Here is a 57542-nt window from a genome sequence, read left to right as displayed (position 1 = left end):
ACTGATGTTTCCCCAGGAAAGCCATCAGCCGGTGCACCAGCCTTTATGACTGGTTGCACCTTGGGGCGCGAATGCTATTCAACAAAGTAAATAAGGTGCAACCCATTTCTGGAGAATTAGTTGCACCTAATCGGATTTTCAGCAAAAGCAGGCCTTTTTGCTCCCTTTTAGCGCAGTAGATACGACGCGATAGAAGCAAAAGCACCAAGCAGGCACAGTACGTTCGTACCAGAATTTATTTCCTGACGAGCTGCTGAATATTCCGACAAAAAAAGGGTTGCACCCGGTTGCACCTCTTTCGGCGCACGGCTAATCTTGCCGCCAGCTGATGCCACGCAGTCGTGGCAAACATGAGGATAAAAACATGGCTACCACCACCCTTGGGGTCAAACTTGATGACCCGACCCGCGAACGCCTCAAGGCGGCCGCGACCTCGATTGATCGCACGCCGCACTGGCTGATCAAGCAGGCAATTTTCAATTACCTGGAGAAACTCGAGGGTGGTGCAACCCTGACCGAGCTGAACGGTTTGACCAGCAAGGACGCTGACGACACGGGCGAAGTCCATGTCGACCACGCGCACCAGTGCTTCCTCGAATTCGCCGAAAGCATCCTGCCGCAATCGGTGCTGCGCGCCTCGATCACCGCCGCTTACCGTCGTCCGGAACCGGAAGTGGTGCCGATGCTGATCGAGCAGGCTCGCCTGCCGGCGCCAATGGCCGAAGCCACCAACAAACTCGCCGCCTCGATTGCCGAAAAACTGCGCAATCAGAAGAGCGCGGGCGGTCGTGCCGGCATCGTTCAAGGCCTGCTGCAGGAATTTTCCCTGTCGTCCCAGGAAGGCGTGGCGCTGATGTGCCTGGCCGAAGCGCTGCTGCGCATCCCGGACAAAGGCACCCGTGACGCACTGATCCGCGACAAGATCAGCACCGGCAACTGGCAGCCACACCTGGGTAACAGCCCTTCGCTGTTCGTCAACGCCGCGACCTGGGGCCTGTTGCTGACCGGCAAACTGGTCTCTACCCATAACGAAACAGGCCTGACCTCGTCCCTGAGCCGCATCATCGGCAAGAGCGGCGAACCGATGATCCGCAAGGGCGTCGACATGGCGATGCGCCTGATGGGCGAGCAGTTCGTCACCGGTGAAACCATCGCCGAAGCCCTGGCCAACGCCAGCAAGTTCGAAGCCAAGGGCTTCCGTTACTCCTACGACATGCTCGGTGAAGCCGCGCTGACCGAACACGACGCCCAGAAGTACCTGGCCTCGTACGAACAAGCCATCCACTCGATCGGCAAAGCGTCCCACGGTCGCGGGATTTATGAAGGCCCGGGCATCTCGATCAAGCTGTCGGCCTTGCACCCGCGCTACAGCCGCGCGCAATACGAGCGCGTGATGGACGAGCTGTACCCGCGCCTGCTATCGCTGACCCTGCTGGCCAAGCAGTACGACATCGGCCTGAACATCGACGCCGAAGAAGCCGACCGCCTCGAGCTGTCGCTGGATCTGCTCGAGCGCCTGTGCTTCGAGCCGCAACTGACCGGCTGGAACGGCATCGGCTTCGTGATCCAGGCTTACCAGAAGCGTTGCCCGTACGTGATCGACTACGTGATCGACCTGGCTCGCCGCAGCCGTCATCGCCTGATGATCCGCCTGGTAAAAGGTGCGTACTGGGACAGCGAAATCAAACGCGCCCAGGTCGAAGGCCTGGAAGGCTATCCGGTCTACACCCGCAAGGTGTACACCGACGTGTCCTACATCGCTTGCGCACGCAAACTGCTGTCGGTGCCGGAAGTCATCTACCCGCAGTTCGCCACGCACAACGCCCACACCCTGTCGGCCATTTATCACATCGCCGGTCAGAACTATTACCCAGGGCAGTACGAGTTCCAGTGCCTGCACGGCATGGGTGAACCGCTGTACGAACAGGTCGTAGGCAAGGTCTCCGAAGGCAAGCTGAACCGTCCGTGCCGCGTGTACGCTCCGGTCGGTACTCACGAAACCCTGCTGGCGTACCTGGTACGTCGCCTGCTGGAAAACGGCGCGAACACTTCGTTCGTCAACCGCATTGCCGACCAGTCGATTTCGATTCAGGAGCTGGTGGCCGATCCAGTGGCCAGCATCGAGCAGATGGCGACGCTGGAAGGCGGCTTCGGCCTGCCGCACCCGCGCATTCCGCTGCCGCGTGATCTGTATGGCGCCGAGCGCGCCAACTCCAGCGGCATCGACATGGCCAACGAACATCGCCTGGCCTCCCTGTCCTGCGCCCTGCTGGCGACCGCGCACAACCACTGGAAAGCCGCGCCGATGCTCGGTTGCGCCTCCAGCACTGAAACCCCTGCGCCGGTGCTGAACCCATCCGATCTGCGTGACGTGGTCGGCCACGTGCAGGAAGCGACTGTCGAAGACGTCGACAACGCCATCCAGTGCGCGCTGAACGCTGCGCCGATCTGGCAGGCCACACCGCCTGCCGAGCGCGCCGCGATCCTGGAACGCGCCGCCGACTTGATGGAAGGCGAGATTCAGCCGCTGATGGGCCTGCTGGCTCGCGAAGCCGGCAAGACCTTCGCCAACGCCATCGCCGAAGTGCGTGAAGCCGTGGACTTCCTGCGTTACTACGCAGTGCAGGCGCGCAACGATTTCACCAACGACGCGCACCGTCCGCTGGGCCCTGTCGTGTGCATCAGCCCGTGGAACTTCCCGCTGGCAATCTTCAGTGGCCAGGTCGCCGCTGCACTGGCGGCCGGCAACCCGGTATTGGCCAAGCCTGCGGAACAAACCCCGCTGGTCGCCGCTCAAGCCGTGCGCCTGCTGCTCGAAGCCGGGATTCCGGAAGGCGTGCTGCAACTGCTGCCGGGCCGCGGCGAAACCGTCGGTGCCGGCCTGGTGGGCGATGATCGCGTCAAGGGCGTGATGTTCACCGGTTCCACCGAAGTCGCTCGCCTGCTGCAACGCAACATCGCCGGCCGTCTCGACAACCAGGGCCGTCCGATTCCGCTGATCGCCGAAACCGGTGGCCAGAACGCGATGATCGTCGACTCTTCGGCACTGACCGAACAAGTGGTGATCGACGTCGTTTCGTCGGCCTTCGACAGCGCCGGCCAGCGTTGCTCGGCCCTGCGGGTACTGTGCCTGCAGGAAGATTCCGCCGACCGCGTCATCGAAATGCTCAAGGGCGCCATGGCTGAAAGCCGCCTCGGCAACCCCGAGCGCCTGTCCGTGGACATCGGCCCGGTGATCGACGCCGAAGCCAAGGCCGGCATCGAGAAGCACATCCAGGCCATGCGCGACAAAGGTCGCAGCGTGTACCAGGTGGCCATCGCCGATGCCGAAGAAATCAAGCGCGGCACTTTCGTGATGCCAACGCTGATCGAACTGGAAAGCTTCGACGAACTGCAACGGGAGATCTTCGGCCCGGTACTGCACGTGGTTCGCTACAAGCGCAAAGACATCGATCAACTGATCGGCCAGATCAACGCCTCCGGCTACGGCCTGACCCTGGGCGTGCACACCCGCATCGACGAGACCATCGCCAAGGTGATCGATAACGTCAACGCCGGTAACGTCTACGTCAACCGCAACATCGTCGGTGCCGTGGTGGGCGTCCAGCCGTTCGGCGGCGAAGGCTTGTCGGGTACCGGTCCGAAAGCCGGTGGTCCGCTGTACCTGTACCGCCTGCTGTCGACGCGTCCTGCCGATGCGATCGAACAATCCTTCGCCCGTGGCGACGCCATCGCAGCACCGGACGTTCGCTTGCGCGAATCCATGAGCAAACCGCTGACCGCCCTGAAAGCCTGGGCCGACAGCAACAAGCTCGCCGACCTGAGCACCCTGTGCGCGCAGTTCGCCGCCCAATCGCAAAGCGGCATCACCCGCCTGCTGGCCGGCCCGACCGGCGAGCGCAACAGCTATGCGATCCTGCCGCGCGAGCACGTGCTGTGCCTGGCGGAAGTCGAAGGCGATCTGCTGACGCAACTGGCAGCGGTATTGGCGGTAGGCGGTTCGGCGGTATGGCCGGAAGCCGAGCTGACCAAGGCCTTGTTCGCACGCTTGCCGAAGGACATTCAGGCGCGCATCAAGCTGGTTTCCGACTGGAACAAGGATGAAGTGGTGTTTGATGCGGTTCTGCATCATGGCCATTCCGATCAGTTGCGTGCGGTCTGCCAACAAGTGGCCAAGCGTGCCGGCGCCATCGTTGGCGTGCAGGGTCTGTCGCAAGGTGAAACCAACATTGCGCTGGAGCGCCTGGTGATTGAGCGCGCATTGAGCGTCAACACCGCCGCAGCGGGTGGTAACGCCAGCCTGATGACCATCGGTTAAACAGTGTAAGCAACGGAAATCACGATTACGGAAAAGGAGAGCTTGCTCTCCTTTTCCGTTTTATATGTGACTTAAAACCGGCTATCAACGGGGCCGCTGACAGACTCCAAACCGCCACAAACTCCACCCCTTTACCATCTCGGAAACCAAAATTAAAACCACCATTAGAATAGGGTTGTAATCAGGAAAAAACTGAGCGCCCATTAGCAAAATCGAAACGGACGGAACAAGAAAAAACAGCCTGAGCGGTATTTGTAAATAACTTACCCACTTAGCCTCATCTCTCCTCGCAAAAAACAAGAAACAGCTAACAATTATTGAGAGTTGCAGTACCCAACTCAAAAGCACCTGAAATAGACCATGATCCGATAATAACGCCAGCGTACTGATCCCATCCGCCAGATAAGGTACTTTACCATTTCGTAGAGAACCGATGATGTACCAAATGAGGTACAAAGCATCGAATCCACCCCATACAAAAACTACTATCGTCTTGATTTTTCCATTTTCAATTATCATTTCTCGCCTGTTTTCCGCTCATAAACAGTATCGGCTGTGGCGGGAACCCAATGCCAAGACTTACCTGTCACCTGCCACTCATCATCGGCCTCCAGGAATCGCTGTTTTATATGCCGTATGGCTCCGTAGGCATGGATCGCCGAGTGAGTTTCGAAAGAACGCTCGTCGTCATCGAGCGGTATCCACTCCTGCACTATAGTTCGAGTAGTGTTTGCAAAATCCTTTCCATCAGAAAAAATCAAACGCCCTTCATCGGCTAATGTTCCTGCCCTATTTATAATTACAGCAAGGGTGTTATTTACGCTGTCATAGTCAATATCTTTGGTCACCCACTTTCCAGATCCTGACTCAAATTTAGGTTTATTTTGAGTTGGCCTCAGCATTTCAGGTAATTTCAAAAGAGACCCTTCTGCCACCTGCTCACTCTTGCTCTCTGTTCGCCGAAGCGAAAAACCAGCCAATGAAAACTCCTTCCCGGTCAAATGTGAATATGTTCCGAAGCAGTCTTCGCTCAGCGGGCTGAATGGATCATCGGAAACCAGAAGCCAATCGCCGCATTTAACCTTTTCAAGAATTCTGGCTCTGTCAGGCTCGTACAGACAATCGACGATAGAGGAACCGCACGCCTTGATCAGGTCAGTCAGTCCCGATATTTCCATTGGACGGAAAAGGGAGTTCTCCACTGTTGCCGACGCAAAGAAGGGGCTTTCAATGTGAGCAAGGCTGTATTTTTTCATCTCACTACAGGGGATTAGTCTTTCCATTTCGTCACCACAGCTGGAATAGGCAGTTTTTTGTGCCATCACGACAGGGCTTGATACCGCACCAACTCGTTTTTTGATGTCGCCCGATTCCTCTTATTGCGTAAGAAACTTCGTATGCCTCACTCAGTACACACGTCCCACCCATAAAGTCAGCGCCACACCGTCGACGTGTTTGCCCCTCCATCACCCTCATCAATCATCCTGTTCAGCCTTTATTCCCACGCCTAGACTCGGCCCATCCCAATAAAAGGTAGGTCGCCATGTCCGAGACGTTGCTCAGTTCCCGCAATCTGGCTTTCGAGCTGTATGAAGTCCTCGATGCCGAGGGCCTGACCCAGCGTGAGCGTTTCGCCGAGCACAATCGCGAAACCTTCGATGCCGCGCTTGGCACCGCCCGCAATATCGCCGAGAAGTTCTTCGCCCCGCACAACCGCAAGGGTGACGAGAACGAACCGCGCTACGAGGACGGTCAGGCGATTCTGATTCCGGAAGTGAAACCGGCGGTGGATGCCTTTCTTGAAGCCGGCTTCCTCAATGCGGCGCGCAGTTTCGAAGCGGGCGGCATGCAACTTCCGACACTGCTGTCCCAGGCCTGCTTCGCGCATTTCCAGTCGGCCAACGCGGCGTCGACCTCGTACCCGTTCCTGACCATGGGCGCGGCGAACCTGATCGAAAGCTTCGGTACCGAGGAGCAGAAGCACCGCTTCCTGCAACCGATGATCGACGGCCGCTTCTTCGGCACCATGGCCCTGACCGAACCCCATGCCGGCTCATCGCTGTCCGATATTCGGACCCGGGCCGAACCGGCGCCTGACGGCACTTATCGACTCAAGGGCAACAAGATCTTCATTTCCGGTGGCGATCACCCGCTGTCGGAAAATATCGTGCACATGGTGCTGGCCAAGCTGCCGGACGCACCGGCCGGGGTGAAAGGCATTTCGCTGTTTATCGTGCCCAAGTTTCTGGTCAACGATGACGGCAGCATCGGTCAGCGTAACGACGTTTTGCTCGCCGGGCTGTTCCACAAGATGGGCTGGCGCGGCACTACGTCCACGGCGCTGAACTTCGGCGATAACGGCGAGTGTGTCGGCTATCTGGTGGGCAAGCCGCACCATGGCTTGAGCTACATGTTCCAAATGATGAACGAGGCACGGATCGGTGTCGGCATGGGCGCGGTGATGCTCGGTTATGCCGGTTACCTGTACTCGCTGGAGTACGCCCGCGAGCGGCCCCAGGGTCGCGTACCGGACAGCAAGGACCCGAACACCGCGCCGGTGGCGATCATTCAGCACGCCGACGTCAAACGCATGTTGCTGACCCAGAAGGCTTACGTCGAAGGCTCGTTCGACCTCGGGCTGTACGCCGCACGACTGTTCGACGACACCACCACCCTGGAGACCGAAGCCGAGCGCAAGCAGGCCCATGAACTGCTGGATTTGTTGACGCCGATCGTCAAATCCTGGCCGTCGGAGTTTTGCCTGAAGGCCAACGAACTGGCGATCCAGATTCTCGGCGGCCACGGCTATACCCGCGAATACCCGGTGGAGCAGTACTACCGCGACAACCGCCTGAACCCGATCCACGAAGGCACCCACGGCATTCAGTCGCTGGACTTGCTGGGGCGCAAACTGGCACAAAACGGTGGCGCAGGGCTCAAGCAATTGATCCGCCTGATCGCCGACACCGGCAAACGTGCACACGCGTTTGAATCGCTGACCGCACTGCGCGAGCCGCTGGAGCAACTGGTGGCGCGCCTGCAGGCCGTGACCATCGGCCTGCTGACCGATCTGGCCCAGGGCAAGGTCAACAGCAGCCTGGCGAACTCGGCGCTGTACCTGAAAGTGTTCGGGCATACGGTGATTGGCTGGCGCTGGCTGGAACAGGCGATCCGCGCCGAGGAAGGACTGGCCAAGGGCAACGCGGCGGATGTGAGCTTCTATAAAGGCAAGCTGCAAGCGGCGCGGTACTTCCTGACCTGGGAAGTGCCGGCTTGCCATCATGAACTGACAATTCTTGAGGCTCGGGATGATGTGTGCCTGGGCATGCAAGATGAGTGGTTCTGATCCCAGCCTTGTGCTGTAGCTGACATCCTTTCGCTGGCAAGCCAGCTCCCACAGGAATCCCTGTTGTTCACAAAACCTGTGTTCAACACACAAACCCTGTGGGAGCGGGCTTGCCCGCGAAGGCGTTACCACAATCAACACATCAACTGAGTTTGAACCCACCCATCTGCCGCGCCAGATCATCCGCCAGCCGCTGCAGCGTCTGACAGTCCTCCCGACAAGCCCGGACCTCCCCCGCCGTCGCCCGCGCCAGATCGGAGATGCCCTGCACGTTGCGGTTGATCTCTTCGGTCACTGCCGACTGCTCTTCCGTCGCCGTCGCCACTTGGTGGTTCATGTCGCTGATACGCTCGACCTGCCCGGTAATCGCGGTCAACGATGCCCCGGTACGCTGGCTCGACTCAACCCCAGTGCCGGTCGCGGCCTGCCCGGAATGCATCGACGACACCGCGTTCTCCGCGCCTTGCTTGAGGCTGCCGATCATCTGCTGAATCTCGTCGGTGGACGTTTGCGTGCGTCGTGCCAGGGTCCGCACTTCATCGGCCACCACGGCGAATCCACGCCCCATGTCACCGGCCCGCGCCGCCTCGATGGCGGCGTTCAGCGCCAACAAATTGGTCTGCTCGGAGATGCCGCGAATCACCGCCAATACCTGATCGATGGAGGCCACCTGATTGGCCAATTCGCCCACGGCGCTGGCGGCAACGCCGATTTCATCGGACATGCTTTCGATGTGCCGGATAGACCCACCCACCACTTCCCGAGCCTGCAACGCCTCATCGCGAGCGTTTTGCGAAGCGACGGCTGCATTGCCGGCGTTCTGCGCGATTTCCTGCACGGTCAGGCCCATTTCATGGACCGCCGTGGCGACCATGTCGGTCATTTCCTGCTGACGCCCGGAGCGCTCGGCCGTGTTATCCACCACCCGCGCCACTTGGCCGACCGCTGTGCGCAATTGCTCGCTGGTGGTCAGCACTTCACCGATCATGTTGCGCTGACTGTCGAGGAAGCGATTGAAGCCGCGAGCCAGATCACCCAGCTCATCGGCGCGGCTGGAATCTAACCGTTGGGTCAAATCTCCACCACCGCTACCAATGGCTACCAATGCCGCTGTTACCTGACGAATCGGCCGGACCAACCCACGGGCCAGCAACACCACCAGCAACAGGCACACCAGCGCCACCGCCAGGCCAATGCCGCTGCTCATCCACAGGGCGCGACGGGCTTCGGCGTAGATCTGCGATTGCGGCACTTCGGCCACCAGGGTCCAGCCCAGGTCCCGCAGCGGCAGGCTCAATGCCAGGAAATCTTCGCCATCACGCACAAAGCCACTGTGGGTGGCAGACGTTTTGGAGGTAGAAGGTTGACCCATCACCGTTTGGGCGGCTGACGCGCCGATTTGCTCGGCCAAGGTACGTTTGCCGCTGAACCGAGCCTCGGGATGAACCTGGATCAAACCGTCGGAACGCACGAGATAGACCTTGCCGCGCTCGCCGAAGTTGAAATTGTGGATCAGCTCCGACAGCTCTTTCATGCTCAGGCCAAGGCCGGCAACGCCCACGACTTTGCCGGCCTTCTCGACTTTAAGGTCGATGAAAAGCGCCAATTCTCCGGTGGCCGTGTCGTTGTCGATATTGAGGGTGCGCGGCTGGTTGCTGTCGAGGAATGAATAGAACCAGGCATCCTTGGGGTTGGTACGGCTGAGGGTGCGGTCCAGGCCTTTTTCGGTGAAGTAATGGTTGGAGGCAGTCCCGACAATCAGCGCGGTAAAGGCTTTGTGTTCGGCCCTGATGCCTTCGAGGTACGTGGTGAACGTCGCGCTCTGGGCACTGCTTTCACCCTCGGCCAGCCAGTCGCGCACCATGCTGTTGCTGGCGATGTCCTTGGCGGCAGTCAGGGGTTGAACGAGGATGCGCTCGATATCGTTGCGCATCGCCTCGATGCTCGACGGCAGCGCCTGCTCGACCAGATAGCGCTCGGCGAGGCGGTTGACCACGAGGGTATAAATGCCAACCACAATCAGGATACTGACCAGCAGGGCAGTGCCCATGCTCAGGATCAACTGCCATTGAATACTGCGTCGCCAGAACTGCATGGAGCACCCCCAAAGAATAAGAGGCTGAAACACTGCAACAGCCGTGCCGATTGTATACAATTAAATCGACAATTTATTCTTTGGTTGTGCGCAAAGCCGATCAGGCCTGATTGATCGTCTTGGAGATCACTTCAACCGTGGCGCTGACTTGCTCTTGGTAACGGTCGAGTTCGAGCTTGTGTTGCTTCTGCATTTCGATCTGCTGCGAGCACAGGTTCATCGCGGCCAGCACCAGCAGTCGGTCACCGATCAGCGTCGGGTACTTCCTTTTGGTGTCGGCCAGGGCAGCCTTGAGCATCATTGCAGCGTCCAGCAGGGTTTGCTCTTCCCCGGCCGGCGCCTTGATCGAATAGTCCTCCCCCAGAATCGAGACGACTCTTACCCCTGCGGCGTTGTAACTCATGCGCTGACTGGGCCTGCGCTGACGCGCTCAACCAGAGCCTGGATGCGGGCTGCGGTGGCGCCTTGCTTCTCTTCCTGTTCCATCAGGCTCAGTTGCAGGCTTTCGTTTTCATCTTTGGCCTGGGCCAGTTCTGCGCTCAGGGCCTGGTTGGTGCTGAGCAAGCCCTGGTTCTGTTGCACCAGGTCGCTGACCAGTTGTTCCAATTGGCTAAGGGATGCTTCCAACATTTTGATTTTTCCGGGGTTTTCAAAGGGCGCGTACGATAAAGAAAAGTCACGGTGGATGCCAGGGTTATACGGGCGCAAAGCCTTGATCTTCCTGACGGCGACTGTCCTCGCGAGTTTTAAAGACTGTGATTGGCTCATCTGGTTCCTGCACTTCGTCGCCAGCCCTTATGTAGGAGCGAGCTCGCTCGCGATGGTGGTCAACGATTACGCGTTCTTCCAGACAGCCCGCGTAATCGTTGACGTCCATCGCGAGCAGGCTCGCTCCTACAGATAACGACCGGTTAACGGCAAAAACCGCGCAAGGGCTCAAGACTTGAGACGCATGACCGATAAGTCCTCCATACGTCAGCCTCGGCACCGCTCAGGTGCGCCTTTTTCGGTAACCGCCATGTCCCTTCGAAATATGAATATCGCTCCACGGGCGTTCCTCAGCTTCGCCCTGATCGGCGGCTTGATGATGATTCTGGGGGTGTTTGCCTTGAATCAGATGAGCAAGATCCGTGGCGCCGCCGAAGAAATCACCTTGAACAGCGTGCCGAGCATCCAGAGCCTCGATGAGTTCACCCAACTCACCTTGCGCCTGCGCGTGCTGTCGTATCGCTTGCTGGTCAATCGCGAACCGGACGTCCAGCAAAAAACCATGGAATTGCTGGAGACGCGCAACCAGCAGATCCACGCCGCACAAGCGACCTATGAAAAACTGATCGCCAGCCCGCAGGAACGCGCGGCCTACGATCAATACGTGCAACTGCTGGGGCAATACCGCCAGATCGAAGACCGGATGAAGACCCTGTCGCGCAACAATCAGGTCGATGAACTGCGCAACCTGCTCAACACCGATTTGCTCAACAACTCCGAGGCTGTGAACGCCGTGTTGAGCCGTCTGCTGGAGATCAATACCCAACAGACCCGCGACACCAACCAGCAGGCCGCCGATCAATATGATTCGGCGTTCGATCTGGTCATCACCTTGCTGGTGGCGGCTACCGCACTGACCCTGGCCCTCGCCTGGTTGCTGATCAACAGCATCACCAAACCCATTGCCAATGCCCTGGGTGCCGCCGAGAGCATCGCCGAAGGCAACCTGACTCGCCCGATTACGGTCGATGGCGAGGACGAGGCTGGCCGCCTGCTGGCGGCGATGGCGAAGATGCAGGACAAACTGCGCGACACCCTGCTGCGCATTTCCGGCTCGGCCACGCAACTGGCCTCTGCCGCTGAGGAACTCAACAGTGTCACCGACGAAAGCGCTCGCGGCCTGACCCAGCAAAATAACGAGATCGAACAGGCCGCCACCGCAGTCAACGAAATGACCAGCGCCGTGGAAGAAGTCGCGCGCAATGCCGTCAGCACCTCCGAAGCCTCGCAGAGCGCCACCGCGTCTGCCGGGGATGGCCGTGATCTGGTGCAGGAAACCGTCAGCGCCATTGAACGCATGAGCGCCGACGTGCAAAGCACCGCGACCCTCATCGGCGACCTGGCCAATGAGTCCCGCGACATCGGCAAGGTGCTGGACGTGATTCGCGGGCTGGCCGACCAGACCAACCTGCTGGCGTTGAACGCCGCGATCGAGGCTGCTCGTGCAGGTGAAGCCGGTCGCGGCTTTGCCGTGGTGGCGGACGAAGTACGGGCCCTGGCCCATCGCACCCAACAGTCCACCAGCGAAATCGAACGCATGATCGGCAGCATCCAGAGTGGAACCGAGCACGCGGTGGATTCGATGCGAAACAGCACCGAGCGCGCCGAGTCGACCCTGAACATCGCCCGTGGTGCCGGAATGTCGCTGGACACCATCAACAGCGCCATCGTCGAAATCAACCAGCGCAACCTGGTCATCGCCAGCGCCGCTGAAGAGCAGGCGCAGGTGGCCCGTGAAGTGGACCGCAACCTGGTGAACATCCGTGACCTGTCGGTGCAATCGGCCACCGGTGCCAACCAGACCAGTGCAGCCAGTAGCGAACTGTCGCGTTTGGCGGTTGACCTGAACAGCATGGTCGGGCGGTTCAGCCTGTAACCGCTCCTTGTAGGAGCGAGCTCGCTCGCGAAGGACGTCAACGATAACGCGTACTGCCTGACTCAGCGCGTCGTCATTGAAATCATCGCGAGCAAGCTCGCTCCTACAGAGTTCTGCGTTTCAAAAGCTTTTTGACAGCATCACATTTCAACAGGTTAGAATCGCTGGCACGCAGACTGCATGGTCAGTTTGTGCCCGCCTTTCAGCTTTCCGGAGTACTGCCTTTGAATGCGACGACCATCAACAGCCTGTTCTTGATCGGCGCGTTGCTGGTAGGTGCGAGCATTCTGGTGAGCTCACTTTCCTCGCGCCTCGGCATCCCGATTCTGGTGATCATCCTGGCCGTCGGCATGTCCGCCGGCGTCGATGGCGGTGGCATTATTTTCGACAACTACCCGACGGCCTACCTGGTCGGCAACCTTGCACTGGCCGTGATCCTGCTCGATGGCGGGTTACGCACCCGGGTCTCGAGTTTCCGCGTGGCGTTGTGGCCGGCGCTGTCGCTGGCGACCATCGGCGTGTTGATTACCACCGGGCTGACCGGCATGGCCGCCGCCTGGCTGTTTGACCTCAATCTGATTCAAGGCTTGCTGATCGGCGCCATCGTCGGCTCCACCGACGCCGCGGCGGTGTTTTCGCTACTGGGCGGCAAAGGCCTGAACGAGCGGGTGACCGCGAGTCTGGAAATCGAATCCGGCAGTAACGACCCGATGGCGGTGTTCCTCACCGTGACCTTGATCGACATGCTCGCCAGCGGCCAGACCGGCCTGCACTGGAGCCTGCTGACCCACCTGCTGCGCGAGTTCGGTATCGGTGGCCTGATTGGCCTGGGCGGCGGCTGGCTCATGCTGCAATTGGTCAACCGCATCAATCTGGCCACCGGCCTCTATCCGATCCTGGTCATCGCCGGGGGCCTGGTGGTGTTTGCCCTGACCAACGCCTTGCATGGCAGCGGCTTCCTGGCGGTGTACCTGTGCGGCCTGGTGATCGGCAACCGTCCGGTGCGCAGTCGCCACGGCATCCTGCACATGCTCGACGGCATGGCCTGGCTGGCACAGATCGGCATGTTCCTGGTGCTGGGGCTGCTGGTCACACCCCATGACCTGCTGCCGATTGCACTGCCGGCGCTGGGCCTGGCGCTGTGGATGATTCTGTTTGCCCGACCGCTGTCGGTGGTCGTCGGCCTGCTGCCCTTCAAGGCGTTCCATGGCCGAGAAAAGGCGTTCATTTCCTGGGTCGGATTGCGCGGCGCGGTGCCGATCATTCTCGCGGTGTTCCCGCTGATGGCCGGCCTGCCCAACGCCCAGCTCTACTTCAACCTGGCGTTCTTTATCGTGCTGGTCTCGCTGCTGGTGCAGGGCACCAGCCTGCCGTGGGTGGCAAAACTGTTGAAAGTGACCGTTCCGCCGGAACCCGCACCGATCTCCCGCTCGGCTCTGGAAGTGCACGTCACCAGCGAGTGGGAATTGTTCGTTTATCGCCTCGGTGCCGAGAAATGGTGCATCGGCTCGCCCCTTCGCGAGCTGAAAATGCCCGAAGGCACCCGCATCGCCGCCCTGTTTCGCGGCCAGCAACTGCTCCATCCGTCGGGTAGTACGGTGCTCGAAGTCGATGATTTGCTCTGCGTCATCGGCCATGAACACAACCTTCCAGCCCTCGGAAAACTGTTCAGCCAGGCACCGCAGCGGGGTCTCGATTTGCGCTTCTTCGGCGACTTCGTACTCGAAGGAGATGCCCAGTTGGCCGCGGTTGCGGCCCTGTACGGGTTGAAAGTCGAAGGCATTGACCCGGACATGTCCCTGGGCCACTTCATTGCCCAGAAAGTGGGCGGTGCTCCAGTCGTCGGCGACCAGGTGGAGTGGAACAACACGATCTGGACCGTCGCGGTGATGGAGGGGAACAAGATCGCCAAAGTGGGCGTCAAATTCCCCGAAGGAAGTCGCCCGGGGCCCGGACTCTTCCTCTAAACTCCATTCTTCGTTTCGCTTTTTGATCGGTCTCTATGTCAAGCCTGCGCACCTTTTTCGTCATGGTCCTTCTGGGCCTGAGTCTCTCCGTCGGTACGTTACAAGCCGCCGAACCGCCCACCCGCGAAGCCGTGCAGGCGAGCCTGGACAAGATCGCCGACCGCAAACTGCCGGAAGCCGATCAAAAGGCCCTGCAATCGGTCCTGCAAAACACGCTGACACAGCTCAACAACCGGCGTGATTACGAGCAAAAGCTGAGCGATCTCAAGCAGCTATTGGCCAGCGCCCCCAAACAGACCATCGAGAACCAGCGCGAATTGACGCGTCTGAAGGCCACCAGTGTCGTGCCGGTGGCGCAACGCTTCACCAAAGAGTCGATTCAGCAACTCGAGCAAATGCTGACCGAGCGCTCGACCCAGCAAAGCGATTTGCAAAAAGCCCTGGGCGATGCCAACAGCCTGATCATTACCGCCCAGACGCGCCCCGAGCGCGCTCAGGCGGAAATTTCCGCCAGCCAGACGCGCATCCAGCAGATCAACAACATCCTCAAGACCGGCAAGGACAGCGGCAAGACCTTGAGCGCCGAGCAGCGCGACCAGCTCAACGCCGAGCTGGCGGCACTCAATGCGCTGATTCCGCTGCGTCGCCAGGAACTGGCCGGTAATACCCAGCTGCAGGATTTGGGCAACAGCCAGCATGACTTGCTCTCGGAAAAATCCGACCGTCTCGATCAGGAAATCCAGGAGCTGCAAAACCTGATCAACCAGAAGCGTCTGGCCCAATCCCAGGAAACAGTGACGCAACAGTCCATCGAAGCGCAGAAAGCCGGGGGCAGCAGCCTGCTGGCCACCGAAAGCACGGCCAACCTGAAGCTCTCCGACTACCTGCTCAAGAGCACTGACCGCCTCAACGAGGTCACCCAGCAGAACTTGCAAACCAAGCAACAACTGGACAGCGTGACCCAGAGCGATTCCGCCCTGGATGAGCAAATCAGCGTGCTCAAGGGCAGCCTGCTGCTGTCCAAGATTCTCTACAAGCAGAAACAGGCGCTGCCGCGCCTGAGGGTCGATCGCAATCTGGCCGACCAGATCGCCGACATTCGCCTGTATCAGTTCGAAGTCAGCCAGCAACGAGAATTGCTCAGCAACCCGGCCGCTTATGTCGACAACCTGCTGTCGACCCAGCCACCGGAGCAAGTGACCCCGCAACTGCGCAAAAGCCTGATGGAACTGGCCACCACCCGCGTCGACCTGCTGGAGCGCCTGAACCGTGAACTGAGCGCGATGCTCAATGAATCGATCACGCTGCAACTGAATCAGAAGCAATTGCTCAGCACCGCGCAAAGCCTGCGGGCGACGCTGGATGAGCAGATGTTCTGGATTCCCAGCAACAAACCGCTGGACCTCGAATGGATGCGCAGCGTGCCGGAACGCCTGCAACGCCAGGTCGATAGCCTGCCGTGGGCCTCAAGCCTGAGCGAACTGATCGATGGCCTGACCCAGCGACCGCTGCTGTTCCTGCCCCTGGCGCTGTTGATTGGTGCCCTGCTGTGGCGACGCAAGAGTCTGTATGCGCGCCTGAACAAGGTTCACCAGGACATCGGCCACTTCAAGCGCGACAGCCAGTGGCACACGCCCCAGGCGATCCTGATCAACATCCTGCTGGCGATGCCGGTCTCGCTGGGCCTGGGCTTGTGCGGCCTGGCCCTGCAAATCGACGCCCGAGGGCAGAACGCCAATATGGGCGCGGCGTTGCTGCAAATGGCCGGGGCCTGGCTGGTGTTCTACACCGCCTATCGGATACTCGCGCCGGGCGGTGTGGCAGAACTGCATTTCCGCTGGGAAAAGCCCCAGGTGGAATTCCTGCGCGGCTGGATCCGCCGTCTGGGCATGGTCGTCATGGCACTGGTCACTGTGGTGGCGGTGGCCGAACTGCAACCGGCGGCGCTTGCCGATGACGTGCTCGGCATGCCGGTGGTGCTGATCTGCTACGCCCTGATGACCTTGTTGCTCAGCCGCCTGCTGATCAGCAGCCCGAACCACGAAACCGCTTCACTGTTCCGCAAAGCGCTGGGGATTCTGTTCACGGCGCTGCCGGTCGCCTTGTTCGTCGCCGTGTGCTTCGGCTACTACTACACCGCGCTCAAACTCAGCGACCGCTTGATCAATACCCTCTACCTGCTGATGTTCTGGCTGGTGATCGAGGCCACCTTCGTGCGCGGCCTCAGCGTGGCCGCCCGGCGCCTGGCCTACCAGCGCGCCCTGGCCAAGCGTCAGGCGGCCAAAGAGGCCGGCGACGGCGAAGCGGTCATCGAAGAACCGACCATGGACATCGAAAAGGTCAACGAACAGTCCCTGCGCCTGATCCGCCTGGCACTGCTCGGCGGCTTCATGGCAGCGCTGTATTGGGTCTGGGCTGACTTGATCACCGTGTTTTCGTACCTGGACAACATCACCCTCTACGAATACACCAGCGGCACCGGCGCCAACATGAGCATGGTGCCGATCAGCATCGGCGACATGCTCGGCGCGCTGATCATCATCGGCATCACCTTCGCCCTGGCGCGCAACTTGCCGGGCCTGCTGGAAGTGTTCGTGCTGTCGAAGCTCAACCTGGCCCAGGGCAGCGCCTACGCCACCACCACACTGCTGTCCTACGTGATCGCTGGCGTCGGCTTCGTCTCGACACTGTCGACCCTTGGCGTGAGCTGGGACAAATTGCAATGGCTGGTGGCGGCCCTCTCGGTCGGCCTCGGTTTCGGCATGCAGGAGATCTTCGCCAACTTCATCTCCGGCATCATGATCCTGTTCGAACGCCCGGTGCGGATCGGCGATACCATCACCATCGGCAACCTGTCGGGCACGGTGAGCAAGATCCGCATCCGTGCCACCACCATCACCGACTTCGACCGCAAGGACATCATCGTCCCGAACAAGACGTTCATTACCGGGCAATTGATCAACTGGTCGCTGACCGACACCATCACCCGAGTGACCCTCAAGCTCGGCGTGGATTACGGTTCCGATCTGGACCTGGTGAAGGAACTGCTGCTCAAGGCCGCACGGGAAAACCCGCGCGTGCTGAAGGAACCGGAACCGAACGTGTACTTCCTGAATTTCGGCGAAAGCACCCTCGACCACGAATTGCGCATGCACGTGCGCGATCTCGGCGACCGCAACCCGGTGATCGACGAGGTCAACCGCTTCATCAACCGCGAGTTCAAGAAGCAGCACATCAACATCTCGTTCCGGCAGATGGAGATCTACCTCAAGAACCTCCACGGTGAGGAATACAAGTTGGTTCCGGTCGAACCGGAAACCAAAACCATCGCGCAGCCGATTGATGGCAAACCGCAGCAAGAACCGCCCGCCGCCAAACTCGACTAACCGGCCATTCCCCAGCAGAATGCTCGGACATTCTGCTGGAGACGGCCTTTGAAAGCCCTCGACGAACTGACCTTCGATAATCGCTTCGACCGCCTGGGCGATGCGTTTTCCGCCCATGTGTTGCCCGAGCCCATCGACAACCCGCGCCTGGTCGTGGCCAGCCCTGCCGCCATGGCGCTACTGGACCTCGACCCGGCCGTCGCTGAAACCCAAGAGTTCGCCGAGTTGTTCAGCGGCCACAAGCTGTGGGCCGATGCCATTCCCAGGGCCATGGTCTACTCCGGTCATCAGTTCGGCTCCTACAACCCGCAGCTGGGCGACGGTCGCGGGTTATTGCTGGGCGAGGTGTACAACGAGGCCGGCGAACATTGGGACCTGCACCTCAAGGGTGCCGGCCAGACGCCCTTTTCGCGCATGGGCGACGGACGGGCGGTGCTGCGCTCGTCGATCCGTGAATTCCTCGCCTCCGAAGCCCTGCACGCCCTGAACATCCCGACCACCCGGGCACTGTGCGTGATCGGCTCGGACACGCCGGTCTGGCGCGAGAAGCAGGAACGGGCAGCCATGGTCCTGCGCCTGGCACCGAGCCACGTGCGCTTCGGGCATTTCGAGTATTTCTACTACACCAAACGTCCCGAGCAGCAGAAAGAACTCGGCGGCCACATCCTCGCCATGCACTTTCCAGAGTGCCTGGAACAGCCGGAGCCCTACCTGGCGATGTTCCGCGAGATCGTCGAGCGCAATGCCGAACTGATCGCCAAATGGCAGGCGTACGGCTTTTGCCACGGGGTGATGAACACCGACAACATGTCGATCCTGGGCATCACCTTCGACTTCGGCCCGTTCGCCTTCCTCGACGACTTCGACGCCAACTTCATCTGCAACCACTCCGATGATCAGGGCCGCTACTCCTTCAGCAACCAGGTGCCCATCGGCCAATGGAACCTCAGCGCCCTGGCTCAGGCCCTGACGCCGTTCATCAGCGTCGAGGCCCTGCGCGAAACCCTGGGGCTGTACCTGCCGCTGTTCCAGGCCCACTACCTCGACCTGATGCGTCGCCGCCTCGGCCTGACCACGGCCGAAGACGATGACCAGAAACTGCTGGAGCACTTGCTGCAACTGATGCAAAACAGCGGCGTCGATTACAGCCTGTTCTTCCGCCGCCTGGGCGAAGAATCACCCGAAGCAGCCGTCGCTCGTTTGCGCGATGACTTCGTCGACCTCAAGGGTTTCGATGCCTGGGGCGAGCAGTACACCGCCCGGGTCGCCCGGGAAGGCGAGCTGGACCAGGAACAACGCCGTGCCCGGATGCATGCGGTCAACCCGCTGTACATCCTGCGTAACTACCTGGCACAAAAGGCCATCGATGCGGCGGAACGTGGCGATTACTCGGAAGTCCGACGGCTGCACGCGGTGCTGAGCAAGCCGTTCGAGGAACAACCGGGAATGGAAAGCTACGCCGAACGGCCACCGGAATGGGGCAAGCACCTGGAGATCAGTTGTTCTTCCTGAAGTCGGTGCATGATTGAAAACCAGAGCGGGCGTCTCCAGATAAGGAGAACCCGCTTCCTACCGGACCTACCAGATGACCGACCCACTCCTCATCCCCTGCCCCCACTGCAACGGCCTCAACCGCATCCCGGCCGAACGCCTGAACGACCACCCCAAATGCGGGCGCTGCAAGGCCGAGGTTCTGCTGAACAAACCGTTTGAGTTGAAACAAGGCGATTACGCCAGCCAGATCAAGGGCGATTTGCCGCTCCTGGTGGACGTTTGGGCGGACTGGTGCGGGCCGTGCAAGTCGTTTGCACCGGTGTTCGAGCAGGCGGCCGGGCAATTGGCGGGCAAGTGTCGACTGGCCAAGCTGGACAGCGAGGCGAACCAGCAATTGTCGGCGCAGTTGGGCATTCGCTCGATTCCGAGCCTGATTCTGTTCAAGAACGGCCGGGAAGTCGCGCGTCAGAGCGGGGCGTTCCCGTTACCGCAGCTGATGAGCTGGCTGCGTAGCCAAGGAATCTGAATGACACCTGTGGGAGCAAGCCCGCTCCCACAGGTTTTTTTGCAATCAGAAAGGATCAGGCGTTTTCCAGCAGATTGTGCAGTTCGACGAACTGCTGGGTCAGCTTGTGCCGCGGGTCGAGATGGATCAGCGGCGTATTGGCCTGGTGGGATTCGCGCATGCGCACCGAAGTGGCCAGGTACACCGGCAATACCGGCAGGCCTTCGGCGATCAGTTCGTCAAGGATTTGCTGCGGCAGGCTGGCACGCGCCTGGAACTGGTTGACCACGATGCCCTCGACTTCCAGCCCTTCGTTGTGGTCCTCCTTCAATTCTTCGATTTCCGCCAGCAGGCCATAGAGGGCCTGGCGCGAAAAACTGTCGCAATCAAAGGGGATCAGCACACGATCGGCGGCAATCAGTGCCGATACCGCGTAAAAATTCAGCGCGGGCGGCGTGTCGAGGTAGATACGGTCGTAATCTTCACCGAGTTCTTCGAGCAACTTACGCAGCTTGTTGATCTTGTGCTTGGCTTCAAGCTTTGGCTGCAAATCCGCCAGCTCGGCCGTGGCCGTGATGACGTGCAGGTTATCGAACGGGGTTTCGTAGATATCGACCTTGTTCTTTTTGGAGAACGGCCCGGAAGACAGGGTTTGCTTGAAAAAGTCGGCAATACCCATCGGGATATCATCGCCGGTAAGTCCCGTCAGATACTGAGTGGAGTTGGCCTGGGCATCGAGGTCCACTAACAGGGTGCGATAACCCTCGCTGGCACTGACCGCCGCCAAATTGCAGGCAATACTGGACTTGCCTACGCCACCTTTCTGATTGAACACCACGCGCCGCATTGTCAAAACCTCCGTGTATCAAAGAATGACCGAGTGTAGTGGTCCTCGACGCTGCTTCGCTACCTCGTTGGAGAGGGACTGCACGCTCAGTGGCTAGCCCGGCTCAAAAAACGGCATGAATCACCGACAGAACCGACAAACGGGCCGTGCAATAATCGGAATAATTGTCAAATGTTCAATTTTTTCGAACCTGTTCTGTACATAACGTTGAGCAAAATGTAACCAGTATTTGCTACGCGTTCGCCGCACCGCGATAATGCGCGCCACTCGGCGCCAAGCGCCGCGCGGGTGAGTCGTGGCTTTCAGTCATCACCGCGTCAAGCAAGCCCGCAAGGGCGGGATGAATGTCTGTGATCAACTTCAACATCGCCCAATGGCGCGCGTGGGCCCCGGGACTCGAAAGCGTGGCCGATTGGCAGGCCTGGTGCCGACAGCCCGTCGTGCTGCCGGGCAGCGATGCAGCCCCTGACGTGTCGTTTCTGCCGGCCATGCAGCGCCGGCGTCTCAGCCGTCTGGCGCGGATGGCCTTCAGTGTCGGCTGGCCATTGGCCGAGGGTCGCCAGGACTTGCCGCTGGTCTTCATTTCCCGTCACGGTGAAACCCCTCGGACCTTCGACATCCTCAGCGATCTGGCCGCTAAGCAGCCGCTGTCGCCGACCCAGTTCAGCCTTTCCGTGCACAACGCGATTATTGGCCTGTGGTCGATCATGCGCGGCGAAACCAGCGAAATGACCGCCCTGGCCGCGGCTGGCGATGGCCTGGAGCATGGCATGCTGGAGGCTGCGGCGCTGCTGAACGAAGGCGCGCCCGCAGTATTAGTGATCATCACCGAAGAACAACCGCCCCAGGCCTACTCGACCTGGATCGACGATGTGCCCTTCCCGTATGCCGTCGGCCTGCTGATCACCCCCGGAAATGACTGGCAGCTGTCCATGAACAGCCCCGCGGATGCGTTGTCCAACGTTCGCTGGCCCCATGCGCTGAATCTGTTGTGCATGCTGCTGGGCCAGCCAACCACCTGCCAACATGCCTGGAAAAATCGTGTATGGACCTGGCAACGCAGCCCTTGACCGAGAAAAACCGCGACGCCTATTACTGGCGCCTGCTGGCGACCGCCGCAAGCTTCACCCTGTTCGGGGTGGGCGGGATGTGCCTGCGCCTGGTGATTTTCCCGCTGCTCGGCTGCCTTCCCGGCGATGCCCAGACCCACCGCTTGCGCGCGCGCCAAACCGTCAGTCGCTGCTTCTGGTTTTTCGTCCGTTTCATGGCCCGTGTCGGTGTGCTGACCTACGACATTCAAGGCGCGGAAAAACTCGGCCGTCCGGGGCAGATGATCATCGCCAATCACCCGTCGCTGATCGACGTGGTGTTCCTGATTGGCCTGGTGCGCCACAGCAACTGCGTGGTCAAGCAAAGCCTGTGGGAGAATCCGTTCACCCGCGGTCCGTTGCGCCGCACCGACTACATCAGCAACGACGGCAGCATGGAGATGCTCGATGCCGCCGCCGATGCACTGAAAAACGGCCAAACCCTGATCATCTTTCCCGAAGGCACCCGCACCCAACCCGGCCAGGCGCCGGCCTTTCATCGGGGGGCGGCGGCAATAGCGCTGCGGGGTGCGAAAATCCTCACCCCGGTCGTTATCAAGGTCAGCCCGACCACATTGACCAAGGCCGAGCCTTGGTATCGGATCCCGAAACGACGCGTGCACTTCAGTTTTCGTGTCGGGGCCGATATAGACCCACAGGCCTTCGCCGCGCTGGGCCCGGCTCCGCAGGCCTCGCGAAAGCTCAACGACTATCTGCATTCTTACTTCATTAAGGAGCTCGCCGAAGATGAGCGATCTGCACACTAAAAACCTGGTGCTGGAAATAAAAAATCTGATCATCGAAGCCCTCGGCCTCGAAGACATCAGCGCCCAAGACATCGGCGACGACCAGACGCTGTTCGGCGAAGGCCTGGGCCTGGATTCGGTAGACGCGCTGGAACTCGGCCTGGCGATCCAGAAAAAATACGGCATCAAAATCGATGCCGACGCCAAGGACACGCGTAATCACTTCAGTAACGTGGCGAGCCTTGCGGCGTTCGTCACCGCAAAACAGGCAGCTTGAGACCGGACCATGCAAACTCGTGACGACATTTTCAACACCCTGCGCGATGCCTTGGTAGAGCTGTTCGAGCTGGAGCCCGAGCGTGTGAGCCTCGAATCCAACCTGTATCAGGACCTGGAAATCGACAGCATTGATGCGGTCGACCTGATCGATCACATCAAACGTCAGACCGGCAAGAAAATCGCCGCCGAAGAATTTAAGTCGGTGCGCACCGTCAGCGACGTGGTCGAGGCGGTCTACCGTCTGGTTCAACCGGCCGCATGAGCCGATTGATTGGCCTCGGCCTGCTGCTGGCGGGCCTGCTGTACCCCTTCGCGGTGTATTTCGGCATGGAGCACTTCGCCCCATGGCAGTTCGGACTGCTGCTGGGCAGCCTGTGGCTGGCCCGCGCACTGACTGGTCGGCAACGACCCGGTAGCCGGTGGATGGCCATGGTGGCGATCGTGTTCTGCCTGTTGCTGGCGCTGTTCGACAGCCCGCTGCTGTTGCGCTGGTATCCGGTGTTGATCAGCGGTTTCATGTTGGCGCTGTTCGGACTCAGCCTGATATACGGCCCGCCCATGGTCGAACGCCTGGCCCGTCTGCGTGAACCGCACCTGCCGGCCAAAGGCGTTCGTTACACCCGCCAGGTGACCATCGCCTGGAGCGTTTTTTTTCTCTGCAACGGTTTGTGTGCTGCCGCCCTGACACTGTGGGCGCCGCTGAGCTGGTGGATGTTATACACCGGCCTGATTTCCTACGGATTGATAGGCCTGATGTTTGCCATTGAATGGCTAATACGACAACGGGTACGAGGCCGCCCATGAATTGGATAAAACTTGAGCAGCTGTTGCTCAAGGCTGAAGCGGATCGTGCCGTAACGGCCGAACCCCCGCTCAATCACGCACAACTGTGCGCCCAGTCCCTGAGCCTGGCCGCCGGCCTGCAAGCCCAGGGTGTGCAGCGCGTTGCCGTGCACCTTGAAGACGCCGCCGACCTGGCGATCGCCCTGCTCGGTGCCTGGCGTGCCGGCGTCAGTGTCTTGCTGCCGACCGATCTGCAAGCCCAGACCCGCCAGCGCTGGTCGAGCGACGTCGATCTGTGGCTGACCGATCAGCCCGATGACGCGCACCTGTCCGATTTCAACGCGCCGCCCCTCAGCGCCGCGGCACTGGACCTGGACCGCTGTTCGCTGAGCCTGTGCACGTCTGGCTCCAGCGGCGAACCCAAGCGCATCGACAAAACCCTGCGCCAACTGGTCAACGAAGTCCAAGCCCTGGAGCAACTGTGGGGCGCCGACCTGGGACCGGCCTGCATCATCGGCAGCGTGGCGACTCAACACATTTACGGCCTGCTGTTTCGGGTGCTGTGGCCGCTGTGCGCCGGGCGTTCGTTCGTGCGCAAACAACTGGCCTTTCCCGAAGACCTGCAACGCGCCAGTCGCGAGCACCCGGCCTTTGCCTGGGTCGCCAGCCCGGCACTGCTCAAGCGCATGGGTGACAACCTCGATTGGCCGGCCTTGAGCACGGTGCGCCGGGTATTTTCGTCTGGCGGTGCACTGCCGGCAGACGCCGCACAAAGCCTGCAGCAACGCCTGCATCAATGGCCGACGGAAATCCTCGGCAGTTCGGAAACCGGCGGTATCGCCTGGCGTCAGGGCCACGATCTGTGGCAGCCCTTCGCCGACGTGGCACTGAGCCAGGACACTGACGGCGCGCTGCTGATCACCTCGCCTTACTTGCCGGCCGGTCATGTCGAACACACCGCCGACGCTGTGCGCATCGCGGCGGATGGCCGTTTCGAACTGCTCGGACGGCTGGACCGGATCGTCAAGCTGGAAGAAAAGCGCATCTCGCTGCCGATGCTGGAAAAGGCCTTGGTCGACCATGAATGGGTCGTCGAAGTGCGGCTCGGCGTGGTTCAGGAAAACCGCGCCTCCCTGGGTGCGCTGCTGGTCCTGAGCGAATCCGGTCTGCATGCCCTGCGCAATCAAGGCCGACGCACCCTCACCCAGGAACTGCGCCAACACCTGAGTCAGCATTGCGAAGCCCTGGCCCTGCCACGGCGCTGGCGCCTGCTGCGACAACTGCCGCTGAACAGCCAGGGCAAACTGCCCCAGGCCGATGTCGAAGCCCTGTTATTGGCGCCGCGCCCCAAGGCGCCGCAGGTGCTGGAGCAAATCGAAACCGAAGGCGAGTGGAGCCTGCAACTGGCCGTGCCGCCCGACCTCGCCTACTTCAGCGGGCATTTCCCTCGGGCGCCGGTATTGCCCGGTGTGGTGCAAGTGGAGTGGGCGCTGAAGCTCGGCCAACAATTGATGAACCTGCCGGAAAAATTCGCCGGCATGGAAGTGCTGAAGTTCCAGCAACTGGTGCGCCCCGGCGATGAAGTCCAGTTGCACCTGCGTTTCGACCCGGCACGCAGCAAGTTGTACTTCGCCTACCGCAATGAAACCGCCACCTGCTCCAGCGGGCGGATTTTGCTGGAGGCTGCACATGTGTAGCTTCAGTGAGTGCTGCGCACTCAATCGCGAGCAGGCTCGCTCCCACATTGAATTTGTGAACAACGCAGCGCCTCTGTGGGAGCGAGCTTGCTCGCGATGCGGTCACCTCGGACTTGCAGGTGAAAGCCAACATGCATAGACCCTGCGCCGTTATCCCGGTCTACAACCACGAGACCGCCATCACCACCGTGGTCGACGCCCTGCTCACCCGTCATCTGCCGTGCATTCTGGTGGACGACGCCAGCGATGAATCCTGCGCCGACGTCCTGGATCAACTGGCCCTGCGCGACGACGTTCACCTGATTCGCCTCGCCACCAATCAGGGCAAGGGCGGCGCAGTGATGACCGGGATGCGCGAAGCGTCGCGCCTGGGTTTCAGCCATGCCTTGCAGGTGGATGCCGATGGCCAGCACGACCTGCAGGACGTCACACGCTTTATCGAACTGTCCCGTGCCCATCCCGAGGCCGTGATCTGCGGTTATCCGCAATACGACGACAGCGTGCCCAAGGGTCGTTTGTATGCGCGCTACCTGACGCACGTCATGGTCTGGATCAACACCCTGTCGTTGCAGATTCGCGATTCCATGTGCGGCTTTCGCCTCTATCCGTTGCCGCCGACCCTGGCGCTGATCGATTCGGCGAAAATCGGCAAGCGCATGGATTTCGACTCGGACATCCTGGTGCGCCTGGCCTGGCGCAATCTGCCCATGGTCTGGCTGCAAACCAAAGTCCATTACCCGCTGGACGGCGTTTCGCACTTCCGGATGTTCCACGACAACGTACTGATTTCGAGCATGCACACCCGGCTGTTCTTCGGCATGTTGTTGCGCTCGCCCCTGATCCTCTGGCGACGGTGGCGCACATGAGCACAGACAAGCAACACTGGGCCGATCGCGAGGAGCGCGGCAGTTTCTGGCTGATGAAGTTCACCGCATTCGCCGCCAAAGTGCTCGGTCGGCGTCTGCTGAGCCCGTTGCTGTACGGCATCGTGTTGTACTTTTTCCTGTTCGGCCGCAGCGCTCGCCACAGCGCCTGGCAGTACCAGCAACGGCTGGCTGACTGGAGCGCTCGCCCCGATTTGCGGCCGAACCAGTGGCGGGTGTTTGGCCAGTTCATGGCGTTTGCCGATTCCATGCTCGACAAGCTCGATGTGTGGAACGGCAAGCTGAGCATCGAGCAGATCGAAATCATCGACCCGGCATTGTTGCGCAACCAGTTGCGCGGCACTCGCGGGCAGATGCTGGTGGGCGCGCACCTGGGCAATCTCGAAGTGTGCCGCGCACTGGCGGAAATCGGCGAGAAGGTCACGATGAACGTGCTGGTGCATACCAAGCACGCCGAACATTTCAACCGCTTGCTGGGTGAAGCCGGCGCGACCAATCTGCGCCTGATCCAGGTCAGCGAGCTGGACCCGGTAATCATGCTGCAACTGCATGAACGCCTGGAGCGCGGCGAATGGCTGGCCATCGCCGGCGACCGGGTGCCGTTGCATGGCGGGCGCAGCGTGACCGTGGACTTCCTTGGCTATCCGGCAAAATTCCCGCAGGGGCCGTGGCTGCTGGCCGGCCTGTTGAAATGCCCGGTCAACCTGCTGCTGTGCGTGAAGAAACCCGATGGCGACTATAGGCTGACCATCGAACCTTTTGCTGACGCCATCACCTGGAAGCGCAGCGACCGCGAGCAGGTCATTCATCAGTGGGCCTCCCGCTATGCCGAGCGCCTGAGTCACTATTGCCTCGAAGCCCCTCAACAATGGTTCAACTTTTACCCTTTCTGGAAGACCGATGACGACGCCAACGCTTGAGCCGGTAACTTTCGGCGAACTCCCTTTGCGCATCGAAGACGTGCTGGCCCTGGCCAACCGTCAGGTGCCGACGCAGTTGCAAGGCGACCCCGAGTTCCGTCGGCGCATCGCCAAGGGCGCGCAATTCCTCGATTCCCTGCTGGACAAGGAAGGCGTGATCTATGGCGTGACCACCGGTTACGGCGATTCCTGCGTGGTGGCGGTGCCGCTGCATCATGTCGAAGCGCTGCCGCGTCATCTGTACACCTTCCATGGCTGCGGGCTGGGCAAACTGCTCGATGCCCAGGCCACTCGCGCCGTGCTGGCGGCGCGCTTGCAGTCGCTGTGTCACGGCGTGTCCGGCGTTCGGGTGGAATTGCTGGAACGCCTGCAAGCGTTCCTCGAGCACGACATCCTGCCGCTGATTCCGGAAGAAGGCTCGGTGGGCGCCAGCGGCGATCTGACGCCGCTGTCCTATGTCGCCGCGACCCTGTCCGGCGAGCGCGAAGTGATGTTCCACGGCGAACGGCGCCAGGCCGCCGACGTGCATCGTGAACTCGGTTGGCAGCCGCTGGTGCTGCGGCCCAAAGAAGCCCTGGCCCTGATGAACGGCACCGCCGTCATGACCGGGCTTGCTTGCCTGGCCTACGCCCGTGCCGATTACCTGCTGCAACTGGCCACGCGCATCACCGCGCTGAACGTGGTCGCCCTGCAAGGCAATCCGGAGCATTTCGACGAGCGCCTGTTCGCCGCCAAGCCACACCCGGGGCAGATGCAAGTGGCCGCGTGGCTGCGCAAGGACCTGGCGATCGACGCGCCGACCGCGCCGCTGCATCGCCTGCAGGACCGCTATTCCCTGCGCTGCGCGCCCCACGTCCTCGGCGTGCTGGCCGACAGCCTGAACTGGCTGCGTTCGTTCATCGAGATCGAACTCAACAGCGCCAACGACAACCCGATCATCGACGCCGAGGCCGAACGCGTGCTGCACGGCGGGCACTTCTACGGCGGCCACATTGCGTTCGCCATGGACAGCCTGAAAAACCTCGTGGCCAACGTCGCCGACCTGCTGGATCGACAACTCGCGCTGCTGGTGGACGAGCGTTACAACCACGGCCTGCCGAGCAACCTGTCCGGCGCCAGCGCCGACCGCGCGATGCTCAACCACGGCTTCAAGGCGGTGCAGATCGGTACCAGCGCCTGGACCGCCGAAGCCTTGAAAAACACCATGCCGGCCAGCGTGTTCTCGCGCTCCACCGAGTGCCACAACCAGGACAAGGTGAGCATGGGCACCATCGCCGCCCGCGATGCCATTCGCGTACTGGAACTGACCGAACAGGTCGCCGCCGCCACGCTGCTGGCGGCCAACCAAGGCGTCTGGCTGCGCGCCCAGGCCGAAGACGCCCGGCCGCTGCCACCGGCTCTGGCGGCCATGCACGAAGCACTGGCCAAGGACTTCCCGCCGGTCATCGAAGACCGCGCGCTGGAAGGTGAATTGCGCCTGTGCCTGCAACGTATCGCTGAACAACACTGGAGGCTGCATGCGTAGCAAGGGAGTGCTTCACACCGATACGGAAATCCTCGTGCCGTTCTTTGACGTCGACAGCATGAACGTCGTCTGGCACGGCCACTACGTCAAATACCTGGAAGTCGCCCGCTGCGCGCTGCTCGACAAAATCGGCCACAACTACAGCGCCATGTCCGACTCGGGCTATGCCTGGCCGGTCATCGACCTGCAGTTGCGCTACGTGCGCGGCGCGGTGTTCGGCCAGAAGCTGAACGTGCGGGCCAATCTGGTGGAGTGGGAAAACCGTCTGAAGATCAACTACCTGATCAGTGACGTGGAAACCGGCGAACGCTTGACCCGCGCCGTTTCCGTGCAGGTGGCCGTCAACATGCACAACCGCGAAATGCAGCTGGCCTCGCCCAAGGTGTTTACCGACGCTGTCGAGAGGGTGCTGGCATGATTTTCTGCCTCCCCCGTTCCCCTGTAAGAGCGAGCCTGTCGAATCGTCGCACCGTCGCGATGGTCGTTAACGATAACCCTGGGCACCTGACACTCCGCGGCGCCCTCAGGTTTTTCGCGAGCAGGCTCGCGCTTACCGTGTTCTGCGTGTTGCTGGGCATTCCAGGGCTGGCCAACGCCTTCGACCTGCAACAACTCAGCGATCAACTGGCCAGGCCGGAGGTGATCCATGGCCAGTTCATCCAGGAAAAACACCTGCGTGCGCTGCCTCAACCGCTGACCAGCAAGGGCACGTTCGTCCTGGCGAAAAACCACGGTCTGTTGTGGTTACTCAAAACGCCGCTGCAACAGGATTACCGCATCACCGACCAAGGCATTGCCCGGCGTGATGCCAGCGGTTGGCAGATGTTGCCGGGCAAGAGCGCCGGGGCCGAGCAGAACCGTCTGTTCCTCGCTGTTCTGCAAGGCGATAGCAGCGGGCTGCAGCGGGATTTCGAACTGTCGCTGAGCGGCGAAGCGCAGGACTGGCGGCTGACGCTGGTGCCGCGCTCAATGCTGCTCAAGCAGGTGTTCACCCAGATCAACATCACCGGCGGCGAACTGGTGCACAGCATCGAGCTGCTGGAAACCCAGGGCGACAGCACCCTGTTGCGCATGCAGGACAGCACCAGCGCCCAACCGTTGAGTGACGCGGAGCAACACGACTTTGCCGAGTGAACGCGCGCTTCCCCGGCTGTTCCTGATCCTGCTGCTGGCGGTGCTGGCGCTCGCCGGCTGGCAATGGCGTAACGGTGCACCGCTGTCGGCCAACCTGATGGAACTGGTGCCCGGCACAACGCCGGACGCGCTGGAACTGCGCGCTGAACAACGCATGCAGGAACCGCTGAACCGCGAGATGCTGGTGCTGGTCGGTCATGCCGACCGCCAGCAAGCCATCGCCATGGCGCAGAAACTGGGCGATCAATGGCAGGCCAGCGGGCTGTTCGAGAAGGTCCAGTGGAACCTGCAAGCCGACTTGCCGGCTTTGCGTACGCAACTGCTGCAGGGCCGGCTGGCGATGCTTTCCGCTGACGACCGACAGCAATTGATGGAACATCCGGACGCTTTTATCCAGCAACGGGTGCAGGCGCTGTTCGACCCCTTCACCGGTTTCAGCCTGGTGTCGAGCCAGGACGACTGGCTCGGCCTGACCGGGCGCATCCAGAACAGCCAGCCGCAGCACGGTTCGGTGCAACTGGACATCGGCAGCGGTGCCTTGATCGCCGATGCCGATGGCAAAAGCTGGGTGCTGCTGCGCGCGCGAAGCACCGGCAACGCCTTCGACATGAACCTGCCGCTGCAGGTGGCCGACCTGCTCCAGCACAGTCGTGAACAAGCGGCCGAGTCTGACGTGCAACTGCTCGCGGCCAGCGGCTTGCTGTACGCCGCCAGCGGGCAACGACAAGCCGCCCGTGAGATGACCTGGGTCGGCGGCGGTGCCACGGTGGGGATTCTGTTGCTGCTGTTGCTGGCCTTCCGCCGCTGGCGCGTGTTGCTGGCATTTGTTCCGGTGCTGGTGGGCATGCTGTTCGGCGCGGTGGCTTGCGTGACGGTGTTCGGCCACATGCATGTGATGACGCTGGTGCTGGGTTCGAGCCTGATCGGCGTGGCGGTCGATTACCCGCTGCATTACCTGTCCAAGAGCTGGAGCCTGAAACCCTGGCACAGTTGGCCGGCTCTGCGCCTGACCCTGCCCGGATTGACCCTGAGCCTGATCACCAGCGCCATCGGCTACCTGGCCCTGGCCTGGACGCCGTTCCCGGCGCTGACGCAGATTGCCGTGTTCTCCGCCGCCGGTCTGCTGGGCGCCTACTTGTCCGCCGTGTGCCTGCTGCCGGCGTTGCTCAAGGGTGTGGATCTGCGTCCGGCGCAATGGCCGTTGCGGGTTTGTGAGTATTTGCTGGGGATACGTGAAGCGTTGCTCCAGCGCCTGCGCACGCCCGTGCTGTTTGCACTGCTGATGGCCTTCTGCGTCGGCGGCCTGCTGCAGCTCGGGACCCGCAATGACATTCGCCAATGGGTCGGCGCACCGCAGCAATTGACTGACGAAGCCCAGACCATTGCCCGTATCACCGGCTATCAGCCCACCAGTCAGTTCTTCCTGGTGCGCGCGGCCAATCAACAGGAACTGCTCGAACGCCAGACCGCCCTGAGCGAACGCCTGGATCAGCTGATCAACCTGAATAAGCTTCAGGGTTATCTGTCGCTCAACCAACTGGTGAGCCCGCCGAGCGAACAATTTCACCTGCGCGAAGCGTTGAACGCCTTGCCGAACGTCTGGCAGCCGCTGCTCGATGTCGGCGTGCCGGCCGAGGCGCTGCAAGCGGAGCTGAAAACCTTGCAGGCACTGCCCGTCGAAGACATCGACGCGGCACTGGCCGGGCCCTTGGCCGAACCCTATCGGGCATTGTGGCTGGGGCCGACCGATGATGGCGTGGCGGCGATGGTCAGCCTGCAAGGCCTGAACAACCCGTCACTGCTGCGCATCCAGGCACTGGATCTGCCAGGGGTGCAGTTGGTCGACCGGCTCGGTGAACTGAACAACGTTTTCGCGGCCACCCAGATCAGTGCAGCCGAACTGAAGCTCGCCTCCTGCGCGCTGATTGTGCTGGTGCTGATGCTGCCGTTTGGCCTCGGCGGCGCGTTGCGTATTGTCTCCCTGCCACTGCTGGCCGCGCTGTGCAGCCTCGCCAGCCTCGGTTGGCTGGGGCAGCCGTTGACCCTGTTCAGCCTGTTCGGCCTGCTGCTGGTGACGGCCATCAGCGTCGATTACGCGATCCTCATGCGCGAGCAGGTCGGCGGCGCCGCCGTGAGCCTGCTGGGCACGTTGCTGGCGGCGCTGACCACCTGGCTGTCGTTCGGCCTGCTGGCGGTGTCGAGCACGCCAGCGGTGAGCAACTTCGGTCTGTCGGTCAGCCTGGGCCTGATCTTCAGCTTCATGCTCGCCCCCTGGGCCGGAAAACACAGGCCATCGCCCACCATTAAGGAGCCGGCACAATGATAGTTGCGTTGTTTTGGGCGATGGCCCTGGCGTTGTTTGCCGTGGCGACCCGACTGGGCCGGCATCTGGGCTTGATCCCGATCGTCAGCCAGCTATTGCTGGCAACCGTTGGCCTGCCGCTGCTGATGTATTTCTGGATCGAACCCCACTGGCAGTTGAGCGGTGCGGCGCTGGTATCGCCTATCTGGCTGAAGAACCTCTACAGCCTGAGTTTCGCGCTGCTACTGGGCTACATCCTCAGCGACGTGATCGACCTGCACCTGGATCGCCAGAGCCTGAAAATCGCCCTGCCGAGTTTCTGCATTCCGTTTGCCTGCGGCCTGGCCACGGCGTTCTGGCTGCTGCCACCGCAGCCCTGGATCAGCTCGCTGGCGGTCGGCCTGTTGTTCGCCATTACCGCCATTCCGGTGTTGTACCTGTACCTTCGGCATATCAATTACCCGCCTGCCGCCACCCGGCGACTGGTGCAGACAGCGATCCTCATCGACCTCACTTGCTGGACCTTGTTCGCCATCGCCCAGGGCACGCTGCATCTGAGCAGTTTGCTGCTGCCGCTGGCCGGCGCCTGTCTGCCGGTGCTGCTGCGCCTGCTCGGCCTGCGCCAGGCATGGCTGTACAGCGGATGCTTTTTCGCGCTGCTGGTGGTGGCCGAACACTACAAGCTCAATGCGTTGATTTTCGGCATCGGTTATCTGCTGCTCATGGCCGCCCTGAAGGCGCCGCTGATACTGCCGTTTCCGGTGCGCTGGATGATTTTTCTGCAGACGTACATCGCCATCCCGCTGATCCTCACGTTCGGCATCGTGCAGATCAATGTGCACAGCGCCATGGACAGTCTTGGCTGGGTGCAACTGGCGGCCCTGCTGCTGTTACCGATTGCCAGCAAAATGCTCGGCAACTGGCTAGGCCTCGGCTGGGCCGGCGCTTCGTTCCAGGGCGCGAGCCGCTGGCGGGAAAGCGTGTTGCTGAACATTCGCGGCTTGAGTGAGATCGTGTTTCTCAACCTGCTGTTGCAACAACAGCTCATCAGCCCGGCGCTGTACTTTGCGCTGATGCTGATGGGCCTGATCGCCACCCTGCTGCCGGCACTGGCCGGCATGCACCGGATTCCCCTGAAAGCTGCCGCCCCGGCAAGGAGCCCCCATGCCAACCGTTGAAATGGAACGTCGCCAGATCGTGGTCATCGGCGCAGGCCCTTCGGGTGCCATCGCCGCCGCGCTGCTCAAACGCCAGGGTCATGACGTGCTGGTGATCGAGCGTCAGCATTTCCCACGCTTTTCCATCGGCGAAAGCCTGTTGGCGCACTGTCTGGACTTCGTCGAAGAGGCGGGCATGCTGGACGCCGTCAATGCGGCGGGGTTCCAGGTGAAAACCGGCGCTGCGTTTGCCTGGGGCGAGCGTTACAGCGCTTTCGATTTCGGTGACACCTTTACCCAGGGCAAGCCGACGACCTTCCAGGTCCAGCGCGCCGACTTCGACAAACTGCTGGCCGATCAGGCCGCGCTGCAAGGCGTGGAAATCCGCTACGGCGAAGCCATCGTCAGTGTCGAGGTCGATTTGCCGCACCCGCTACTCGGCGTGCGTCGCGAGGACGGCAGCGAATACCGCATCGAGGCTGACTTCATGCTCGACGCCAGCGGTTACGGTCGTGTGCTGCCGCGCTTGCTCGACCTCGAAGCGCCGTCGAATTTCCCGGTGCGCCAGGCGGTGTTCACCCATATCGAAGACGGCATCGACAGCCCGACCTTCGACCGCACCAAGATCCTCGTCACCACTCATCCCGACAAACGCGATGTCTGGTTCTGGACCATCCCGTTCAGCAACGGTCGCTGCTCGGTCGGCGTGGTCGCCGCAGCGGAGCATTTCGAGGGCCGCACCGACGATCTGGACGATTGCCTGCGCGGTTTCATTGCCGAGACGCCAAGCCTGTCCGGCGTGCTGAACAACGCGGTGTGGGACACGCCCGCGCGGACCATTGGCGGCTATTCGGCCAACGTCAAGACCCTGCATGGGCCGGGCTTCGCGTTGCTGGGCAATGCTGCCGAATTCCTCGACCCGGTGTTCTCGTCCGGCGTGACCATTGCCATGCGTTCGGCGAGCATGGCCGCCGGCGTCCTGCACCGGCAGTTGCAAGGCGAAACCGTCGACTGGGAAAAGGAGTTCGCCGGGCCGCTCAAGCGCGGAGTCGATACCTTTCGTTGCTACGTCGAAGGCTGGTACGCCGGGACCTTCCAGGACGTGATTTATCACGAGGGCAGCTCCGGGGAGATCCGCCGCATGATCAGCTCGATTCTGGCCGGCTACGCCTGGGACGAGCGCAACCCGTTCGTCAGCGAAGCCAAACGCCGTCTGAAAGTGATTTCCCAACTCTGCGCACGGGATGCGACATGAGCTACTTGAGCGACAACTACGTCGAAGAAACCCGTTTCGGCCTGTGGTTCCTGCGCAGCTACACCTGGCAGTACCGCGTGCTGCGCGTGGCGATCGACGATTTGCGCAGCCTGTTCAGCGAGGCGCTGCCGAGCAATCCGGTGCTGCTGGACGCGGGCTGCGGTCAAGGCAAGTCGTTCAAGTACCTACAGCAGACGTTCATGCCCGAACGTCTGATTGGCGTGGACGCTGACCCCCACAGCCTGAACCAGAGCCGTGAAGAAGCGGTCTATCAGGGTATTGCCGTGGAGTTGATCGGCAGCGACTGCGCCACCCTGGGCGTACCGGACGCCAGCGTCGACCTGCTGTTCTGTCACCAGACGTTCCATCATCTGGTGGAACAGGAAAAGGCACTGGCCGAGTTCTACCGCGTACTCAAGCCGGGCGGCTACCTGATGTTCGCCGAATCCACCGAGGCTTACATCGATACCTGGGTGATTCGCTGGTTGTTCCGGCATCCGATGCACGTGCAAAAAAGTGCCGCACAGTATCTGGAAATGATCCGGGGCCAGGGTTTTGAATTCGGTTCGCACAATGTGTCTTATCCGTACCTCTGGTGGAGCCGCGCCAAGGATTTCGGTCTGCTGGAACGCTTGGGTCTGTGCCAGCCAAAACCCTTTGGCCAACGGGAAGAAACCCTGGTCAATGTGGTGGCGCGCAAACCGTTGAAAGGTGGAGTTTGATGCTCACCATCCGTCACTCAGCATGCATGACCTGTGGCAGCGAGCCTGCTCGCGATAGCGGTGGATCAGTCACCCTGAATGCCGACTGTACTGCCGTCATCGCGAGCAAGCTCGCTCCCACAGGGATAGCGGACGTTCTGCGATTTCTGCTGTTTGCCGCGGCCCTGCTGCTGAGCGCCTGCGCCAGCCAGCCGCCGCTGCCCGAGCACACTCCGAACCTGTCGCTGCCGCTGCAACTGCACATCCAGCGCCTGCAGGCCGAACAACGCCAGGACTGGGTGCTGGTGATCCAGCGTGAAGGCCCGGGCATCCGCTGGTCGATGATGGACCTGCTGGGCATCCCGCAGGCACGTCAGAAGCTGGTCGACGGAACCTGGCACGCCGACGGCCTGCTGCCGCCCAACCCCGAAGCCCGGGAGCTGTTCGCGGCGCTGCTGTTTGCCCTGACGCCCAAGGACGAGTTGCACGGCAACTATCCTGCTGCCTGGCAACATGGCGCGCAACGCTCCCTGCCCGAACGCTGGGACGTTCGTTATTCACAACCGATGAGCTTTGAATTGAACCTGCCCAAAGGCCCGAAATATCAAGTCACGCCCCTGAGCGGGGAGGCACCATGGCCGCCTACCTGAATGCCCTCGGCGTGATCTGCGCCCTGGGCCGCGACAAGCAGGAAGTGACGCGTAACCTGTTTGCCGGCGATTGCTCCGGCATGCGCAGCGAAGCCGGCTGGGTACCGGAGCGGTCGTTGCCGGTAGGCACGGTCGCAGGCGAGCTGGCGGCGATTCCACCCGAGTTGATCCGGCAACGCAGCCGCAACAACCAATTGCTGCTGGAAGCCGCCCTGCAAATTCGCCCGGACATCGACCGCGCGATCCAGACCTACGGCCGCGATCGCATCGGCATCGTACTGGGCACCAGCACCTCAGGCATCGACGAAGCCAGCCAGGGCCTGGCCCACTACATTCGCGACCAGCAGTTCCCGGCCGACTACGACTATCAGCAACAGGAACTCGGTGCACCGGCCAATTTCCTCGCCGACTGGCTGCAGGTGAGCGGGCCGGCCTACGTGATTTCCACGGCCTGCACCTCCAGCGCCCGTGCCCTGATGAGCGCCCAGCGTCTGCTGGACCTGGGCGTGTGCGACGTGGTGCTGTGCGGGGGTGTCGACACCCTCTGCAAGCTGACCCTCAACGGTTTCTCGGCGCTGGAAGCCGTGTCCGGGCAGCGCTGCAACCCGTTTTCGCGCCACCGCAACGGCATCAACATCGGCGAAGCCGCCGTGCTGTTCCTGATGAGCAAGCAGCCCGGCGACGGTCAAGCGATTGCCCTGCTGGGCAGTGGCGCCAGCTCGGATGCGCATCACATTTCCGCACCGGAACCGAGCGGCCGCGGCGCCCGACAAGCGATGCGCAAAGCCTTGCATCGCGCGGGGCTGCAACCACAACAGATCAGCTACTTGAACCTGCATGGCACCGCCACCGCGCACAACGATGCCATGGAAAGCCATGCCGTCGCGGCGGTGTTCCCTGAAGGGGTGCCGTGCTCCTCGACCAAACCCATGACCGGCCACACCCTCGGCGCCGCCGGGGCGCTGGAAGCGGCGTTCTGCTGGTTGAGCCTGAGCACCGGCAATCGCGAGCACGCTCTGCCGCCGCACGTCTGGGATGGCCAGGCGGACCCTGAACTGCCCGCCCTGAATTGGGTGACCCCGGCCACGCGCCTGACGTCCACTGGTCCCCGCTACCTGATGAGCAATTCCTTCGCTTTCGGTGGTAATAACGTCAGCCTGATTATCGGAGACGCCCCATGATTGACTGGCCGCTCGCCGAACTGCTGCCCCACGCTGGCGACATGATCCTCATCGAGCAGATCCTGGCGTTCGATGAAGAGCAGATCCACACCCGTCTCACCGTCAGGCCCGATGGCCTGTTCAGCCAACCGGACGGCAGCCTGCCGGCCTGGGTCGGCATTGAACTGATGGCCCAGAGTGTCGCCGCCTTCGCCGGTTGCCATGCGCGCCAGCGCGGCGATGCCGTAGCGCTCGGTTTCCTGCTCGGCAGTCGTAAATTCGAATGCAATGTCGAAAGCTTCCCGGCCGGCACCGAGCTGACCATCCACGGCCTCCGCTCGCTCGAAGACGATAACGGCATGGGCGTGTTCGAATGCCACATCAATGCGCCGGGCATTCACGCCACCGCCCGTCTGAACGTGTATCGCCCGCCCCAGCCGACTCAATATCTTTCAGAGCCCGAAGGCTCGTCACAAGGAACACAACCATGACTGAATCCGTACTGGTCACCGGTTCCAGCCGTGGTATCGGCCGCGCCATCGCCCTGCGCCTGGCCCAGGCCGGGCACGATATCGTGTTGCATTGCCGCAGCGGCCTGGCAGACGCCGAAACAGTGAAGGCCGACATCGAAGCCTTGGGGCGCCAGGCCCGCGTCCTGCAATTCGACGTGTCCGACCGCGCCCGCTGCAAAGCCATCCTTGAGGCCGACGTCGAGGCCCATGGCGCCTATTACGGCGTAGTGCTCAACGCCGGCCTGACCCGTGACGGTGCTTTTCCGGCGCTGAGCGAGGATGATTGGGATGTGGTGATGCGCACCAACCTCGACGGTTTCTACAACGTGCTGCACCCGGTGATGATGCCGATGATCCGTCGTCGCGCCGCCGGGCGAATTGTCTGCATTACCTCGGTGTCCGGGCTGATCGGCAACCGTGGCCAGGTCAACTACAGCGCCTCGAAGGCCGGGTTGATCGGTGCTGCCAAGGCGTTGGCGATCGAGTTGGGCAAGCGCAAAATCACCGTCAACTGTGTCGCACCCGGCCTGATCGACACAGCCATGCTCGATGAAAACGTGCCGGTGGAAGAACTGATGAAAATGATCCCTGCTCAACGCATGGGCACCCCTGAAGAGGTGGCCGGTGCGGTGAATTTCCTGATGTCGGCGGAAGCCTCGTACATCACCCGGCAGGTTCTGGCCGTCAACGGAGGCCTGTGCTGATGAAGCGCGTCGTCGTCACCGGCATGGCCGGCATCACGTCCCTGGGCAGCGATTGGGAAACCATCGTCGGCCACTTCGCGGCCAACCGCAGCGGCATCCGTCGCATGGATGAATGGGATCGCTTTACCGAACTCAACACCCGTCTGGCCGGCCCCATCGACGACTTCAAGGTGCCAAGCCACTGGACGCGCAAACAACTGCGCAGCATGGGCCGGGTGTCGCGGCTTGCGGTGGGTGCGGCGGAGATGGCGCTTGCCGACGCCGGGCTGTTGGGCGACGAATCGATCAAGGACGGACGCATGGGCGTCGCCTGCGGCTCATCGACCGGCAGCACCGACGAGATCAAGGCGTTCGGCAACATGCTACTCAACTCGGTCGCCGAGGGCCTGAACGCCAACTCCTACGTGCGCATGATGCCGCACACCACGGCCGCGAATATCAGCATTTTCTTCGGCCTCACCGGCCGCCTGATCCCGACCTCCAGCGCCTGCACCAGCGGCAGCCAGGGCATCGGCTACGCCTACGAGGCGATCAAGTTCGGCCGCCTGCCATTGATGCTGGCCGGTGGCGCCGAAGAGCTTTGCCCGACCGAAGCCATGGTCTTCGACGCGCTCTACGCCACCAGCCTGAAAAACGACGCCCCGCAAACCAGCCCACGCCCCTACGACAAGGGCCGCGATGGCCTGGTGATCGGTGAAGGCGGCGGCATGCTGGTGCTGGAAGAACTGGAGCACGCCCTGGCCCGTGGCGCGCACATCCATGCCGAGATCGTCGGTTTCGGCAGCAACGCCGACGGCCAGCACACCACTCGTCCGGAGCAAGTCACCATGCGCCGGGCCATGGAACTGGCGCTGGAAGACGCCGGACTCAAGCCTTCGGACATCGGCTACGTGAACGGCCACGGCACCGCCACCGAACAGGGCGACATCGCCGAAACCCTGGCCACCAGCACCCTGTTCGGCGAGCACATGCCGATCAGCTCGCAAAAAAGCTTCCTCGGCCACACCCTCGGCGCCTGCGGCGCACTGGAATCCTGGTTCAGCATCGAAATGATGAACCGCGACCTGTACGTCCACACCCTCAACCTCGACGAAGTCGACCCGCACTGCGGCAAGCTGGATTACCTGCGCGGCGAGTTTCGGCAGATGAGCAACCAGTACGTGATGAACAACAACTTTGCGTTTGGCGGGGTGAATACTTCGTTGATTTTCAAGCGCTGGGCGTAAGCAGAATCCTATTTGTGGGAGCGAGCCCTGCTCGCGAAAAACGTCCAAACAACTCGGTCATTCAGGCACCGCGCGCTATCGTTGACGTCCATCGTCGGCACGCCGCCCGGAGCAAGCTCGCTCCTACAATGGTTAGGGCGGATCGAGTGTATTCAGCACCCGATTGACCGCCAGCTCGCCCAGCATGATCAATTGCTGGATCCCCACCAAGGTGTCGCTCTGCGACCCCTTCAGGTACCTGGCGAAATCCATGGCCATCACGTTGGCGGAGGCCAGGGACACACAGGCGTGTTCCAGCAGGGTGTGGTTGTCGATATCGGGGTCGATGAGGAAGATGCTGCTCGGCCGGTGTGGCGCGTGCGGACCGGTGTCCGCTGAATTTTCTGAATCGGTCATGATTAAGCGTCCTGTAGCAGATCGGGCCGACACCTCATCGCGACTTATCAAAAGGGTGGCAGCTGTACGCAGGTTAGTAGACCGGCCGATGTACCCCGGCGCGCCCGAAGACGCCCTGCGCACGGCTGCCATCAAGGGCAGGTACGGGAATACCTGCCTATCAGGAGCGCTAATGCGCTTACTTCGGAACGGGCTACTAAACCCGATCACTGACCATCAGTGACGCCGATCAAGTTAACGATGGCCCCCGAAGCGCACAAGCCGGCGGATTCTGGGGTAGTTGCAGGCAACGTCGCAAGGCGCTGTAGCCTATCCTGGGTAGTTCAGAAATGTCCCACGGGCAGCGGCGAAAACTCTGATCTGTAGGAGCGAGCTTGCTCGCGATGGTCCTTAACGATGACACGTGCTTCCTGGATGCACGCGGTGTTCTTTAGTCCATCGCGAGCAAGCTCGCTCCTACAGGGAATATTGTGTTCACACCGTCACGGCTTCAGCGGCTCAACCTTCCTCGTCAACAACTCCACAAACGCTCTCGCCATCGGCGATTTCTGATCCTTGCGTTGCACCAGCCACACCGCCGACACCGCCGCCGGGTCGAGCAAGGGTCGATAGACCACGCCATCAATGCGCATCCGCTGGTAGGACGCCGGCAACACCGACACCCCCAAACCCGCCGCCACCAAGCCGATGATGGTCATCGCCTCGCCGGCCTCCTGGGCGAAGTGCGGGCTGAAGCCGGCATCGCGGGCCAGGCTGAGGAGCTGTGCGTACAGGCCACTGCCGTAGCTGCGCGGGAAAAATACGAAAGGCTCCAGAGCCAGGGCTGACAGGAACAAGCCCTCTTCACTGTCCTTGACCAACGGGTGCTTGGAGCTGAGCACCGCCACCAGCGGCTCGCGCATCAACTCCACCACGCTGAGGGAGTCCGGCAGGCCCAATGGCCGCATGATGCCGACCTCGATCGAGTCGTCCACCAGCGCATCGGCCACTTGGGTGCTGCTCATTTCCCGCAGGTTCAGGTGCACCGCCGGGAAACGCTGGCGAAACGAGAAAATCGCCTGGGGAATGGTCGAGTTGAACGGTGCCGACGAGGTGAAACCGATCTTCAATTCACCCAACTCACCGAGCTGGGCCCGGCGGGCGACATCTGCCGCTTTGTCGACTTGGGCCAGCACCAGCCGAGCCTCTTCGAGAAACAGTCGACCCGCCTCGCTCAGCTCGACCCGACGATTGGTACGTTCGAACAACCGCGCTCCGACCTCCTGTTCCAGCGCCTGAATCTGCTGGCTCAGCGGTGGCTGCGAGATGCCCAGCACTTGTGCGGCGCGGCCAAAATGCAGTTCTTCGGCAACGGCGATGAAGTAGCGCAGATGACGCAATTCCATGGGATTTCCATTAGGTCGTAAAAGCTATCAAACAGGTCGAACAATATATTGGATTGAATCATTAGCCAGCTATATGCTTTTTTCATTGCCTGACCGGCTGCGCCCCTCCGAGGTCCAACGTGAAAACTGCTGTCGCCCCACTTGCCCATGAAGTTCCACCTGCCGTACAGGACGATGTCGTCGCTGAACTCAAGGAGATCTACATCGAAAAAGGCACGCCGGCGTTCATGCGCACGGTGCTGGCGCTGTTCTGCGGTGGCTTCGCGACCTTTGCCCTGCTGTACTGCGTGCAGCCGATGATGCCGCTGTTGTCCCATGAGTACTCGATCAACGCGGCGCAAAGCAGCCTGATCCTGTCGGTGGCCACTGGCATGCTCGCTATCGGCCTGTTGATCACCGGTCCCCTGTCAGATCGCGTCGGGCGCAAACCGGTGATGGTCGCGGCGTTGTTCGCCGCCGCACTGTGCACCATCGCCAGTTCGATGATGCCGAGCTGGCACGGGGTGCTGCTGATGCGCGCGCTGATCGGTTTGTCGCTGAGTGGCCTGGCGGCGGTGGCCATGACCTATCTGAGCGAAGAAATTCACCCGCATCACATCGGCCTGGCGATGGGCCTGTACATCGGCGGCAACGCCATCGGCGGGATGAGCGGGCGACTGATTACCGGGGTGTTGATCGACTTCGTCAGTTGGCACACGGCAATGCTGGTGATCGGTGGCCTGGCACTGATTGCGGCGGCGGTGTTCTGGAAAATCCTCCCGGAATCGCGCAACTTCCGCGCCCGCTCGTTGCACCCGCGCAGCCTGCTCGATGGCTTCACCATGCACTTTCGCGACGCTGGCCTGCCGCTGCTGTTTCTCGAAGCCTTCGTGTTGATGGGCGCGTTCGTCACGCTGTTCAACTACATCGGCTATCGGCTGCTGGCCGAGCCGTACCACATGGAGCAAGCCTTCGTCGGGCTGCTGTCGGTGGTGTACCTGTCGGGTATCTACAGTTCGGCGAAAATCGGCTCGCTGGCCGACAAACTCGGCCGGCGCAAGGTGCTCTGGAGCACCATCGTGCTGATGCTCGCCGGTCTTGCCCTGACGATGTTCACAGCGCTGCCGCTGGTGATCTTCGGCATGCTGGTGTTCACTTTCGGTTTCTTCGCCGCCCACTCCGTGGCCAGCAGCTGGATCGGCCGCCGCGCCACCAAGGCCAAGGGCCAGGCATCGTCGCTGTACCTGTTCAGCTACTACGCCGGTTCGAGCATTGCCGGCACGGCGGGCGGGGTGTTCTGGCACCTGGGCGGCTGGAACGGTATCGGTTTATTCATCGGCGGGCTGCTGTTGGTGGCGCTGCTGGTCGCGCTGAAACTGGCGAAGTTGCCGCCGTTGCCGGGCACCGGCGCGACTATCTGAGCACCATTCGCGCCTCCAGCACGGCGTCGCGCTTTTCCAGGGTCAGCGACTGCAGCGCAATACCGTCACGTTCGATGCGGTCCAGCCATGGCAGCAATGTCATGGCTTCACCACGGACGGTCAGGCGCAGCAGGTCGTTGTCGCTGTCCATCTGCTGCAACTCAAGCCCTGCGGTGGCTGCGCTTTCGCTGATGCGCAACGACAGGGGCTGATCGACCGGTGTTGGCCGATGGCTGGAAGGTCGCGCCTGTTGCAGTCGGGCCGCCAGCGCCAGCTGCTGTTGATACTGACGCTCGGCCGTCATCAGTCGTTGTTGCGTCGGTTGCCAGAGCAGACTGAACGCCGCGACACTCAGGACAAACACACTCAGCCCCCCTAGCAGCCTCTGCTCTCGAATGGACAGACGCGCCCAGCGTCGTAACGTCGCTGCTTTAAGCTCGTGTGGCTTCATGCCTCTTGCTCCACGGTCAGGGTTGCCTGGACACCGTTTTGGTTCTTGCTCGCGTTGTCGATGCGCACGGGCGTTCCCTGTTGCCGCCCACGCTCGCGCAGCAACTCAAGCTCGGCAAAGCTGTTGGCGGTCAGCTGGATTTTCCAGCCGTCACCCTGGCGAAACTCGATGCGCTGGACTTCGACCGGACTGGCCCCAATGACTTGCTCGACCAGATTGACCAGGCCGGCGATACGGCTGGCCTGTGGCTCCGCGCCCTGGATTTGCAGGGCGCCGAGTTGCGCCGCCAGATCGACGATGCGTGTCTGTTCCGGGTAAAGCGCCTTGAACTGCTGTTCGTTGCGGCTGTGGAGCTCACGGCCCTGGCTGTCGAGAAAGTGGATTCGCGCTTCACTGGCGCCCCAGTTCAGCGCCAACAGCATGGCCATGGCCAACCCACCCAGACGCCAGGGCAGACGCTTGCGCTGCCGGGCAAAATCACCGTGCAGCAGATTGATGGCCTGTGGCGACGCCTGGGTCAGCCATTGATCCGCATCGGCCCTCTCCTGTCGCTCGTCACGCCACTGAATATCGATGGGCAGCCCCGGTTTGAGCAGTGTCAGTCCATCCTCCGCCAACGTCAGACGAGCGGACAAACCACCGCCGAGCATCCAGCGGCCGAACCACCAGACGCCGAGCGTCTGGTCCCGTGGCAACCGATCGGCATCGACGAAGACCGAACGCACTTCGATGCCCGCCTCCTTCAACAGCTGAAGCACGGCGGTGAAGCGTTCGCGATTGATCACCATCACCGGATAACGCCCTTGCGGGTCGCGAGTGCCGACGCTCAGGTGCAGTTTTTCCAGTGATTCACCCAGTTGATCTTCAACGGCGAAGGCGATGGTTTGTGCAGCGGGTCGGCGTCTGGCGGGCCAGGGCTCACTGCGTACCCAACTGCAGAGTTCCATGGGCAACAACAGGTCGACGGCCTGCCCCTTCAGTCCCGGCGCCGCCTGGATCAGCGGCATAAGACGTCGTTGGCCGGTCGACGACCACACACAACAGGGCCAGTCGAGCGACGGCGTGGCCAGGCCTTCGGCCGTCAGGTAGAGCCAGGTTTTCATGGGTTTATCTCGTGGGAATTCGACGGCAGCACACGCCGTTGCAGGATCTTCAGTTGGCGTGTTTTAGGATCGCGTTCGACATCGGTGGCCAGGCGCAAACGGCTTTGCCCCTGGGTCACCTGGACCGTGATCCGGTACCAGCGGCTATCGATGCCCAGGCCGTGGCTGCTCAAGCCCAGCCCCTCAAGCATCGGGTCTTGGGTGAAGGCCTGAACGCTCGGCCAAGACGTTGTCGAGCGCTGGCGCAGCAACGCGGTTACCGTTGCCGCGTCGAGGCCGTCGATTGAACGCAAGACTACTTCCGGGGCCGTATTGATGTTCAGCGCGGCTTCTTTGGGCAACGTTGCGACCCAAGGCTCCAGCCGACGCAGCCGTTCACCGTCGACACCCGGCAGCAGGCGCAGTTGACTCGTTTCTCGCAACGCGCCCACCGGCGCCAATGGCAGTGCGGGCAATTCGAGCAACGCCAGCAGGCGATGCCAGCGATTGAGCGTGACCTGATCAATCTGACCCTGAATCAACAGGGCATTGACGTTGAAACGTCCGGCCAGGTCCTCGACCGCTACCCGTACTTGCGTGTCTTCAACCTCGTAACCACGGACTGTTGCCCAATCCTGAGTCAGATCGACCGGGCTCCCTGCCGTTTGCCCGGCGTCCTGCAACCGCAGCAACGTCCAGGTTTCATTGGCCAGGGCGAGTTGCTTCAAGTGCATCTGCTGCAACTGCTGAGCGCTGCTCTGCAGCAACAGCCGATGGCTGCGCAGCACCCCGCCGATGATCACCAGGGCAAGGCTCATGACCAGCAACACGCTGATCAAGGCCATGCCTCGCTGGCTCGTCTTCATGGCCAGGCCCCCGGCAACAACAGCACCCGCCGAATCGACTCGAAACGACCTGTCGACAGTTGCACTTCCAGCGCCAGCGGGGCATCGACCGCCTGGCCGGTCGGCCAATCGCTGCGCCAACCGGCCTGGCGATCGAACAGGCGCCAGCTCAAGTGCCGGACATCCTCGAGCAGTTTTTGCCGCTGCTCGATCTGCGTGCCTTCGGCTCGACTGTCACGCCACAACACGCCGTTGTCGAGGCGATAGGTCAGCGCTTGGCGTTCACTGCGGGCTTGATCCAGTGGGTTGCGCCAGTTGCCACGCTGCAATTGCAGCTGCGTTTGCCCCAGCATGATCGGCTGTTCGGTGACGTGCAGCAGATCGCGCTCGATCACCGCCACGGCGCGTTGCAGACGCCTGAATTCACCTTCGTGGGTCATGGTGCTGCGCTGAACACGCACCACTCCGTCGAACAGCGTCCAGCTGGCCAGCCCCAACAGGGCGAAGATCGCCAAGGCGATCACCAACTCCAGCAAGGTGAACCCGGCCTGCCTATTCATGGCGATTGAGTATCCAGCCACTGGCGCGGTGCAGCACCTGCTCGCGACCGGCAAGGCTGACCTCGACATCGACTTCGAGCAGACGCGGGTCGCTGCCGTTGCGGGCGCGCTGACGCACGACCCAGTCACGCCGATCCATGTGCACAAGCCGTTGCTGCGGCCCTATGGCCGGCGTGGATTGCAGGCGCCATTCGGTCAACGCGTTGTCCGCCACCCACGCCGCGATCAGGCGCTCTTCGACCACTGCTGCCTGCTTCACGACGTATTGGCTCGCGGACAATACAGCCGTCGCCAGGGTGGCGAATATCGCCAGCGCCACCATGATTTCCAGCAGGGTGAATCCGTCCATGCGAGGCATGCTCGACGGCCTAGCCATCGATCACCACCTCACTGATACCGTCGCTGGACAGGCTCAACCAGTCCCTGCCCCGGGTCTCGAACGTCAGGGTGAAGGTGCTGGTTTCATCGCTGCTGAGCATCAGTAATTGCGGAGGGCCTTCGTCGGCGCCGAGGCTCACGGAATAACCGTCGTGTTTCAGGCGCAGGCGCAGATGGTCGGGCCATCGATGAAACGACGACACGGGTTCCCAGCCGCGCACACCGAGCCGCATCGCTCGGTAGCCGTCGGTACTCAGGCGCACACCATGCTCCTGACTTTCGAGCACCGCCTGCTGGCGTAGCTGTCCAATCATGCCCGCGAGCGCATCCGCTTCCTGCCTGGCCTGACGCGCCGGGTTCATGCCGGTGGCGAAACTCACCATGCCCACCAGCACGCCGATTAACACGATCACGATCATTAATTCCAGCAAGGTAAACCCCCTGCAGCGACGTGGCATGGTTCAACCACCCCAGTTGCCGATGTCTGCCCCATGCCCTTCGCCACCGACCACGCCGTCGGAACCCAGGGAGTACAAGTCATAGCCGCCATTGGCCGATTTCACGCCCGGGTTGAGGTACTGATAGGGCGTGCTCCACGGATCGACGGGCAGACTTTTCAAGTAGCCCTGAGGGTTCCAGTTTCGTGCCGCCGGCTGCCCGGACGGACGCTTGACCAAGGCCTCCAGGCCCTGCTGGGTCGAGGGGTACTGGAAGTTGTCGAGGCGATACATTTCCAGGGCCGTGGCAATGGCCTGGATATCGACTTTGGCGGCGGTGACTTTGGCCTGGTCGGGGCGGCTCATGAACTGCGGCACCACGATGGCCCCGAGAATGCCGATGATGACCACCACCACCATGATTTCGATCAGGGTAAAACCGCGCTGGGATGTTCTGCGATGTAGGACGTTCAAGGTCAATTCACCAATTGGTTGAGGCTGAGAATCGGGAGCAGGATGGCCAGCACAATGAGCAGCACGACGCCACCCATCAGCACGAGCATGGCCGGTTCGAACAGGCTCACCACCAGGGCGATGCGCGCGGCCAGGCTGCTTTCCTGTTGTTCGGCGGCGCGGGCCAGCATGCGGTCGAGTTCGCCGGCCCGTTCGCCACTGGCGATCATGTGCAGCATCATCGGCGGGATGTCGCCGCTCTGTTCCAGGCCACGGGTCAGAGTCCCGCCTTCGCGGACCGAGCGGGCCACGTCGGCCATGCGTGCGCGAATAGTCAGGTTGCCGATGACGGCGGCGGCGATTTCCAGGGCGTCGACCAGCGGCACCGCACTATTGCCGAGGATGGCCAGGGTGCTGGCGAACCGCGCGGCCTCCATCGCCCGCAGCACTTCGCCGATCACCGGCAGGTTCAGCATCAGGCGATGCCAGCGCAGCCGCCAGACTGGCTGACGCAGGCTCCAGCGCCAGACACCCACCACCATCGCGATCACGCCGAGCAACATCAGGCCATGGCTGCGCAGTCCGTCACTGGTACTGATCAGCGCTCGGGTCAGCCACGGCAGTGCCTGACCGCTGTCGACAAAGATCTTCACCACGTCCGGCACCACGTAACCGAGCAGAAAACCGACGATCACCACGCTGGCCAGCATCAGAATCGCCGGATAGACCAAGGCCATCTGGATCTTTTGCCGCGAGGCCTGACGCGCCTGGGTATAAGCCGCCAGTTGCTCCAGCACATGGCCCAAATGGCCGGAGCGCTCACCCGCAGCGACCGTGGCGCGGAACAGTTCGGGGAAGGCCTTGGGGAACCGGGCCAAGGCCGTGGCCAGCGCATGGCCCTCCATCACTCGGCTTCTGACGGCCGATATCAGGCTGGCAACCCGACGTTTGGCACTCTGTTTGGCCACTGCATCGAGGGCTTCCTCCAGTGGCAGACCGGCCTGGACCAAGGTGGACAGTTGCAGTGTCAGCAACGCCAGGTCGGCGGCACTCAAGCGGCCAGTGCCAAGGGACGACTTCATGCCCGCAGCGACCCGGATTTCACTCACGTCACGGAGCCACAAGCCGCGCTCGCGTAACAGCTGTCGAGCGTGCCGAGGGCTGTCAGCCTCAAGCCGTCCCTTGCAATGGCGGCCCTGGGCGTCGTCGGCGCGGTAGTCGAATGTCGGCATGCCTTAGTCCTCCCGAGTCACACGCAGCAACTCGTCGAGGCTGGTCAAGCCGTCGATCACCCGTTGCCGACCGTCCTGAAACAGGCTGTGCGATGCCTTGCTAGCCTCGCCGAGCAACGCCTGTTCGCTGCCCCCCTGATGAATCAGCGCAGAAATGGCCGGCGTCACACTGATCAATTCGTAGATGCCGATGCGCCCGCGATAACCGTGCTGGCACTGGTCACAGCCCATGGCCCGGAACAGCTGTAAAGGCGCCTTCGCGTTAAACCCCAGCCGCTGGCGCGTGGCTGCATCAGCGCTGTAAGGCGCCTTGCAATGTGGACACAGGGTGCGCAGCAGGCGTTGGGCCAGAATGCCCACCAGCGACGACGCCAGCAGATAGGCATCGACGCCCATGTCCACCAGCCGCGTGACCGCGCCGACCGCGCTGTTGGTGTGCAAGGTGGAGAGCACGAGATGCCCGGTGAGCGAGGCCTGCACGGCGATTTCCGCCGTCTCGCGATCACGGATTTCGCCGACCATCACCACGTCCGGGTCCTGACGCAGAATCGCCCGCAAACCGCGGGCAAAGGTCATGTCCACCTTCGGATTGACCGGCATCTGGCCGACACCCGGCAGGTGATATTCGATGGGGTCTTCGACGGTGAGGATATTGCGCGTCTGGTCGTTCAGGCTGCTCAACGCCGCGTACAGACTGGTGGTCTTGCCGGAGCCCGTCGGCCCGGTGACCAGCAGAATGCCGTGGGGTTTGCCGAGCAGTTCGCGCAGGTCCGCCAGGGTCCCGTCCGGCATGCCCAAGCGCTGCAATTCGAGGCGCCCGGCCTGTTTGTCGAGCAGGCGCAATACCACTCGTTCACCGTGCGCCGATGGCAGGGTCGAGACCCGCACATCCACTTCATGCCCGGCCAGGCGCAGGGCCATGCGGCCATCCTGGGGCACGCGCTTTTCAGCGATATCCAGCCGCGCCATGACCTTGATCCGCGACACCAGCAGCGTCGCCAGTTCACGCCGTGGCCGGAGCATTTCGCGCAATTGCCCATCGACGCGCATGCGCACCGACAGGTACTGCTCGAAGGTTTCCAGGTGCACATCCGAGGCCTGTTCGCGCACGGCTTCGCTGAGCAGCGCGTTGATCAGGCGAATGATCGGCGCATCGCCCTGCTGTTCCAGCAAGTCGGCGGTTTGCGGCACCTGATCCACCAGACTGAGCAAGTCCAGGTCCTCATCCAGCCCTTGAGCGACCTGTTCCGCCGCGCTCTGACCTTCGCGGTACGCCGCTGCCAGACGTGCGGCAAATACCGGCGCTGGCAACAGCCGCAGCGGCAGTTCCCGACCGCATATCCGCCGTGCTTCGGCCAGCGCGGTGAGCGACGTATCGGCGCGCAGCGCCAGCCCCCACTCGTCACCGTCACGCTCCAGCAAGACACCGAAACGCCGGGCAAACCCGAACGGCAGCGGCTCGCAGACATCGCTCACGGCGGTCATGGCGCACTCGTCGCTGGCTTGCGCAGATCGAACAGCGGCGCATCGGAACCCGGTTCGAACAACTGACGCGCATCGGCGGGCAGCAGCAACGAGTTGTTGCCCCGCGCCCCGCTCTGACTCAAGTCATGCAGCGCGTTGTAACGCTGCCGGCTGACCTCGACCAGGTCTTCCTTGCTGCGCAAGATGGTCGGCCGCAAGAACACCATCAGGTTGCTTTTGGTCTGGGTATCGCGGTTCCAGCGAAACAGCGCGCCGAGGTAGGGAATGTCGCGCAGCAGCGGCACACCGCTTTTCTGGGTGCGCACGCTGTCGCGGATCAGGCCGCCAATCACGATGATTTCGCCGTCGTCGGCGAGGATGGTGCTCTTGAGCGCTCGTTTGTTGGTGATCAGGTCCGAAGAGTCGATGCCCGATATCGAGGGCGCGATGTCCGAGACTTCCTGCTCGACCTCCAGGCGCAAGGTCGAGCCTTCATTGATGTACGGCTTGATCTTCAGGCTGATGCCCACGTCCTTGCGCTCGACCGTGGTGAACGGGTTATCCGCGCCGCTGCTGTTGGTGGCGTAGGAACCGGTTTTGAACGGCACGTTCTGGCCGACGATGATTTCCGCTTCCTGGTTGTCCAGCGTCAACAGGCTCGGCGTGGACAGCAGGTTGCTGCGGGTGTTGCTGGCCAGCGCCGAAATCAATGCGCCGAAACGGTCGCTTCCCAGACGCAACAGCGCACCTTCGGGCGCCGATTTTTTCTCGTCGAACGTCAGGCCGCCGACAATGGGAATGTCGGTGCCGGGGAAGTTGATGAAGCCTTTGGCGTCACCGGTGTTCAGGCCCCACTGCACACCCACGGCTTCGGCGATGTCGCCGGAAATTTCGACGATGGCCGCATGGATCAACACCTGCGCTCGCGGCTGATCCAACTGACGCACGATGCTTTCGATGGTCCTGACCTGCGCTGGCTCGGCGATCAGCACCAACGCGTTCTGGCTTTCATCGGCCTTGATCATGAATGTCGCACCGGAGGCCGTTTCCTTGCTGCCGCTCAGGGTCGGTGCAGCTTTGCGGCCCTGGCCCATGGTTTCCAGAATCTCCGCCAATTGCCTGGCATCGCTGTGGCGCAGGCGGATCACCCGGGCGTTGTCAGGCAACTCGGTGGCAGGGATGTCGAGACGACGGGCCAGGCCGGCCAAGCGTTGGCGGACGGCGGCCGGGCCAATGAGAATCAGACGATTGGTTCGGGTATCCGCCAGCACCTGGATTGGCGTATCGGCAGTCCGTTTGCCCAGAGAGGCCTCCATCACCGGAGCCACGTCGCTGGCCTGGGCATGACGCAGTTGAACCACCGCATGCAGGCTGTTCTTTCCGGCATCCAGTTGCCGCACCACTTGGGTAATTCGTTGCACATTGGCGGTCGTGTCCGTGATCACCAGCGCATTGGCCGACGCCGAAGGCCCGACATAGCCGTTGACCGACACCAAAGGCCGGACCAGACCGGCAATATCGTTGGCGCTGCTGGTGTTGAGCTCAATGACCCGGGTGACGAATTGCGAGGCCGTGGCATTTTGCGCCGAGCCGCTGGCGCGGGTCTTGGCGTCGGTCACAGGCGTGATCAGGATCCGGTCACCCTCGTCGATCACCGTGAAGTTGTGGGCATCCAACACGGCGTAAAACAGCCGGCGAACGCCCTCACGGTCGAGGGCCTGCCGGGACATCACCGTGATACGCCCGGAAACCCTGGGATCAAGCACCACGGTGGTGCCGAGAATGGAGGAGATCTCTTCGACGATGTCGCGCAGCTCGGCGTTGTTCATCGCCAACTGCCACTTTTCTTCCGCGGCCTGAAGTGCGCCGGGAAGAGGCACGATCGCCAGGACGACAATGAGAAACATGGAACGCAAGGCTTGCGCGCCAGTGAAGCTGTTCATGGGTTTGATCACTCTGACGGCCCGATAATCGGGCGTAGATAACGCGTAGAAATAACGGGAGGTCGTGCATCGACGGGGGATTCGACTGGGCGCAGGAAACGCGCGACAGGTGGTTGCAGCGTCAATCGCTCCTCTCGTCCCTTGTTCCACAACACCACTTGATTGGCCTCGACGCGGCGCAGAACACTGCCACCGGGCAGGCGCTCGCCCACTTGATACATGCGCGAGCCTTGGGCATCGGTCAGCAAGGCACGGGATAAACCGCTGCTGACGACAAAGCTCGCTTGCAAGGTCAGCGGTTCGGCACTGGCAAGCAGCGCGGTTTGTGTCGTCAGGCCAAGCACGGTGGCCACTGCCGTGGCATCGAGAGCGTCACGGAGGGTGGCGGGGGCAGCCGTTACAGTGGTCACTGTCAGGGGGGGCCGAACGAAGAATTCACGAAAGCGCCACTCCTGCCACGCCAGAAACACGCTGTAGCCCACCGGCAAAAGCAGCAGGCCAACGTTGCGCAGGCGTAAGCCGAAACGGGTAACCGTCATCAGTGAAAACGTCACGACTGGTTCACTTGATTATCCAACAGAAGAGTTCGCCTTCAGACGACCCTCAAGAGGTCGCCTGAAGTACTGCGGCGGGACTTAGAGCTTGTTCCACGCCATGTGCCAGTGCGCACCGACACCCGGCTCAAAGCCAGTGGCGGTCGGGCTGTATTGCTTGCAGTAGCCCGACTCCGGGAACGGCTTGCATTCAAAGACTTCGTTGGTCTTTGGCTGCAACACTTTGGTGCCGGCGGTGTAGTCGCTGATGCCTTCCGGGAACACGAAGTCATAGTCGGCACCGGCGCCATCACCGGTCAGTTGGGTGGCCTGGGTGTCCTGGCGAGTAGTGCGGCCATCCAGGGTGGTGCCCACCAGCGTCAGGGTGTGTTTGCCCGGGTTGCTGCGCACATCCAGAGTCAGCGATGTCGAGCCGCTGTCGACCTGTGCCGAGGTGGAACCGACCAGCTTGTTGTGCTCGTCGTGCAGGGTCGCTTCGACGTTCATCTTGCGGTTGGCAATCATGCTGAACTCGACCTTGGCCTGGCCTTTGTCCAGAACGTATTCCGGTTGCTGGGACGCCACCGCCATGCGCGCGGCAGCGTCTTCCCTCATGTCCAGCTGCACTTCGTAGCGGATTACACCGCTTTCTTTTTGCGCATACAGGCTGTTGTTGCCCTTGACCGGCTCAATGGTTCCGTTTTCATCGCGAACGCCTGCCCGGACCAGGGTGTGAGCCTTGTTGATGGCTTCGGCCAGCTTGAACGACCAATTGTTTGGCGAACCGTCTTCAGCGTTGTCGATGGAGATTTCAACGCTGTAGTTCGAGCTCTCGCCATTGGCGGAGAAGGCACGGGCCTTGACCTTGTCACCTACCAGCAAGGCGGTCGAAGGCGCGATGCCGCCCACGGAAGACCAGCCGCCCGGCAACTCAGGCTCGGCAATGACGTTCACGTCCGCCGCGTTGTAAAACGCCGCATCGGTATCACCGACGGTCCAGATCGCCAGAATCACGTGGTGACCGTTTTTGTCCGCGGGGATGTTGCAGTTGTGCTTGGCGCCGGACTCCGGCTTCTGATTGCCGCCGTCGATGGTGCAGAACGGCGTGCTTTCGAAGGTGGCGCGTTTCAGCGCTTCGTTCGGGTTCCAGTTGTTGCGGGTAATGAAGTATTCATGCTTGGTGGCCGGGTGCACAGCCGTGTAGCGCCATTGGAAATCGATGTTGCGGTCCTTGATTTCCGTCAGGTGCCAACGCGTGGCGGACTGAGCGTCCAGGGCGGAGAACAGCGAGTGACCACCACTCGGGATCTTGCCGTCGACCGGTCCTTGCAGAGGCGCACCACCCACGCCGGCCGGAAAGCCCTTGAAGGTTTCGCCGACGCTTTGTGGTTCGTATTGCGCGCCGCCACAGTTGGTGTTCAAGCCTTTCTGGCAAGCCAGTGCGCGCGAAGGCGGTACTTCCAGGTAGCCGTGAGCGGAAGCACTTTGGGATGCCAACATTGCCGATAACAGGATCATTGAGGAGGTGCAGGCAGCGAACGCACTTCCCTTATAAGACGTATTTTTCATCAAATGAATTCCAGACTACTTATCGAAGATCAAGACGCGCAGAACGGGCGCCGATGTTTGCGACATTGCTCAGCGAGGGGCTGCGCAAGGGTCCGAAACCTTACTTGGATAAATTCGTTTGCTATGTAGGGAAAATCTCTGCTTACCGCAGGATCAGTCTCTATGCGCCTACATCCGACAAGAAATGAAAAACTTCTTACAAGAAGCTCCCTCTCGACTAAACACGAAGTTGAAAGGCATAAAAAAAGCCTGTCCGGCACCAGGCCGAACAGGCTTCTGATCATTGCAGAATCCGTTACTCGTGATACTGCGCCGACAACTCATGCACCGCGCGCAGGAAGGCGCCAGCGTGTTCCGGATCGACTTCCGGCGTGATGCCGTGACCGAGGTTGAACACGTGACCACTGCCTTTGCCGTAGCTGGCGAGAATGCGCCCGACTTCGGTGCGAATCGCTTCTGGCTTGGCATAGAGCACGGTCGGGTCCATGTTGCCCTGCAGTGCGACTTTGCTGCCGACACGCTCACGGGCGTTGCCGATGTCACATGTCCAGTCCAGGCCCAGTGCATCAGCACCGGCGTCGGCGATGCTTTCCAGCCACAGGCCGCCGTTCTTGGTGAACAGGATCACCGGCACCTTGCGACCTTCGTGCTCGCGGATCAGGCCGCTGACGATTTTGCGCATGTAGGCCAGGGAGAACTCCTGATAAGCCGCCGCCGACAGGTTGCCGCCCCAGGTGTCGAAGATCTGCACCGCTTGCGCACCGGCCATGATCTGGCCGTTGAGGTAGCTGGTGACCGACTGCGCGAGCTTGTCCAGCAGCAGGTGCATGGCTTGCGGGTTGTCGTAGAGCATGGCTTTGGTCTTGCGGAAGTCTTTCGACGAGCCGCCTTCGACCATGTAGGTGGCCAGGGTCCACGGGCTGCCGGAGAAGCCGATCAGCGGCACTCGGCCGTTCAGTTCGCGGCGGATGGTGCTGACCGCGTCCATCACGTAGCCGAGGTCTTTCTGCGGATCGGGAATCGGTAAGGCTTCGATGTCGGCCAGGGTGCTGACGACTTTCTTGAAGCGTGGACCTTCGCCGGTTTCGAAGTACAGGCCTTGGCCCATGGCATCGGGAATGGTCAGGATGTCGGAAAAGAGGATCGCCGCATCCAGTTGTGGATAACGGTCGAGCGGCTGCATCGTGACTTCGCAAGCGAACGACGGGTTCATGCACAGGCTCATGAAATCGCCGGCCTTGGCTCGGCTGGCGCGGTATTCCGGCAGGTAGCGACCGGCCTGACGCATCATCCACACGGGAGTGACGTCTACGGGTTGCTTGAGCAGGGCGCGCAGGAAACGGTCGTTCTTCAGGGCAGTCATGTCGGCATCCGGAAAAAAAGTGCGGGCATTTTCTCAGAGCCGGGCGCAAAAGGCACGGATGCAGGTCAGCCTTTTGTCTATCGGGTCAATTTGTCGCGGTGAAATGCAGGTTTTGTAGCAGCACAAAACACTGTGGGAGCTGGCTTGCCGGCGATGCAGACACCTCGGTTTGTCAGGTAGACCGAGGTGCTGCTATCGCTGGCAAGCCAGCTCCCACAGGTATTGCGTTGCAGCCAGTTGGACGCGGATTAGACGCCCAGGTAATCCAGGATCCCTTCAGCCGCATTACGGCCTTCAAAGATCGCCGTCACCACCAGGTCGGAACCGCGGACCATATCGCCACCGGCGAAGATCTTCGGGTTGCTGGTCTGGTGCTTGTACTGACCCTGCTCAGGCGCGACAACGCGGCCCTGGCTGTCGGTCTGGATGCTGAACTGTTCGAACCACGGCGCCGGGCTCGGACGGAAACCGAAGGCGATGACCACGGCGTCGGCCGGGATGATCTCTTCGGAGCCCGGAATCGGCTCGGGGCTGCGACGGCCACGGGCGTCCGGTTCGCCGAGACGGGTCTCGACCACTTTCACGCCTTCGACCTTGTCCTCACCGACGATGGCAATCGGCTGACGGTTGTAGAGGAATTTCACGCCTTCTTCCTTGGCGTTCTTCACCTCTTTGCGCGAGCCCGGCATGTTCGCTTCGTCACGACGATAGGCACAGGTCACCGACTTGGCGCCCTGGCGGATCGACGTACGGTTGCAGTCCATCGCCGTGTCACCACCGCCCAGCACCACGACCTTCTTGCCTTTCATGTCGACGAAATCTTCCGGCGACTTTTCAAAGCCCAGGTTGCGGTTGACGTTGGCTATAAGGAAGTCCAGTGCGTCGTAAACGCCCGGCAGGTCCTCACCGGCAAAGCCGCCCTTCATGTAGGTGTAGGTGCCCATGCCCATGAAGACCGCATCGTATTCTTCGAGCAGTTGCTCCATGGTGATGTCCTTGCCCACCTCGGTGTTGAGGCGGAACTGGATACCCATGCCGGTGAAGACTTCGCGGCGATTGCTCAGCACGGTCTTTTCCAGCTTGAACTCAGGGATACCGAAGGTCAGCAGACCGCCGATTTCCGGGTTCTTGTCGAACACCACCGGGGTCACGCCACCGCGCACCAGCACGTCGGCACAACCCAGGCCCGCCGGGCCCGCACCGATGATCGCGACGCGCTTGCCGGTCGGTTTGACCTTGGACATGTCCGGGCGCCAGCCCATGGCGAACGCGGTGTCGGTGATGTACTTCTCTACCGAACCGATGGTGACCGCGCCGAAACCGTCGTTAAGGGTGCAGGCACCCTCGCACAGACGATCCTGCGGGCACACCCGGCCGCAGACTTCCGGCAGGGTGTTGGTCTGGTGCGACAGCTCGGCGGCCTGGAGGATGTTGCCCTCGGCCACCAGCTTGAGCCAGTTGGGAATGAAGTTGTGCACCGGGCACTTCCATTCGCAATACGGGTTACCGCAACCCAGGCAGCGGTGGGCCTGGTCGGCCGACTGCTGGGGTTTGAACGGTTCGTAGATTTCCACGAACTCTTTCTTGCGTTGACGCAACAGTTTCTTCTTCGGATCCTTGCGCCCGACCTCGATGAATTGGAAGTCGTTGCTGAGACGTTCGCCCATCTTCAAAACCTCTTACACGACAGCTTCAAGCTACAAGCTTCAAGCTGCAAGACAATCACGGTGGCAGGCACAACGCGCACTGCTGTTAACTTGCGGCTTGAAGCTTGCCGCTTGCTGCTGCGTCGTTTACTGCGGACTCGCACGAGTACTGGAAAGCAGAGATTTCAAGCTCGCCGCCTTAGGTTTGACCAGCCAGAAACGGCGCACGTAATCGTCGAGGTTTTCGGCGAGCTCACGACCCCACTCGCTGTCGGTTTCCTCGACGTACTCGTTCAGCACGCGCTGCAAGTGGCTACGGTAGGCTTCCATCGCCTCGCCGCTGATCCGCTGGATTTCCACCAGTTCGTGGTTGACCCGGTCAACGAAGGTGTTGTCCTGGTCGAGCACGTAGGCGAAACCACCGGTCATGCCTGAGCCGAAGTTGTAACCGGTCTTGCCCAGCACACAGACGAAACCACCGGTCATGTACTCGCAGCAGTGATCGCCGGTGCCTTCCACGACGGTGTGGGCACCGGAGTTACGCACGGCGAAACGCTCACCCGCGGTGCCGGCGGCGAACAGCTTGCCGCCCGTGGCGCCGTACAGGCAGGTGTTGCCGATGATGGCACTGTCCTGAGTCTTGTAGACGCTGCCCGTCGGCGGAACGATGACCAGCTTGCCACCGGTCATGCCCTTGCCGACGTAGTCGTTGGCATCGCCTTCCAGGTACATGTTCAGACCACCGGCGTTCCACACGCCGAAGCTCTGACCGGCAGTCCCTTTGAAACGGAACGTGATCGGCGCATTCGCCATGCCCTGGTTGCCGTGCTTGCGGGCGATTTCGCCGGAGATCCGCGCGCCGATGGAACGGTCGCAGTTGCAGATATCCAGGGCGAATTCGGCGCCGCTCAGGTCGTTGATCGCCGAGGTGGCCATGTCGACCATTTTCTCGGCCAGCAGGCCCTTGTCGAACGGCGGGTTACGGTCTACGCCGCAGAACTGTGGCTTGTCCGCCGGCACGTGATCGCTGCCCAGCAACGGGGTCAGGTCCAGGTGATGCTGCTTGGCGGTCTGCCCTTC

At 61.6% G+C, this 57542-nt stretch carries 51 protein-coding genes and 2 pseudogenes (1 of these 53 cut by a window edge); 29 read left to right on the top strand and 24 right to left on the bottom strand.

Going from position 1 to position 57542, the window contains the following annotated elements:
* Nucleotides 1-364 precede the first annotated feature (364 nt).
* Complete coding sequence (gene putA / locus GQ39_RS27245) at nt 365-4318, top strand: trifunctional transcriptional regulator/proline dehydrogenase/L-glutamate gamma-semialdehyde dehydrogenase (RefSeq protein ID WP_047536575.1); 3954 nt, start codon at nt 365-367, stop codon at nt 4316-4318.
* A gap of 84 nt (nt 4319-4402) precedes the next feature.
* Here the strand turns inward: putA and GQ39_RS27240 are convergent, their stop codons facing one another.
* Both GQ39_RS27240 and GQ39_RS31020 read right to left on the bottom strand, forming a co-directional pair.
* Nucleotides 4403-4837 carry a hypothetical protein gene (locus tag GQ39_RS27240; protein ID WP_047536573.1) on the bottom strand — a complete coding sequence of 145 codons (435 nt, stop codon included), beginning with the start codon at nt 4835-4837 and terminating at the stop codon, nt 4403-4405.
* The gene (locus tag GQ39_RS31020; RefSeq protein WP_152614023.1) at nt 4834-5601 is read right to left on the bottom strand and encodes a hypothetical protein; all 768 of its coding nucleotides are present in this window, start codon (nt 5599-5601) and stop codon (nt 4834-4836) included. Before GQ39_RS31020 ends, GQ39_RS27240 begins: the two co-directional genes overlap by 4 nt.
* Nucleotides 5602-5861: 260 nt before the next feature.
* Here GQ39_RS31020 and GQ39_RS27230 point away from each other — a divergent pair, with 260 nt between their 5' ends.
* Nucleotides 5862-7664 carry an acyl-CoA dehydrogenase gene (locus GQ39_RS27230; RefSeq protein ID WP_047536571.1) on the top strand — a complete coding sequence of 601 codons (1803 nt, stop codon included), beginning with the start codon at nt 5862-5864 and terminating at the stop codon, nt 7662-7664.
* A 142-nt stretch (nt 7665-7806) separates the two neighbouring features.
* Here the strand turns inward: GQ39_RS27230 and GQ39_RS33930 are convergent, their stop codons facing one another.
* The 4 genes and pseudogenes from GQ39_RS33930 to GQ39_RS27215 form a co-directional block, all read right to left on the bottom strand.
* Nucleotides 7807-8538, bottom strand: a complete 732-nt coding sequence (locus GQ39_RS33930; protein ID WP_371919914.1) for a methyl-accepting chemotaxis protein — start codon at nt 8536-8538, stop codon at nt 7807-7809.
* Nucleotides 8539-8673: 135 nt separating this feature from the next.
* Nucleotides 8674-9714 (bottom strand): annotated as a pseudogene (locus tag GQ39_RS33925) (HAMP domain-containing protein); the annotation flags it as partial.
* Between the two features lie 145 nt (nt 9715-9859).
* Nucleotides 9860-10162 (bottom strand): cell division protein ZapA, encoded by a 303-nt coding sequence (locus tag GQ39_RS27220; RefSeq protein WP_047536567.1) that lies wholly within the window; start codon nt 10160-10162, stop codon nt 9860-9862.
* Nucleotides 10159-10389 (bottom strand): hypothetical protein, encoded by a 231-nt coding sequence (locus GQ39_RS27215; protein ID WP_047536565.1) that lies wholly within the window; start codon nt 10387-10389, stop codon nt 10159-10161. The genes GQ39_RS27220 and GQ39_RS27215 overlap by 4 nt, the downstream gene beginning before the upstream one ends.
* Nucleotides 10390-10711: 322 nt before the next feature.
* Here GQ39_RS27215 and GQ39_RS33920 point away from each other — a divergent pair.
* The 6 genes and pseudogenes from GQ39_RS33920 to trxC all read left to right on the top strand — a co-directional run.
* Nucleotides 10712-11548, top strand: a pseudogene (locus GQ39_RS33920) (MCP four helix bundle domain-containing protein); the annotation flags it as partial.
* A complete protein-coding gene (locus GQ39_RS33915; RefSeq protein WP_442961754.1) occupies nt 11531-12403 on the top strand; it encodes a methyl-accepting chemotaxis protein in 873 nt (290 codons plus the stop codon). The pseudogene GQ39_RS33920 and the gene GQ39_RS33915, both read left to right, overlap by 18 nt.
* A 224-nt stretch (nt 12404-12627) precedes the next feature.
* Complete coding sequence (locus GQ39_RS27200) at nt 12628-14370, top strand: potassium/proton antiporter (protein WP_047536559.1); 1743 nt, start codon at nt 12628-12630, stop codon at nt 14368-14370.
* Nucleotides 14371-14405: 35 nt separating this feature from the next.
* Nucleotides 14406-17756: a mechanosensitive channel MscK gene (gene mscK, locus GQ39_RS27195; RefSeq protein ID WP_047536557.1), complete on the top strand. Its 3351-nt coding sequence runs from the start codon at nt 14406-14408 to the stop codon at nt 17754-17756.
* Nucleotides 17757-17804: 48 nt separating this feature from the next.
* On the top strand, nt 17805-19268 hold the full coding sequence (gene selO, locus GQ39_RS27190; RefSeq protein ID WP_047536555.1) for a protein adenylyltransferase SelO: 1464 nt from the start codon (nt 17805-17807) through the stop codon (nt 19266-19268).
* Nucleotides 19269-19341: 73 nt separating this feature from the next.
* A complete protein-coding gene (gene trxC, locus GQ39_RS27185; RefSeq protein ID WP_030129872.1) occupies nt 19342-19776 on the top strand; it encodes a thioredoxin TrxC in 435 nt (144 codons plus the stop codon).
* Between the two features lie 55 nt (nt 19777-19831).
* On the opposite strand, the gene GQ39_RS27180 is transcribed toward trxC, so the two are convergent.
* Nucleotides 19832-20602, bottom strand: coding sequence for a ParA family protein (locus GQ39_RS27180; protein ID WP_047536553.1), 771 nt, complete (start codon nt 20600-20602; stop codon nt 19832-19834).
* A gap of 344 nt (nt 20603-20946) precedes the next feature.
* Between GQ39_RS27180 and GQ39_RS27175 the strand changes: the two genes are divergently transcribed.
* The 20 genes from GQ39_RS27175 (at nt 20947) to GQ39_RS27080 (ending at nt 39325) form a co-directional block, all read left to right on the top strand.
* On the top strand, nt 20947-21672 hold the full coding sequence (locus tag GQ39_RS27175) for a beta-ketoacyl synthase chain length factor (RefSeq protein ID WP_047536551.1): 726 nt from the start codon (nt 20947-20949) through the stop codon (nt 21670-21672).
* A complete protein-coding gene (locus tag GQ39_RS27170) occupies nt 21648-22457 on the top strand; it encodes a lysophospholipid acyltransferase family protein (protein WP_047536549.1) in 810 nt (269 codons plus the stop codon). The genes GQ39_RS27175 and GQ39_RS27170 overlap by 25 nt, the downstream gene beginning before the upstream one ends.
* Nucleotides 22438-22713: a phosphopantetheine-binding protein gene (locus GQ39_RS27165; RefSeq protein ID WP_047536547.1), complete on the top strand. Its 276-nt coding sequence runs from the start codon at nt 22438-22440 to the stop codon at nt 22711-22713. The genes GQ39_RS27170 and GQ39_RS27165 overlap by 20 nt, the downstream gene beginning before the upstream one ends.
* A 9-nt stretch (nt 22714-22722) precedes the next feature.
* On the top strand, nt 22723-22977 hold the full coding sequence (locus tag GQ39_RS27160; RefSeq protein WP_028622164.1) for an acyl carrier protein: 255 nt from the start codon (nt 22723-22725) through the stop codon (nt 22975-22977).
* Nucleotides 22974-23519: a membrane protein gene (locus GQ39_RS27155; RefSeq protein WP_047536544.1), complete on the top strand. Its 546-nt coding sequence runs from the start codon at nt 22974-22976 to the stop codon at nt 23517-23519. Before GQ39_RS27160 ends, GQ39_RS27155 begins: the two co-directional genes overlap by 4 nt.
* On the top strand, nt 23516-25195 hold the full coding sequence (locus GQ39_RS27150; protein ID WP_047536542.1) for an acyl-CoA synthetase family protein: 1680 nt from the start codon (nt 23516-23518) through the stop codon (nt 25193-25195). The genes GQ39_RS27155 and GQ39_RS27150 overlap by 4 nt, the downstream gene beginning before the upstream one ends.
* Before the next feature lie 131 nt (nt 25196-25326).
* Entirely contained in the window at nt 25327-26061 is a 735-nt protein-coding gene (locus GQ39_RS27145; RefSeq protein WP_047536540.1) for a glycosyltransferase family 2 protein, read from the top strand.
* Nucleotides 26058-26999 (top strand): LpxL/LpxP family acyltransferase, encoded by a 942-nt coding sequence (locus GQ39_RS27140; RefSeq protein ID WP_047536538.1) that lies wholly within the window; start codon nt 26058-26060, stop codon nt 26997-26999. Before GQ39_RS27145 ends, GQ39_RS27140 begins: the two co-directional genes overlap by 4 nt.
* The gene (locus tag GQ39_RS27135; protein WP_047536536.1) at nt 26980-28524 is read left to right on the top strand and encodes an HAL/PAL/TAL family ammonia-lyase; all 1545 of its coding nucleotides are present in this window, start codon (nt 26980-26982) and stop codon (nt 28522-28524) included. Before GQ39_RS27140 ends, GQ39_RS27135 begins: the two co-directional genes overlap by 20 nt.
* Nucleotides 28517-28942 (top strand): acyl-CoA thioesterase, encoded by a 426-nt coding sequence (locus GQ39_RS27130; protein ID WP_047536534.1) that lies wholly within the window; start codon nt 28517-28519, stop codon nt 28940-28942. Before GQ39_RS27135 ends, GQ39_RS27130 begins: the two co-directional genes overlap by 8 nt.
* Nucleotides 28939-29658 carry an outer membrane lipoprotein carrier protein LolA gene (locus tag GQ39_RS27125; protein ID WP_047536532.1) on the top strand — a complete coding sequence of 240 codons (720 nt, stop codon included), beginning with the start codon at nt 28939-28941 and terminating at the stop codon, nt 29656-29658. Before GQ39_RS27130 ends, GQ39_RS27125 begins: the two co-directional genes overlap by 4 nt.
* A complete protein-coding gene (locus GQ39_RS27120) occupies nt 29648-31981 on the top strand; it encodes an MMPL family transporter (protein WP_236693120.1) in 2334 nt (777 codons plus the stop codon). Before GQ39_RS27125 ends, GQ39_RS27120 begins: the two co-directional genes overlap by 11 nt.
* On the top strand, nt 31978-33138 hold the full coding sequence (locus GQ39_RS27115; RefSeq protein ID WP_047536528.1) for a hypothetical protein: 1161 nt from the start codon (nt 31978-31980) through the stop codon (nt 33136-33138). The genes GQ39_RS27120 and GQ39_RS27115 overlap by 4 nt, the downstream gene beginning before the upstream one ends.
* On the top strand, nt 33125-34372 hold the full coding sequence (locus GQ39_RS27110) for an NAD(P)/FAD-dependent oxidoreductase (RefSeq protein ID WP_047536526.1): 1248 nt from the start codon (nt 33125-33127) through the stop codon (nt 34370-34372). Before GQ39_RS27115 ends, GQ39_RS27110 begins: the two co-directional genes overlap by 14 nt.
* Nucleotides 34369-35094, top strand: a complete 726-nt coding sequence (locus GQ39_RS27105) for a class I SAM-dependent methyltransferase (RefSeq protein ID WP_047536524.1) — start codon at nt 34369-34371, stop codon at nt 35092-35094. Before GQ39_RS27110 ends, GQ39_RS27105 begins: the two co-directional genes overlap by 4 nt.
* Nucleotides 35094-35723, top strand: coding sequence for a hypothetical protein (locus tag GQ39_RS27100; protein ID WP_081997987.1), 630 nt, complete (start codon nt 35094-35096; stop codon nt 35721-35723). Before GQ39_RS27105 ends, GQ39_RS27100 begins: the two co-directional genes overlap by 1 nt.
* A complete protein-coding gene (locus tag GQ39_RS27095; protein ID WP_047536522.1) occupies nt 35708-36904 on the top strand; it encodes a beta-ketoacyl-[acyl-carrier-protein] synthase family protein in 1197 nt (398 codons plus the stop codon). Before GQ39_RS27100 ends, GQ39_RS27095 begins: the two co-directional genes overlap by 16 nt.
* Nucleotides 36901-37374 (top strand): hotdog family protein, encoded by a 474-nt coding sequence (locus GQ39_RS27090; RefSeq protein WP_047536520.1) that lies wholly within the window; start codon nt 36901-36903, stop codon nt 37372-37374. Before GQ39_RS27095 ends, GQ39_RS27090 begins: the two co-directional genes overlap by 4 nt.
* Complete coding sequence (gene fabG, locus GQ39_RS27085) at nt 37371-38099, top strand: 3-oxoacyl-ACP reductase FabG (protein WP_047536518.1); 729 nt, start codon at nt 37371-37373, stop codon at nt 38097-38099. Before GQ39_RS27090 ends, fabG begins: the two co-directional genes overlap by 4 nt.
* Entirely contained in the window at nt 38099-39325 is a 1227-nt protein-coding gene (locus tag GQ39_RS27080) for a beta-ketoacyl-ACP synthase (RefSeq protein WP_047536516.1), read from the top strand. Before fabG ends, GQ39_RS27080 begins: the two co-directional genes overlap by 1 nt.
* A gap of 132 nt (nt 39326-39457) precedes the next feature.
* On the opposite strand, the gene GQ39_RS27075 is transcribed toward GQ39_RS27080, so the two are convergent.
* Both GQ39_RS27075 and GQ39_RS27070 read right to left on the bottom strand, forming a co-directional pair.
* Entirely contained in the window at nt 39458-39721 is a 264-nt protein-coding gene (locus GQ39_RS27075; RefSeq protein WP_047536513.1) for a DUF6124 family protein, read from the bottom strand.
* Nucleotides 39722-40203: 482 nt separating this feature from the next.
* Nucleotides 40204-41106, bottom strand: coding sequence for a LysR family transcriptional regulator (locus GQ39_RS27070; RefSeq protein ID WP_047536511.1), 903 nt, complete (start codon nt 41104-41106; stop codon nt 40204-40206).
* A 119-nt stretch (nt 41107-41225) separates the two neighbouring features.
* Here GQ39_RS27070 and GQ39_RS27065 point away from each other — a divergent pair, with 119 nt between their 5' ends.
* Nucleotides 41226-42506 carry an MFS transporter gene (locus GQ39_RS27065; RefSeq protein ID WP_047536509.1) on the top strand — a complete coding sequence of 427 codons (1281 nt, stop codon included), beginning with the start codon at nt 41226-41228 and terminating at the stop codon, nt 42504-42506.
* On the opposite strand, the gene gspM is transcribed toward GQ39_RS27065, so the two are convergent.
* The 15 genes from gspM to gltB form a co-directional block, all read right to left on the bottom strand.
* A complete protein-coding gene (gspM, locus tag GQ39_RS27060; RefSeq protein WP_047536507.1) occupies nt 42499-42957 on the bottom strand; it encodes a type II secretion system protein GspM in 459 nt (152 codons plus the stop codon). The genes GQ39_RS27065 and gspM overlap by 8 nt on opposite strands.
* The gene (gene gspL, locus GQ39_RS27055) at nt 42954-44060 is read right to left on the bottom strand and encodes a type II secretion system protein GspL (protein ID WP_047536505.1); all 1107 of its coding nucleotides are present in this window, start codon (nt 44058-44060) and stop codon (nt 42954-42956) included. Before gspL ends, gspM begins: the two co-directional genes overlap by 4 nt.
* Complete coding sequence (locus tag GQ39_RS27050) at nt 44057-44905, bottom strand: type II secretion system protein GspK (protein ID WP_047536503.1); 849 nt, start codon at nt 44903-44905, stop codon at nt 44057-44059. The genes gspL and GQ39_RS27050 overlap by 4 nt, the downstream gene beginning before the upstream one ends.
* The gene (locus GQ39_RS27045) at nt 44902-45444 is read right to left on the bottom strand and encodes a type II secretion system protein GspJ (protein WP_047536501.1); all 543 of its coding nucleotides are present in this window, start codon (nt 45442-45444) and stop codon (nt 44902-44904) included. Before GQ39_RS27045 ends, GQ39_RS27050 begins: the two co-directional genes overlap by 4 nt.
* Nucleotides 45437-45820 (bottom strand): type II secretion system minor pseudopilin GspI, encoded by a 384-nt coding sequence (gene gspI, locus GQ39_RS27040; RefSeq protein ID WP_047536499.1) that lies wholly within the window; start codon nt 45818-45820, stop codon nt 45437-45439. Before gspI ends, GQ39_RS27045 begins: the two co-directional genes overlap by 8 nt.
* The gene (gspH, locus tag GQ39_RS27035) at nt 45813-46280 is read right to left on the bottom strand and encodes a type II secretion system minor pseudopilin GspH (RefSeq protein WP_047536498.1); all 468 of its coding nucleotides are present in this window, start codon (nt 46278-46280) and stop codon (nt 45813-45815) included. The genes gspI and gspH overlap by 8 nt, the downstream gene beginning before the upstream one ends.
* Before the next feature lie 3 nt (nt 46281-46283).
* Nucleotides 46284-46733 carry a type II secretion system major pseudopilin GspG gene (gene gspG / locus GQ39_RS27030; protein ID WP_047536496.1) on the bottom strand — a complete coding sequence of 150 codons (450 nt, stop codon included), beginning with the start codon at nt 46731-46733 and terminating at the stop codon, nt 46284-46286.
* Nucleotides 46734-46735: 2 nt separating this feature from the next.
* Nucleotides 46736-47944: a type II secretion system inner membrane protein GspF gene (gene gspF, locus GQ39_RS27025; protein ID WP_047536494.1), complete on the bottom strand. Its 1209-nt coding sequence runs from the start codon at nt 47942-47944 to the stop codon at nt 46736-46738.
* A gap of 3 nt (nt 47945-47947) precedes the next feature.
* Entirely contained in the window at nt 47948-49429 is a 1482-nt protein-coding gene (gene gspE / locus GQ39_RS27020) for a type II secretion system ATPase GspE (RefSeq protein WP_047536492.1), read from the bottom strand.
* Nucleotides 49426-51351: a type II secretion system secretin GspD gene (gene gspD / locus GQ39_RS27015; protein WP_047536490.1), complete on the bottom strand. Its 1926-nt coding sequence runs from the start codon at nt 51349-51351 to the stop codon at nt 49426-49428. The genes gspE and gspD overlap by 4 nt, the downstream gene beginning before the upstream one ends.
* Nucleotides 51352-51359: 8 nt before the next feature.
* Nucleotides 51360-51890, bottom strand: coding sequence for a type II secretion system protein N (locus GQ39_RS27010; protein WP_047536488.1), 531 nt, complete (start codon nt 51888-51890; stop codon nt 51360-51362).
* Nucleotides 51891-51986: 96 nt separating this feature from the next.
* Entirely contained in the window at nt 51987-53453 is a 1467-nt protein-coding gene (gene gbpA, locus GQ39_RS27005; protein WP_047536486.1) for an N-acetylglucosamine-binding protein GbpA, read from the bottom strand.
* A gap of 295 nt (nt 53454-53748) precedes the next feature.
* Nucleotides 53749-54816 carry a uroporphyrinogen decarboxylase gene (gene hemE / locus GQ39_RS27000; protein ID WP_047536484.1) on the bottom strand — a complete coding sequence of 356 codons (1068 nt, stop codon included), beginning with the start codon at nt 54814-54816 and terminating at the stop codon, nt 53749-53751.
* 248 nt (nt 54817-55064) lie between these two features.
* The gene (locus GQ39_RS26995) at nt 55065-56483 is read right to left on the bottom strand and encodes an FAD-dependent oxidoreductase (protein ID WP_047536482.1); all 1419 of its coding nucleotides are present in this window, start codon (nt 56481-56483) and stop codon (nt 55065-55067) included.
* Between the two features lie 126 nt (nt 56484-56609).
* A protein-coding gene (gltB, locus tag GQ39_RS26990; RefSeq protein ID WP_047536480.1) for a glutamate synthase large subunit crosses the window boundary here: on the bottom strand, nt 56610-57542 show its 3' end. Its footprint extends 3513 nt past the window's final position; 933 of the gene's 4446 nt are visible here — the last part of the coding sequence; the start codon falls outside the window, past its right edge; its stop codon occupies nt 56610-56612.

This window comes from Pseudomonas sp. 11/12A (assembly GCF_000800055.1).
GTDB lineage: Bacteria > Pseudomonadota > Gammaproteobacteria > Pseudomonadales > Pseudomonadaceae > Aquipseudomonas > Aquipseudomonas mohnii.
Note: the sequence above shows the minus strand (reverse complement) of the source record. Positions and strands in the feature narration are given on the sequence as shown.

Bases quoted from the DNA above. Each gene is read 5' to 3' on its own strand.
- GQ39_RS27220 (WP_047536567.1), bottom strand. From the start codon at position 10,162: ATGAGTTACAACGCCGCAGGGGTAAGAGTCGTCTCGATTCTGGGGGAG.
- GQ39_RS27125 (WP_047536532.1), top strand. From the start codon at position 28,939: ATGATTTTCTGCCTCCCCCGTTCCCCTGTAAGAGCGAGCCTGTCGAAT.
- GQ39_RS26995 (WP_047536482.1), bottom strand. From the start codon at position 56,483: ATGGGCGAACGTCTCAGCAACGACTTCCAATTCATCGAGGTCGGGCGC.
- gspM (WP_047536507.1), bottom strand. From the start codon at position 42,957: ATGAAGCCACACGAGCTTAAAGCAGCGACGTTACGACGCTGGGCGCGT.
- GQ39_RS27115 (WP_047536528.1), top strand. From the start codon at position 31,978: ATGATAGTTGCGTTGTTTTGGGCGATGGCCCTGGCGTTGTTTGCCGTG.
- GQ39_RS27175 (WP_047536551.1), top strand. From the start codon at position 20,947: ATGTCTGTGATCAACTTCAACATCGCCCAATGGCGCGCGTGGGCCCCG.
- gspF (WP_047536494.1), bottom strand. From the start codon at position 47,944: ATGCCGACATTCGACTACCGCGCCGACGACGCCCAGGGCCGCCATTGC.
- GQ39_RS27140 (WP_047536538.1), top strand. From the start codon at position 26,058: ATGAGCACAGACAAGCAACACTGGGCCGATCGCGAGGAGCGCGGCAGT.
- gspD (WP_047536490.1), bottom strand. From the start codon at position 51,351: ATGAACAGCTTCACTGGCGCGCAAGCCTTGCGTTCCATGTTTCTCATT.
- GQ39_RS27075 (WP_047536513.1), bottom strand. From the start codon at position 39,721: ATGACCGATTCAGAAAATTCAGCGGACACCGGTCCGCACGCGCCACAC.
- GQ39_RS27160 (WP_028622164.1), top strand. From the start codon at position 22,723: ATGCAAACTCGTGACGACATTTTCAACACCCTGCGCGATGCCTTGGTA.
- GQ39_RS27180 (WP_047536553.1), bottom strand. From the start codon at position 20,602: ATGCGGCGCGTGGTGTTCAATCAGAAAGGTGGCGTAGGCAAGTCCAGT.
- gspE (WP_047536492.1), bottom strand. From the start codon at position 49,429: ATGACCGCCGTGAGCGATGTCTGCGAGCCGCTGCCGTTCGGGTTTGCC.
- GQ39_RS27050 (WP_047536503.1), bottom strand. From the start codon at position 44,905: ATGAAGACGAGCCAGCGAGGCATGGCCTTGATCAGCGTGTTGCTGGTC.
- GQ39_RS27105 (WP_047536524.1), top strand. From the start codon at position 34,369: ATGAGCTACTTGAGCGACAACTACGTCGAAGAAACCCGTTTCGGCCTG.
- GQ39_RS33930 (WP_371919914.1), bottom strand. From the start codon at position 8,538: ATGGTCGCCACGGCGGTCCATGAAATGGGCCTGACCGTGCAGGAAATC.
- gspL (WP_047536505.1), bottom strand. From the start codon at position 44,060: ATGAAAACCTGGCTCTACCTGACGGCCGAAGGCCTGGCCACGCCGTCG.
- mscK (WP_047536557.1), top strand. From the start codon at position 14,406: ATGTCAAGCCTGCGCACCTTTTTCGTCATGGTCCTTCTGGGCCTGAGT.
- GQ39_RS27070 (WP_047536511.1), bottom strand. From the start codon at position 41,106: ATGGAATTGCGTCATCTGCGCTACTTCATCGCCGTTGCCGAAGAACTG.
- GQ39_RS27170 (WP_047536549.1), top strand. From the start codon at position 21,648: ATGGACCTGGCAACGCAGCCCTTGACCGAGAAAAACCGCGACGCCTAT.
- GQ39_RS27090 (WP_047536520.1), top strand. From the start codon at position 36,901: ATGATTGACTGGCCGCTCGCCGAACTGCTGCCCCACGCTGGCGACATG.
- GQ39_RS27010 (WP_047536488.1), bottom strand. From the start codon at position 51,890: ATGACGGTTACCCGTTTCGGCTTACGCCTGCGCAACGTTGGCCTGCTG.
- GQ39_RS27110 (WP_047536526.1), top strand. From the start codon at position 33,125: ATGCCAACCGTTGAAATGGAACGTCGCCAGATCGTGGTCATCGGCGCA.
- GQ39_RS27230 (WP_047536571.1), top strand. From the start codon at position 5,862: ATGTCCGAGACGTTGCTCAGTTCCCGCAATCTGGCTTTCGAGCTGTAT.
- GQ39_RS27135 (WP_047536536.1), top strand. From the start codon at position 26,980: ATGACGACGCCAACGCTTGAGCCGGTAACTTTCGGCGAACTCCCTTTG.
- hemE (WP_047536484.1), bottom strand. From the start codon at position 54,816: ATGACTGCCCTGAAGAACGACCGTTTCCTGCGCGCCCTGCTCAAGCAA.
- GQ39_RS27145 (WP_047536540.1), top strand. From the start codon at position 25,327: ATGCATAGACCCTGCGCCGTTATCCCGGTCTACAACCACGAGACCGCC.
- putA (WP_047536575.1), top strand. From the start codon at position 365: ATGGCTACCACCACCCTTGGGGTCAAACTTGATGACCCGACCCGCGAA.
- gbpA (WP_047536486.1), bottom strand. From the start codon at position 53,453: ATGAAAAATACGTCTTATAAGGGAAGTGCGTTCGCTGCCTGCACCTCC.
- GQ39_RS27165 (WP_047536547.1), top strand. From the start codon at position 22,438: ATGAGCGATCTGCACACTAAAAACCTGGTGCTGGAAATAAAAAATCTG.
- GQ39_RS27130 (WP_047536534.1), top strand. From the start codon at position 28,517: ATGCGTAGCAAGGGAGTGCTTCACACCGATACGGAAATCCTCGTGCCG.
- GQ39_RS27100 (WP_081997987.1), top strand. From the start codon at position 35,094: ATGCTCACCATCCGTCACTCAGCATGCATGACCTGTGGCAGCGAGCCT.
- fabG (WP_047536518.1), top strand. From the start codon at position 37,371: ATGACTGAATCCGTACTGGTCACCGGTTCCAGCCGTGGTATCGGCCGC.
- gspI (WP_047536499.1), bottom strand. From the start codon at position 45,820: ATGGCTAGGCCGTCGAGCATGCCTCGCATGGACGGATTCACCCTGCTG.
- GQ39_RS27045 (WP_047536501.1), bottom strand. From the start codon at position 45,444: ATGAATAGGCAGGCCGGGTTCACCTTGCTGGAGTTGGTGATCGCCTTG.
- GQ39_RS27240 (WP_047536573.1), bottom strand. From the start codon at position 4,837: ATGATAATTGAAAATGGAAAAATCAAGACGATAGTAGTTTTTGTATGG.
- GQ39_RS27080 (WP_047536516.1), top strand. From the start codon at position 38,099: ATGAAGCGCGTCGTCGTCACCGGCATGGCCGGCATCACGTCCCTGGGC.
- GQ39_RS27095 (WP_047536522.1), top strand. From the start codon at position 35,708: ATGGCCGCCTACCTGAATGCCCTCGGCGTGATCTGCGCCCTGGGCCGC.
- GQ39_RS33915 (WP_442961754.1), top strand. From the start codon at position 11,531: ATGGCGAAGATGCAGGACAAACTGCGCGACACCCTGCTGCGCATTTCC.
- GQ39_RS31020 (WP_152614023.1), bottom strand. From the start codon at position 5,601: ATGGAAAGACTAATCCCCTGTAGTGAGATGAAAAAATACAGCCTTGCT.
- gspH (WP_047536498.1), bottom strand. From the start codon at position 46,280: ATGCCACGTCGCTGCAGGGGGTTTACCTTGCTGGAATTAATGATCGTG.
- GQ39_RS27150 (WP_047536542.1), top strand. From the start codon at position 23,516: ATGAATTGGATAAAACTTGAGCAGCTGTTGCTCAAGGCTGAAGCGGAT.
- trxC (WP_030129872.1), top strand. From the start codon at position 19,342: ATGACCGACCCACTCCTCATCCCCTGCCCCCACTGCAACGGCCTCAAC.
- GQ39_RS27215 (WP_047536565.1), bottom strand. From the start codon at position 10,389: ATGTTGGAAGCATCCCTTAGCCAATTGGAACAACTGGTCAGCGACCTG.
- GQ39_RS27155 (WP_047536544.1), top strand. From the start codon at position 22,974: ATGAGCCGATTGATTGGCCTCGGCCTGCTGCTGGCGGGCCTGCTGTAC.